The sequence below is a fragment of the Galbibacter sp. genome, assembly GCF_048266365.1.
Lineage (GTDB): Bacteria > Bacteroidota > Bacteroidia > Flavobacteriales > Flavobacteriaceae > Galbibacter.
This window is the reverse complement of sequence record NZ_JBLWZP010000002.1, coordinates 115344-173014: the sequence shown is the minus strand read 5'-3', so window position 1 is coordinate 173014 and position 57671 is coordinate 115344. Positions and strand designations below refer to the sequence as shown.

Sequence of the window (57671 nt, the reverse complement as noted above, 5' to 3'; positions counted from 1 at the left end):
CGCCTACCACGGCCATGCTTAAATATATTACCGGGTACTTAATTGAACTCTCGCTTAGTATTGATAATATTTTTGTGATTGCGGTAATATTCACCTCTTTTAAAATTCCAAAGAAATTTCAACATCGCGTATTGTTTTGGGGTATTATTGGCGCAATCGTCTTTAGGGCGTTGATGATTTTATTCGGAGTATTCTTGATTAAGAAGTTTGATTGGATCATTTACGTATTTGGTGCATTCTTGATTTTTACGGCCTTACGAATGTTATTTGAAAAGGAAGATCATCAATATGATCCAAAACAATCCTTTGTCTACAAAACTGTTCGCAAGATGATGCCTATTACAACTGTTATAAATAGCCAAGAGTTTTTCATTAGAAAGCGTGGCCTTCTTATTGCTACTCCTTTGTTTTTAGCACTTATTCTAATTGAGTTCACAGATATCTTATTTGCCCTTGATAGCATACCTGCTATATTAGCGATTACTTCAGATCCGTTCTTGGTCTTTAGTTCGAATATCATGGCTATTCTAGGTCTACGGTCAATGTATTTCTTTCTAGCCAATATGCTAGAGCGCTTTGGATATCTAAAATACAGTTTGGTCGCCATATTAAGTTATGTGGGTGTAAAGATGATTTTAGCACATCATATTGAGATCCCAGAATGGTTCTCGCTAGCCTTTATTGGCTTATCTTTAGGTCTTGGAGTAGTGTTCTCCCTAAGACAAGAAAAGAAAACTCAGGTGAAAGCTTAATTTTATTCCTGATAGCTATACTATAAAAAAACATCGCCCTAGGTTTTATGGACTTAGGGTGATGTTTTTTGAATACTTTTTTTGAACTATACATCCTAGCCGATTGCTATGGACAACTGTAGTAGTCAGTTTATTTGGTGTAATTGCTTTTTTAAATTCTTTTATCAAGCCAAGATTTTAACGCAAAGAAATTCTGAGGAGCCACACCGTGTCCTACAGGAAACTCTTCGTAGACATGCTCGATATTTAGGGATTTTAATAGGGGAGGCGTATTTCTAGCCCATTCTACCGGGATGACTTGATCGACAGATCCGTGAGAGGCGTAAAAACTAAGCTCTGAAAAGTCGTTTGACACATAGTCAGTGGCTAAGATATCCACCTCTATATAACCACTTAAGGCAATGACATTCTTTACTTTTTCCGGATAAGACAAGGCCAAAGCATAACTTAAAATAGCACCTTGGCTAAAGCCTAACAAAGTAACGTTATTGGGATCTAGGTCATAGGTCTCAACGGCTTGATCGATGAAACTAACAATACTATTGAGAGAAGTCTTTGCTTGCTCCTTATCGGTCCATTTATTGGCGTTTTCATCAAAATTGATGGCATACCACGCAAAGGCGGAAGCCATAAGAGGGTGTGGAGCTCTAATGGAGATGATACAGAGCTCTGCTGGTAATTCTCTAGCGAATGAAAACAAATCGTCTTCATTACTCCCGTATCCGTGTAACATGAACATTACTGGAGCCTTTCCATCGGTGTTTTGCGATGGTTTTAAGAGGTGGTGTAGGGGTAAATTTTTAGTTTGCAAAATAGTATATTATTTAATGAAGGTGAACCATTTTTGAAAATATGGGCCAATAAAAGGAACCGGACTGCATTTATCCTGCAGCATGGTGATAAATCCATAAAACCACAATACTGAGATAAAAATATAAAAGGCAGTAGAGACACCCCATGAATTAAAATAGCTTACAAGGGTACCTAATAATAAATAGGTGATATTAATCCCTAAAGCCTGTCTAATATGAAAACGTGCAAAAGGGTTCTGTTTATCCATATTTAAAATGATTGCTATAACCGTTCCAAAGATGGTTATATACCCTATTATAGCGTTGGTTTTCCCTTGCTTTTCCGGTCTGATTTCCATTTTGTATAAATTTATAGGGTTTTAAGCTGTATAAGATTGTTTGAAATAACACCGTACACCTTTCCTTTGATCTCTTTTCCTGTAAAGGCGCAATTTGTAGACAAGGACAGGATGTCGCTTTTATCAAATTTGTAGTTAGGTTCAGGATCAAAAAGTGTGATATTTGCTTTGTTTCCGACTTCAATACTAGTATCAGTAATTCCAAAACGCTCTTTACCTGAGGTGAGTGTTTTAATAACTGTTTCTAAAGGGAACTGTTGTAACAACAACCCGAAACTTGCTTCCAATCCTATAGTTCCAAATAAAGCATGGTCAAACTCTATGTTCTTATTCTCGATATCAATAGGGTTGTGGTCACTGGTGACAAAGTCAATAACCCCCTTCTTAACACCTTCTACGAGTGCTTTTCTATCCTCTTCAGTACGCAATGGTGGAAGTACTTTGTAATTGGTGTCGAAGTCTTCTAATTCATTCTCATTGAGTACTAAATTAGCTAAAGCAACACTACAACTTACATCAAGGCCTTTTTCCTTTGCTTTTTTAATGAGGTCAACACTTAATTTTGTTGAAATTGTAGGAATGTGAAGCTTTCCTCCAGTATATTCCAAAATGAATAGATCTCGAACGATCTGTAGTTCTTCTGAAAGCGCGGGAATTCCTTTAAGTCCTAGTCTGGTACTAAGCACTCCTTCGTTGACTACACCTTTGCCTATAACTTTGTTTTCCATTGGAAAGGAAAGTACAAGACCATTGAAGTTTTGAGTGTATTGAAGGGCAATTTTGAGTAAATTTGGATTGGCTATGGGTTTTTGATAATCCCCAAAAGCAACGGCGCCCGCATTTTTCATATCGAAAAGCTCGGCTAAATCTACACCATCACTTTTTGTCGTAAGTGCCGCAATAGGGTAGAGGCTGGCAGCCTTTGAAGCCCCTTTTGATTTTATAAAACCAATATCCGCATTAGTGTCTGCAACTGGATGTGTATTGGGGTTTACGGCAACAGCGGTATATCCGCTAAAGGCTGCTGTGTCTAGACCATTTTCAATGGTTTCTCTGTCTTCGTACCCTGGTTCTCCAAAACAAACACTACTGTCAAACCAACCGTCAGAAACATGGAGGTTGTCTAAAGAAATTTCTGTTACCTGCTCCGATGTTTCTATCTGATCTTCAATTTTCGTTATCGTGCCATCTATAATTAGAATGTCTTTGGTTTGTTGATTATAGCTTTTTTTAGGCGCGATTATTTTGGCAGATTTTATAAGAATATTCATTATTTGAAATATTTTAGGATAAGAAGTTCTAAACATAAAAAGACTAGTGCAAAAATAGCAAACCATTTCCAAAGCTCATTGATATTGTTTTCACTTTTTATTTCCTTGAAAACTTGGGTTGCACTTTTTTGTGGTTGCGTATGGAAATCGCTAGTAGATAGATACTCTGAGCTACTTTCATGGCGTGGGTAATTGAAACTGAGGGCCGCCACTTTATCAGTATTATTTTTTACCCAATACATTCCTTGTTCTTTAGGATATTCACCTGTGGTAATGGACACATAATTTTGATAATTCATCTGTAGAGGAATAAAAGATTCCTTTTCGTTCTCTACACTCAATACCTGATCTTGCTCAAGTTGGGTATTTACAGCTATGGTATTGGCCTGTCCTAAATGATAATACAAAGTAGGAGTAGGCAGGCTCTGCTGCGCCATGTTATAGAATACTGGAACAATCAAGGGTGTGTTTTTAAAATTGCTATTGACCGTGCTTAATGCGGCTGTAAATACATAGTGACCTCCCGTTTCAATTAAAAAATCGCTTCCGTCTTCATAGCTTAAGACACTTTGATGACTTCCTGTGATTTCAAGGCTACTGTTTACCTTAGGGTACTGAAAGTTGGACACATTTGATTCAAATACGTGGTCAAATAAAGGGTGTTGATATGCAATGGTCGTGATGTGCTTCTCGGCAATATTACTTTTTGTGAATTTAAGATTTCCTAAAAAAGGAAATATAGGCTGCGAAGACACATAATTATCCACTTTGTCCGGAATTACACAAATTTTAATTCCGCTTTGGCTTGCCTCAAGCAGAGCAGCTGTTAGGGCCGGAGAAATAGTAGGTAGCTGATTTAGGATTATGAGATTTTGTTTTGTAAGGCTATTGTAATCGAGTTGATCGAGTGGAGTACTATTATAGTTAAATTCGTCAGGAGTGTAGATTCGTTTAAGGAACTCACTATCAGAGCCATAAATGCTAAGCACATTAATCTTTTCGGATGCGCTAAGTGAAAAATACAAATTGTTATCATAAGTCATCCCTTTGTCAATAACTTCGATACGTCCATTTTTAAACTCCTGGCCTGTACTAAATTCTACGGTCGCTTTGTTTTCCTTAAATTCTGCGGAAGTTTTGGCATAAAGCTCATTGTTATTGTATAAGGAGACGGGAGTGGAAGTATGGTTATCGCTACTTTGTAACTGAACTTTGATGTGGTACTGAAATGGGGTTTTGGATGCAATATAAGCACTATCTATTACGATATTCGAGGTGACATTAGCTTGAAGAGGTATAAAATAGCTCTTGGTATTAGGAAGAGTGTCTAGAGGTAAATGCCTCTTTTGAAAATCTGAAAATAAAATTAAATTTTTAATCGTGGCTTCCTTAGTGAATAGTTGATTTGCACCGCGATAAATAGCTTCAATAGATAACTGCTCTGCACTGTATGGAATGGCAATCAAGTCATTCTTAATACGTTCAATATTAGTGTCCTTAAAAGTATCTGTATTGGTGATAAGGCTAAAGGTTTGATCTACAGGAAATTGTTGTAGTACATTATTTACAGCCTCTTGTAACAAAGTGCCTTCAACTCCCTGAAGTTGCATGCTAAAAGAGTTGTCAATATAGATAACTGTTTCAATCTTGCTGTTTAACAGATCCCGTTTTGAAAAATAGGGTTCGGTAAAGGCCATTACCAAGCAGGTGATAGCCAGGGTTCTCATCAGTAGTATGAGCCATTTTTTAAGTTGCGATTGTTTGTTGGTTTGTTTGCGAATCTGTTTTAAGACCTGGACGTTGGTAAATGCCTCGGTTTGGTATTTACGCAATTTAAATAAATGAATAACAATAGGAATCAGTAGAAGAAAGAGTGCCCAAAGAAGTTCTGGATGTTTAAATTGCATTCCTAGTTTTGTTTATCGATTCAAAGATACAATTTAAGATCTATTGTACAGATTTAAAAATGACTTCTACGAATCAAAGTTTAATTTAAAGCTAAAGCTGTAGATATGCTTGGAGGTGCATTTCGCAAAACTTTATTCATTCCTTGGATGCTACTAAAATGCATTGGCAAAGAGTATATTAGGATTATAATTTTTATAGGTTTAATAGTATTGGGATGGAACAACAATGATATCTACCAAAAAGGATAACGCTGTGTGTTTTAAAAAACGAACATGATCTAAAAAAAAAGAGAAAATAAAAAACTACTTTTACGCCATGAACATCGATTTTAAAAAACTATATATTACCGCATTTTGGGCGAGCGTACTTGGTATTTTCGCTTTTATTTTTGATTTTGGTTTTTCTCATGTTATCATCGTTCAACAACTTATTGATGCTTTTTATTTCATTGTAATAGCATTGAGTTTGCTGGCAACTTTTGCCAGATATTTTGAAAACACCCGATTATTTAGCAGAAAAGTGGCCATTTTCGATATCCTAACGGTGGCATATACGCTTTATATTTTTTACATGTACCTTTTTGTAGGAGAGGCGTTTAAAACGGATTTGATTTTAGCAAACCCACTATGGGTTGTCTTGGCTGTCATCTTATCATTTATAAGAGAGGTATCAGAGCGTAAATTAGATCTGAACAGGACCTATTTTAATCCTGCACAAATCTTTATTCTAAGTTTTCTAACTATCATCTTACTTGGTTCATTATTGTTGATGTTACCAAAAGCTACCTATGATGGGATTTCGTTTGTAGATGCCTTGTTCACCTCGACAAGTGCCGTATGTGTTACGGGATTAATCGTGGTAGATACAGCAACATACTTTACGAGTTTTGGACAATCTATAATCTTATTTTTGATACAAATTGGTGGTTTGGGGATCTTGACATTTGCAAGTTACTTCAGTTATTTTTTTAAAGGAGGGAGCACTTATGATAATCAATTAACCTTAAGTGAGATAACGAATTCTCAAAAAGTCAGTGATGTATTTAGCACCCTAAAGTATATTATTGTTATTACGGTTACTGTTGAATTTTTCGCGGCAGTCTTCATTTTCTTTTCATTGGATGCATCCTTGTTTAAAGATTTTACTGACAGGGTATTCTTTTCGATATTTCACGCGATCTCAGCATTCTGTAATGCAGGATTTTCAACATTGAGTAACAATTTATATCAAACAGGATTCAGGTTTAATTACAATTTGCAGCTTATCCTTGTTGCTACCTTTGTACTAGGAGGTTTGGGGTTTCCAATTGTAGTGAATCTGATCAAGTATGTAAAGCATAAAATGATAAACCTTCTATCACTTAATTCAGGGATGAAGGTCTATAAGCCTTGGATACTAAATATTAACAGCCGTATTTCGCTAATTACGACATTAGCCCTTACTACTGTAGGTTTTATATTATTCTTTGCATTAGAATACAATAACACTCTTGCAGCACATTCTCTTTACGGGAAGGCTGTAAACGCATTGTTTGGGGCTGCTACACCTAGAACTGCTGGGTTCAATTCAATAGATATGAATGCATTGGCATTTCCAACGGTTATGGTGACTTTTTTATTGATGTGGATTGGTGCCTCACCAGCCTCAACGGGTGGTGGGATTAAAACAAGTACATTTGCCATAGCGGTGTTGAATATTTTGAGTTTAGCCAAAGGGAAGCAACGCATAGAGGTTTTTAGAAGAGAAATTGCTGATGTTTCGGTCAATAGAGCCTTTGCAACTATTGCTTTATCTTTGATTGTCATTGGATTAGGAGTTACGCTGATCACAATTTTTGATCCTAATAAAAACTTGTTAAACATCGCCTTTGAGTGTTTTTCTGCTTATAGTACCGTTGGACTAAGTCTGGGTATAACAGCTGGCCTGACAACCGCAAGTAAGGTTGTAGTGGTGGCAATTATGTTTATCGGTAGGGTAAGTATGCTCTCCATTATGGTAGCCATTTTCAAAAAAATTAATCATACAAACTATCGCTATCCTAGCGAAGAAATCACAATAAACTAAGACAATCATGAAATATATAGTTGTAGGACTTGGAAGTTTTGGAGCATCATTAGCAGAGAAGTTAACTGCACATGGAAATGAAGTCATTGCTATAGATAAGACAATGGCTAAAGTTGATTTGTTTAAAGAAAAAATATCACACACCATTTGTATGGACTCTACAGATGAAGCTACAGTTTCAGGTTTACCTTTGAATGATACTGATATGGTAATCATCACTATAGGTGAAGACAGAGGCGCAAATGTAATGACTACAGCCTTGTTTAAGAACCTTGAAGTGAAACGACTGATGAGTAGGGCTATCGATGGTTTACACGAAAAGGTATTACATGCCATAGGTGTAGATGAAATTGTATATCCCGAGGCAGAATCTGCAGAAAGATGGGCTAAAAAGTTAAGCTTGAAAGGTGTTGTGGATTCCTTTGAGTTGAGTGATGAATATAGTATTATTGAGGTTAATGTTCCAGAAAAATATGATAACATGATGATAAAGGCTACACAAATCAGAGAATCATATAACCTGCTCGTTTTAACCTCCATGCGTAATACTGAAACTAAAAGTGTCCTTGGAAAAACCAAAAAGACCGTAAGAGTTAACGGGGTTGCAAGTGCTAATGATTCACTCAGTAAGGATGATATCCTAGTGGTCTACGGAGCTAATAAAGATATTCAACGTTTTTTGAAAGACGCTAATTGAGGCTAAATAGTATTATTTAAGTCTAGAAGCCTTCAAAAACTCCTAATCCAAAGAGGGCGAAATCGTATTTCACTGGATCTTTAGGGTCTAATTTTCGTAATGCCGTATCGAGTTCCAAAAGAGCTTTGGCATCATTTTGTTTCCGGTTTAGAAGGCCTAATTTACGAGCAACTCTACCTGAATGGACATCTAGGGGGCAGGATAAAATTGCAGTTGAAATGCTATCCCAAATCCCGAAATCTACTCCTGAATTATCCTTTCTTACCATCCATCTAAGATACATATTGATACGTTTCGCAGCGGATCCTTTTTCTGGATTGGAAATGTGTTTTTGAGTTCGCACCAAATGTTCATTTTCAAAGAAGGCATTCTTAAGTTTAGCGATGGCCGGTTGGGTAGAATCTTGGGTTACATGCGTATTAAAAAACTGCTCCAATCCTTGATATTTCTGGTAGATATGTTGAAGACTTTTGATGAACTGAATGAAGTCATAACCATTAAATGTCCTGTGGACAAAGGGGAGAAGAGTTTCCAGCTGTTCATCTTTGTGATTGATGACAAAGTCATACGGACTCTCACCCATAAGTGTCATCATTTTAGTAGCATTGGTAATGATGCTTTTTCGATTGCCCCAAGCGATAGACGCTGTGAGAAAACCTGAAATTTCAATATCTTCTTTGAGTTGGAACTTATGCGGAATTTGTATAGGGTCGCTCTCCACAAACCTCGGATGGTTGTAATAGTTTACCTTTTCTTCTAAAAAATATTTGAGTTCTTCGTTAGTCAATACTTCAAGTTTACGTTATAGGTCATTTATGGTGTCTAAAGCTTCAGGTTTTTACCGAAAATCACCATCTACCATAGTTAGTTTTCGATCTGCCATTGCTGCCAGTTCTTCATTATGGGTAACAATTACAAAGGTCTGACCAAAGGTATCTCTCAATTCAAAGAATAGCTTATGAAGACGCTCTGCACTCTCAGAATCCAAGTTTCCACTGGGTTCATCGGCAAAGACAATTGAAGGGTTATTGATCAATGCTCGGGCCACAGCCACACGCTGTTGTTCACCTCCTGAGAGTTCGCTGGGTTTATGATCACTTCGATCCGAAAGACCTAAAAAAGCTAAGAGTTCGTGGGCTCTTTTTTTGGCCTGTTCTACGGGAGTTTTCTTAATAAATGCTGGAATACATACATTTTCTAATGCTGTAAATTCAGGTAGCAATTGATGGAACTGAAAAATAAATCCTATATGTTGGTTTCTAAACTTGGCTAGCTCTTTATCAGATAAACTTGCAACCTCAGTGTTATTTATCTTTAAGGATAAGTCGGAGGTTTTATCAGCCTTGTCTAGGGTGCCCAGAATTTGCAAAAGGGTGGTCTTTCCCGCGCCGGAGGCACCTACTATAGAAATAATTTCACCTTTATTAATATTGACATCTACCCCCTTTAGTACTTCTAAATCCCCGTAAGTTTTATGAATATTTTTCGCTTGTATCATCAAATCACATAATTATGTTGCTAAGGTAACTTGTTTCTAAAGAATAACAAATTAAAGAAGTTTAGAGATTTTCACTATATTTAACGGCTAAATATTCTTTCAATTAGAGCTGGATCCTCAGAAAAGATTCCAGCGAATAAACCACTATTTCATGGGCTACAAAACTTTCGAAGAGTACACGATTCAGACTACTGAAGAGTTAAAAAACAACTATACTAAAATAATTCAAGAACTCGGGGAGAATACCGATAGAGAAGGTTTAGTAAAAACCCCAGAGCGTGCAGCAAAAGCCATGCAATTTTTAACTCAGGGCTATGATCAGGATGCTACTCAGATTATAAAAAGCGCTATGTTTCGTGAAGATTACAATGAGATGGTTATTGTAAAGGATATTGAACTGTATTCGCTTTGTGAGCACCATATGTTACCTTTTTTTGGAAAGGCTCACATTGCTTATATTCCAAATGGGTACATTGTAGGTTTGAGCAAGCTGCCTAGAATAGTTGATGTGTTTGCGCGTAGATTACAAGTACAGGAGCGTCTTACTCACGATATTTTAGAATGTATTAACAACACACTAAATCCACAAGGAGTGGCAGTTGTTATAGAAGCTTCTCATATGTGTATGATGATGAGAGGTGTTCAAAAGCAGAATTCGACAACGACAACATCAGGTTTTAGGGGACAGTTTGAAAAAATTGAAACTCGAAATGAGTTTTTAAAATTAATTAGTACAGATTTATCATAAGAACTGGCACCTTTTTTGTTTTAGTGTAAATAAAAAAGAACAATGGAAAACAGTAATAAATATACCAAACTCTTCTTAGGCTTATTGTTTGATGCCGTGGGGATGCTTTCTTTTGCAATCCCTGGAGTAGGTGAATTTTCAGATGTCATATGGGCACCAATTTCCGGTTGGCTTATGACGCGTCTTTACAAAGGGAAAATCGGGAGAACGGCTGGAGTAATCGCCTTTGTGGAAGAACTCATGCCAGGAATGGATATTATACCTACTTTCACCATTACATGGTTATATACCTATGTAATCAAAAAGGAACACGTTAAACAAGCGGTACATAGTTGATGGAAAAAACCCTGGTAAAATAAAAATATTTATACAGGGTTTTTAACCTATAGATTAGGGAGAGGTATTATAAAGTTAGGGTTAACCCTAGGTTTATATTTCTACCAATATTATATATCCCATCCGTTTTTAAACGTGACAAATGTGAAATATATTTTGTATCAAAAATATTGTTGGCGGTTATTCTAAAATCAACAGGTAGGTCAAATATTTCGGTCGATGTTCCAATACCGGCATTTAATAGGGTATATGCCTGAGTAGGAGTCTCAAAGGTACCAACTTTATTTTGATTAAATGTGCTTTTTAGTGTTAAAAATGTATAACTGTTGGTGAATTTTTTTCCCTCAAATTCCAGTCTTAAAGTGTTGGTAAGCGTATTGGCAGGAATAAGTGGTATGTATTGATCTGTATCCGATAATTTCCCGACAACCATCTCAAAGTTACTCTCAAAATGCAACCAATCTACAGGGTGAGGGTGTAGGTGTAAACCCATCTCACCTCCATACAATTTACTGTCGTTTTGTGTGTATTGGTAAACAGGATTATTTAGTATAAACTCTCCTTTGGGCTGTAAATAGATATAATTGTTTATGTTGTTGTAGAATCCATTGACATAGACTTCTACATGTCTATTATTGTATTCTAAGGATAGATCGAACTGAATGTTTTGTTCGTTTTCTAATTCGGAATTACCTATTTCATATCGGTTTGCACCGCTGTGTCCTCCATTTGAGGTGAGCTCTGAGAGGTTTGGTGCTCTAAACCCAGACGCCAGGTTAATACGCCCGATAAAGTTGCGTAGGAAATCAAATCTGTATCCGGCTGATGCATTAAAACTGTTGTAGGTTTTATTTATTGCTGGAAAATAGTATTCTCCATCTATCTCTCCTGCCAGTTTGGTGTCGATTATACGATTATCGTATCTAAGCCCAAATTGTATATCACTATTTTCCATGTGATAATGCGATGTAGCCATGACTCCATAATCGGTCATCGAAGCATCGGGAATTAGGAGTTCTTCACCAAAGTTTTCATTGCTTTGGTACATGCCTTGTACCCCAATAATGGTTTCAAATTCACCTATTTTAGGCATGTGATACTGCATGTTATAACTCAGAGTTCTTAAGCGCATATCAAGCGCGAGGTGTTCGCTTGCATGTTCGTCCTCTTCTAAATGTCCTTCTTCCTCTTCATGCCCTTCTTCCTCATGATGATGCTCATCTTCATACTCTAATCTTTTATTGCTACTATACCCTAAGATGATATCAAGACTACTGGTGTCAAAATATAGAACACTTTTTAGACTTAAAATATGATTTTCTAAATCTTGATATGGGAAAATCGGTGTTCTGTGCCTGTTTTGAACACTAATTTCCTCTGGAATTCCAATTTCTGAGTGATTATAGTTGTAACGTAATTCCGTTTGAAAGTTGTCAAAATGATAGGCGAATCCAGTTTTTAAATCGTATTCTGAAAATCGTGAGTTTGTTGTGTACAGGCCGTTTCCTGACTCGTAATCCGCGTGTGAAACATGAGCTCCTCTTATAAGAAACTCGAAACGATCCGCTGATGTTTTAAAGCCTGCGTTGGCACTAGTCCCATTAGTGTTGCTATAATAATCGAAGTTTGCATCAGCTTTATTTGTGTTACTAGGGGCAAATTTCTCAGGGTTTAAATACAGGACACCTCCTAAGGCATCTGAACCGTAGAGTAGGGAGGCAGGTCCTTTTATTACTTCAATGCTTTCAATTCCAGCATCGTTAATTCCCAAACCGTGTTCTGCCCCATATTGTTGGTTCTCCAAACGAATCCCTTGTGTGTAGACTAGAACGCGGTTTCCACTAAGTCCTCGTATTACCGGTTTTCCAATACCAACTCCTGTGGAAAGCGTTTCAACTCCGGCAACCTGTGAAATCCCATCGGATAGGGTAATGGCACCTTGAGTCTTTAATTTTTTCACATTCGCTTGTGAAACCTTCATCACGTTCTCACTTCGAAGCTTATGAAATGGAGTTGAGACAATGACTTCATCCATTTCTATGGCTGAGTGAGTCAGTTCTGCAGTTATATTGCCATCCTCAGGTAAATTAATCGTTCTTGAGAAGGATTTGAATCCTATGGATGATATTACGAGTTGATACCTGCCATTTGGGATACCTACAAGAATGAACTCCCCGTCAACATTGGTATTCCCTCCCTTTTGGAGTGTAGGGATATAAACCGAAGCAAATGGAATTGGGGATCCAGTGTCGGCATCTATTACATTACCTTTTAAGTTATTTTGTGCAAATATGGATGTTGTAGCCAAGAATAGCGACAGCATAATAAGATTTTTCATTACCTGATTTTGTTATGATAAAGCATTGCCCAAATGCAGTTAAGCATAATGTGACATTACCTTAAGCCTATTGAACTAAGTTTGAATAAGAGAAAGAAAGTCTCTTGGTGGTGCACTTATGCATGCAGCGGTGGAGCTCGTAAAGAAAAATAGAGTTTCTGTTTATTGTTTACGTAAGAGTAGTCGCTATTGATTTTCTCCCTAGTAGGGATAATAATTTTAAAGGTGTAAGTTGGTGGGGTGTAAAGTATCTGCGGGGCATGCTGAAAGTCATACAGCTTACAGTCAAAGTCGGTTTGGTGAAAATGCGTTTGTCTATCATCATCACAGCTGACGTGCGTGTGACCGATAGTAAAGTGACTAAATTGAAGGATAGAGGGTGTCAATATGCCGATAGCTAGCAAAAGACTTAAAAAAACAACGATATGTTTTTGATAGTTCCTCATTCAATTATTTAATTCTTACACCCATTCGCCTTAACATCTTCTTTTCAAAATTCCAGAAGAATTTAAACTGCCCAAAAAGCCAGCCTGTACTGACGAGTAATACCTGATAAATTGGAAATATTAACAGGAGTCTTACCACCCAATAAAGTATGGGATGAATCGAATCTGAACTGATCCCTAAAAGTTCTGTAAATGGCCCAGCTAGCTTAGCCGAAGCAGAACCGGTAATGGCAAATACCACAAATATGACCACTAATTGAAAATTAGAAGAAATACCCCAGCGCTGTTTTAATTTTTCCATCTCATTAAAATCAAAGCGCAAAGGTACGTCAAATCTTAGGTTCGAAAAAATGAAAATGCTTTAAGTTCAAAAAGCTTGGTAGTTTGAACTGGTTCACCATTAAATAGGCACCTAAATCTATTTGAAAAGAATTGAAATTTATATAGTGAACTGAGCTTAGTCATTATTTGTACCCCTGACTTCTTTTAACTTCATGGTCATTCGTTGAGCCGAAGTATTGATCCATTGGTCATATTCTTCTATGGCTTTGTTCCTTAATTCCCCTGAAATATAACCTTCTTCAATCACTTGGTTTAATGTAGCAACTTTTGACCATATGCCAATTTTTTCTACAAAATTAGTATCTTCCCTTTTATAGGTTTCATCAGAATCAAAAGTTGCAATCGAGGTAAAACCTGCTTCCCTGAAGTAGTCAACCAAGTCTTCCGAAATGTGATTGTTCATCCCTGCTTTTGAACGCCAATTTAGAAACGATTGATAGTACAATTGCATGCTTTGAGGTGGAAGTGGATCCCATTCTAATTGTTCATGATTGTAATCTAGGATGGATAGCTGTCCACCAGGCTTGAGCAAGGACTTCATTTTCACAATTGCTTCTTGCGGGTTATTGAGCCACTGAAGTGTACGAGCAGAAACGATAACATCAAATTTTTCAGCAGAATTGAAGCTAAATAAATCGCTATGGATGAGTTTTAGGTTTGCTGTTTGACCATAACTCTCGTTTCCGCTGATAATAAATTTTTCAGTGTTATCAATACCAATGACATGGCCATTGGAGCCTACACGATTGGCAATTCCTTTTGAAATGGCTCCTGTACCGCACCCAACATCCAATACCCGTATCCCTTTGGTTAAAATTGGAATTACGGTGGGATAATCCTTTTCTAGACTACGAGTGTCAAAGATTTTATTAGAAACTTTAAGCTCTCGTTGGATAATTTTGTTTGCCTGTTCCATAAAGTAAATATATTTCTTTTCCGATAGTAACACACAGTATTAATGTGTTTTAAGTGTAAAACTTGGAAAGGAAGTCTGTCGAAAGTAAACTTGGGGTGTTTTTGCGTAGTAAATCATGCACATAATAATTTACCAAACAAATCAATAATAGTATCTTTAGCCTTTAAATTCTAATACGCGATGAATCGACGAAACTTTATAAGCTCCTCCGTATTGTCATCCTTAACTTTAGCCATAGGTAGTACCGTTGTATACGGGAAGATGATCCCTGAGGGATACACCCCCTTAGCGATGCAGGAGCCCAATCCATTTAAACTTTTTAATATTTCCGAAGAAATGACGGTACTCAATGACCGTCCATGGAATATAGAATCGAAAGCACATTTGCTTAACGACAAAGTGACTCCAAATAAGTATATGTTCATCAGGAATAATGGCATTATACCTGAAAACATAGAAGTGGATTCTTGGAAATTGATTGTTGATGGAGAGTCTGCTATGAGTTCCAAAGAGTATACCTTGGAAGATTTAAAGCAGAACTTTAAACATTATACCTATCAGTTAACCCTAGAATGCGGTGGTAATGGACGAAGTGAATTCAATCCACCCGCAAAAGGGAATCAATGGGGTGTGGGTGCTGTGTATTGTTCAAATTGGACAGGAATACGACTCAAGGATCTCTTGGAAGACGTCGGTGTTAAATCCGACGCGGTTTATGTGGCTTATTATGCTGCGGACTTGCATTTAAGTCGAAATCCTGAAAAAGAACCCATCTCTAGAGGGATGCCAATGTCTAAGGCCTTGGAAGATGAGACTTTAATTGCTTTTCAACTCAATGGAGAGGATATCCCTATAGCACATGGTTATCCGCTGCGACTCGTTGCTGGAGGTTGGCCAGCTTCCGTCTCTGGAAAGTGGCTAAACCGTATTCGCCTACGCGATGTAGTGCATGATGGAGCAAAGATGACAGGACAATCGTATAGAGTTCCTAAACGCCCTGTGGCACCAGGAGAAAAGGTGGATGATAAAGATATGGTAATTATTGAGTCCATGCCTGTAAAGTCCTTGATCACCTTTCCGAAATCTGGCGCGATACTCAATAAAAAACGCTCCTTGAACATTGAGGGTCATGCCTGGGCAGGGGACCTCGAAGTATCAAAAATGGAATATTCGATCGACTTTGGCAGTAACTGGACGCCGTGTACCTTGACCAAGCCAGTAAATAGACTAGCCTGGCAACATTTTGAAGCTCAAGTTGATTTTCCAGAAAATGGTTATTATGAAATTTGGGCAAGGGCAACTGATTCTAATGGGAAGAGCCAACCTATGGTTATACCGGGCTGGAATCCTAAAGGTTATTTGAATAATGCCTGTCATCGAATTGCAATAAAAGTGGAAGTTTAATGCAGTCAAATCAATTTAACAAACAGCTTAAACTTTTCTGGAACGGACTATGTCTATTCGTAATAGCCCTCATTGCTATGGGAGGATTTGCTATATATTATGTGTTTTATCCAGAGAGTAGTTTATTTAAGGCATCAAAACCTTCAGAAGAATATAGCGAAGTAACTGATTCATTAACTGAAGACACTACAAAGGCAGCAGAAATTGTCGATGGCGTGCACCTAGAGACTGGTTTTATTCAGGATGTTGGTATGACAGAGGTGATCAATAACTGTACAAATTGTCATTCGGCAAAATTAGTGACTCAAAACAGAATGAGTAGAGAGGCATGGCAAACCACTATTATATGGATGCAAGAAACTCAGAACTTATGGGACCTAGGTGAAAATGAGTCTGTAATATTAGATTATTTAGCGAAAAATTACGCCCCAGAATCCAAAGGAAGAAGACAAAATTTAGCGATTGAAAAGTGGTATGTTCTGCAACAATAAACTCATTAATTTAAACTAGATCTAAACTCTGTAATACCTATTTATGCTGAAAAAGAATGTTCTTTGCCGTGTAGTCTTGGTTTGTACATGTTTTTTAAATAAGACATTTGCACAACAAATTCATCAAATCGATATTCTCGATGCTGCTGTAAATGTACAGTTAATCCCTGATCAAAAGAAAATTCAAGGGGATGTCTCCTACGGTTTTAAAGTGTTGGAGTCTACAGATTCTTTAGTTGTGGATGCCAGGGCTCTTGAGATCCTTTCAGTTCAACTCAACGGTAGTGCTGTAGATTACAATTATGATGATAAGGTAACCTTGAAAGTCAAAACTCAGTTTAAGAAAGGGGATCAGCATCAGCTTGAGATAAGTTATCAAGGACAGCCTAATAAAAGCATGTATTTTATAGACGACCCAAATGGACGAGTGAAACAAGTATGGACGCAAGGACAAGGGAAGTATAGTTCCTATTGGCTTCCAAGTTTTGATGATATGAATGAAAAAATCATATTTGATATTACCGTAAAGGCACCAGAGCAGTTTGTTGTACTTGCTAATGGGAAGTTAAAAGAAAAGCAAAAAGTCGGTAAAGAAATTCTTTGGCAGTACCATATGAAGCAGCCGATGAGTAGTTATTTGTTGGCCATAGCAATGGGTGATTTTGATTTTGTGCAGTCACAAAGTAGATCAGGGATAAATATCAAGAACTACTTCTACCCAGAGGACAAATCAAAAGTGGAACCTACCTTTAGGCACACCACTGAAATAATGAATTTTTACGAAGATGAAATCGGGGTAAACTATCCATGGCAGGAATATAAACAGGTGGCCGTTCAAGACTTTTTATATGCAGGGATGGAGAATACCACACTGACCATTTTTTCTGATTCCTATATGGTGGATTCTATCGCTCAAAAAGACCGACCTTATTTTAATGTCAATGCACATGAATTGGCACATCACTGGTTTGGAGACATGGTAACAGAATCGAATTCCAAGGATCATTGGCTTCAAGAAGGTTTTGCAACCTACTATGCATTATTGGCGGCCCAACATGTCTTTGGTAGCGATCATTTTTACTTAGAATTGTACAAGTCTGCATTAGACTTAGAAGCTCAGCATGGGGAGTCGTTATTAGATCCTAAGGCTAGTAGTTTAACCTTCTATCAGAGAGGAGCATGGGTACTTGTTGCATTGCGAGATTTGATTGGTGAGCGAAGCTTTAAGAAGGCTATAAAAACATATCTTAATGATCATGCTTTTGAAAATGTAGATACTCATGACTTTTTTAACGTAGTAATGGCCAAAAGCCAAATGGAGTTAAATGGTTTTATTGATCGTTGGTTGGTTCAAAAGGAGTTCCCCATTCAGGAGGCAAAGACTATTCTATCTAAAAATGATTTAACGCGAAGATTATTGACCTTGAATGATATGGATGATAAGGCTTTTGAACTTTTTGTGACTGAGCATCCTGAGATTTATAATCAGACTGGTCAAATCGCAGTGGTGGACTATATCGTTAAGCGAGCAGCCATATTACCTGAGGCTTTAAGAAATGATACTTATAAACGGGCTTTACAATCATTAATTCCAGAAAACAAACAAAGTGTTGCCGTACATATAACAAAGATCCCAAATTCTTTAAAAGCTGACTTTGAAGCGCTGTTAAACCAAAAAAGTTATAAAACTATAGAGTTTACTCTTTTAAAACTATCTACAAACTTTCCGAAATCACTTCCTAAATATCTTGATCAAACACAAAGGATTGATGGCTTTAAAAACAAAAACATCAAAACACTATGGTTAGCCTTAGCGCTTATCACTCCAGAGTATCAAAAGGATCAAAAATACAAACATTACAATACACTAGTGGCGTATACGCAAGCATTTCAGCCTTATGAACTTCGCTTGAATGCCTTTCGATATTTATCGCAATTACAGGCCTTTAACGAGCCTGCTATTCGAAACTTAATTCAAGCCTGTTTGCATCCTGTTTGGCAATTTTCAAAATTCTCAAGGCAGATCTTGGATAATCTTTTAGCGCAGCCTGCCTATAAAGGATTGATAGGGGATATCAAAAAAGATTTGAATAAACAAGAGCAAAGGTTTTTAAATGAACGATTAGATCAGTAGATTTAACACCAAAATAGTTACAATGAGAGCATTGGTGATTTCTGGAGGAGGTAGTAAAGGTGCTTTCGCCGGTGGAGTTGCACAGTATTTAATTCAAGATTTAAAAAAGGATTACGGCATGTTCTTAGGGGCTTCCACAGGAAGTTTACTGGTCAATCACCTGGCCCTAGGTAAAATTGAAAAGATTAAAAACATCTACACTTCGGTTACCAATGAGGATATCTTTGACCGCTGTCCATTTCTAATAAAAAATAAATACGGTTCCCAGCATATAAGTATCCATCACCGCAACGTTGTTCGTAATTTTATCAGGGGAAGTAAAACTTTTGGAGAGAGTAATAATCTGAGACGCCTCATTGAACGTACATTTACTAAAGAGGAGTTTAATGAGCTGAGAAAGCTAAAAAAAGATGTGGTGGTAACGGTGAGTAATTTATCCTTAAATCAGGTGGAGTATAAATCGATTCGTGATTTTGATTATGAAGCGTTTTGTGATTGGATTTGGATTTCTGGAAACTACACACCATTTATGAGCCTTGTTAAAGTCGATGGCTGTGAATATGCCGATGGAGGTCTAGGGACGATGGTACCTATTGAAGAGGCCATTCGCAGAGGTGCTACGGAGGTTGATGCTGTAATTTTACATACGGAGATCACACAGTTTAACCGACTTCCTTCACGCAATCCATTTTCACTACTTACTACCATGTTTAGTTTTATGCTCGATCGTATTACCTATCAAAATATAAAGATTGGCAAATTTGTAGCCTCTCATAATAATGCAATTATCAACTTTTATTACACCCCAACAGTGTTGACTACAAACTCTTTAATTTTTGATAAGGATAAAATGAAAAGTTGGTGGCAAAGTGGTTATGATTTTGCGAAAATAAAAAATACGAATACGAGTCAATTGAACGTGGATAAACATTAAAACGCAATAGTATGAGAGCATTGGTAATTTCTGGAGGTGGGAGTAAAGGAGCATTTGCTGGAGGTGTAGCACAGTATCTTATCGAGCAAGAACACCGCGAGTATGATATGTATTTAGGAACCTCAACGGGAAGCCTTTTGATTCCATTACTGGCCAATAACCAGATTGAAAAGGCGTACGATATGTACACCAATGTCACCCAACGAAAAATCTTTAGTAACAACCCATTTGTAGTGCGTAAAAAGGGTGATAAGGAATATGTGGCCATCAATTACATGAATGTGTTCTGGCAGTTGTTAAAACGCAAAAGGACCTTTGGTGAGAGTAAGAACTTGCGAAAACAAATTCACAAGCACTTTTTAGAAAAGGATTTTGATTTGATTAAGTCTACTGGTAAAGATGTTATCGTTACAGTTTCCAATCTTTCTAAAAACAGGGTAGAGTACAAGTCTATTAATGAATTTGAGTATGAGGACTTCTGTGATTGGGTCTGGATGTCCTGTAATTATGTTCCATTTATGTCATTGGCCGAAAAAAATGGCTGTGAATATGCCGATGGGGGACTCGGATGTGTGATTCCAATTCGTGAAGCAATTAAGCGCGGTGCAACTACGGTAGATGCAATTATATTAGAGACTGAAAATATGGAACATAACAAGGTGGTTGGAAAAAATCCATTTTCCTTGATGGTAAACCTATATAGTTTTGTTTTGGATCAATTAGAAACACGAGATGTGATTGAAGGGAAATTGGCCGCTATGAATAAAAATGTCAAATTAAATACTTATTTCACACCGACCAGGCTTACCGAAAATTCCTTGTATTTCAATAAGGATTTAATGCGCCAATGGTGGGCACAAGGTATGACTTATGCCCAAGATCGTGTGAAGGTTGTACAGGACTCAAAACGCGTTGGAATAGCGGGTTAATCCTGTCTACCCTAATAGAAGTCTAACTTCCTTTTTGATGTACCCTAATGCAGTATTTGAAGGTGCTTGTTTATCAATTAAACGACTAAGAATATCCTCGCGTAATTTTTGTGTGTTTTCTGCCTCCTTTGCAGAAGTACGGATGAGTTGAATGGTTGCGTTTTTGGAAGTTTTAATAACATTCCAACATTCCTCAGTTATGTAAATCTGTTGACTGAGATTGTGCTCGAATTCACTTTCTATAGCCGAAATCAATTCCATTTCATAAGCCTCAGTTTGATCCGAATCTGGTTGTATTCTAAGCACTAACTTTGAAGGATTAATACGCTCTAAAAATAGTGCCATCCGTTCGTAGGCCTGTAATTGTAATGGCAGTGCTGATTTTTGAGTTTCCTTGTGCAACAAAAAACGTCTGCGTCCTTCTTCATTTTTGGTGTGCGCTGAGAAAAAATAATAAGCCACACCGCCAGTTACTACTGCTGGTAATAGATAAAATAGTAATTCGATAACATTTGCTTGATTCATGGAATTAAGATTGGGAGATTATTAGTATCGTACTTGTTTGTTCTTAAATTTAGCTAACGCCCCTTTAGTGGTGTATTGTCCACCAAGGTAAGGACAATTTAAGGCAGTTTCAACACCTTCGAAAGGTACAATAACCTTATTATATCCATAAACATTAGCTAGGGGTTGTGTAAGCATTTTATCACCTAAATTGATATCGACATCTTCCATGGTTAATTGAGCCGGATGTTCATATCCACAGGCATGCGTGATTTCGATAAGCTCTTTCTTAAAGTTTTTAAAGTAGTAACTAACACGTTCCGCTTTGTCTTCTATGTTAATTCCTGCTTGTAGCCATTTTTTTTGTGTAGCTACACCGCTTGGACAATTATTCGTGTGACATATTTTAGCTTGGATACAACCGATACTCATCATAGCTTCTCTTGCCACGTTGACTAAATCAGCACCCATAGCAAAGGCCATAGCCGCTTTAGAAGGGAAACCTAATTTGCCACTTCCTATAAAGACGATACGATCCGTTAGTCCTTCATCCTTAAAGATGCGATAAACATCACTGAATGAATAGATCCATGGTAATGATACGTGATCCGCAAAACTTGGTGGTGCAGCGCCCGTACCTCCTTCACCACCATCAATAGTAAGGAAGTCAGGTCCTTTGTTGGTCGACTTCATAATAGCAGCGAGTTCTTTCCACTGATCAAGTTTTCCGATAGCGGCTTTAATTCCAACAGGTAAGCCTGTTCTTTTTGCAATACGCTCTACTAATTCTACCAATTCATCTAGAGTTTGAAAAGCAGTGTGGTAAGCAGGTGAAAGTACGTCTTTACCTATAGGCACATGTCTTATTTCTGCAATTTCTTTGGTGATTTTGGACCCTGGAAGTACACCTCCCTTTCCTGGTTTAGCACCCTGAGAAAGCTTGATTTCGATGGCGCGGATCTGAGGATAATCTTCCACCAATTTCACTAATTTTTCAATATCGAATTCACCCTCATCATTTCGCACGCCAAAATATCCAGTTCCGATATGGAAGACGATATCCGCTCCTTTTTTATGATAGGGAGATAAACCACCTTCTCCTGTATTGTGGTAAGCATGTGAAAGCGAGCATCCCTTGTTCAAGGATTCGATAGCTCTTGCCGATAAGGAACCAAAGCTCATTGCTGAAACATTAATCACCGAAGCAGGTCTATAAGGTCTTTTTCGCTTGTTGTAAGCACCCATTACTTTAGCACAAGGCAAAAAGTATGGATCTAGCATATTTGGATGATCTGGTTTAATGCGATAAGGAATCATTGCATTGTTGATAAAGACATAGTGTGCTTGATGAATGTCTCTATCGGTACCAAAACCTTCATAATTGTTTTGGTTCTTTGCTGAGGCGTAAATCCATCCTCTTTCTATACGGTTAAATGGAAGTTCTTCTCGGTTATTCGCTACGATATACTGCCGTAGTTCAGGCCCTATACTTTCCAACATATACCTTAGGTGTCCCACAATAGGGAAGTTGTGCATAATGGTATGTGTTTTGTTGAAAAAAATATCCCTTATGGCGATTAACACAAGGACTATCAGCACCCAAGCCCACCAAGGAATTGTTCCTAAGAATTCTAATATTGATTCCATAATTGTCAAACTATAGTTAACTTGTTTTATTGTTAGATGACCAATTTAAATTCACTTTAAAAACCATTCGATTTGAGGTGTTTTTTAAACCTTAAATCTCAGCCGAAGACCATTGTTTTCGAATTTAATAGTTTTCCTTTCAAAAAGAAATTTAATCAGTATATTTTTTTTGGGAGGAAGAATAAATTCGGTGCCTTAGCCTTAATTTGAGTTTAAGTATTATTAGTGTCAAACAGCATAAAAAATGAATTATTAGCGTGATAAAATTAGTAATTAATTTGATGGAATTCCAGTAATAGCCATCAATTATTTTCAAAGTTGTAACCACTTGAGATGTAGTAGATTGAATGTGGTTTAAATTTTGGAATGAGGCAAACCAGATTTTGCTGGTTGATAACATTTCAAGAAGCTGTACTATGAAAATTGACTAATTCAAAACTTAGCTGTATTTTTGAATTAACTTTTACCCACTAGCGTCAAATATTAAAATTCAAAGATCGATTGGAAAATTATTTAGCAGAGTTGAACGATGCGCAACGTGCGCCTGTATTGCATAAGGATGGAGCATTAATGGTTATCGCAGGTGCAGGTTCAGGAAAGACAAGAGTGTTGACTTATAGGATTGCATACCTGATGCATAAAGGTGTGGATCCATTTAATATTCTCGCCTTGACCTTTACCAATAAGGCGGCTCGTGAAATGAAATCAAGGATCTCAAGTATCGTAGGGAGTAGTGAAGCTAAGAACCTATGGATGGGAACCTTTCACTCCGTATTTGCTAAAATACTGCGCTTTGAGGCAGACAAACTCGGTTATCCGAACAATTTTACCATATACGACACCCAAGATTCTCAACGGCTCATCAACGCTATTATAAAGGAGATGGGTCTGGATAAAGATGTTTACAAGTACAAACAGGTACAAAGTAGAATTTCTTCTTATAAGAATAGTTTAATCACGGTAAAGGCTTATTTCAATAATCCTGAGCTCATGGAAGCAGATGCCATGGCCAAAAAACCTCGATTAGGTGATATTTACAATGAATATTGTGAGCGCTGTTTTAAGGCAGGTGCAATGGATTTTGATGATTTACTTCTTAAAACCAACGAGTTATTAAACCGATTTCCTGAGGTTTTAATGAAATATCAAGAAAGATTTAAATACATTTTGGTAGATGAGTACCAGGATACCAATCATTCCCAATATTTGATTGTCAAGGCGCTTTCGGATAGATACCAAAATATTTGTGTGGTGGGAGATGATGCGCAAAGTATCTATGCTTTTAGGGGAGCGAATATCAACAACATTCTCAACTTCCAGAAGGATTATGACGATGTGGCTATGTATCGATTGGAACAGAATTATCGATCAACCCGAAATATTGTTCATGCCGCGAATTCTGTAATTGAGAAAAATAAAAGCCGTCTGGAAAAAGTGGTCTGGACAGACAATGAAGACGGTAACCTGATCAAGGTGCATCGCTCACCAACTGATGGAGAGGAGGGACGTTTTATAGCTTCTACCATTTTTGAAACTAAAATGCAGCAACAGATCCACGAAGGAGAATTTGCGGTGCTGTACAGAACGAATTCCCAGTCTCGCGCCATAGAGGACGCCTTAAGACGTAAAGATATTCCATATAGAATTTACGGGGGCTTATCTTTCTATCAACGAAAAGAAATAAAAGACGTATTAGGTTACCTGAGATTGATTCTCAACCCTAAAGATGAAGAAGCGCTAATTCGAGTGATTAACTTTCCTTCTAGGGGAATCGGTCAAACAACGGTCGAAAAACTAACAGTAACAGCAAATCATTACAAGCGTTCAATTTTCGAGGTTATGGAAAATCTTGATAAAATTGATTTAAAAATGAATGCTGGTACCATCAGGCGATTGGAGGATTTTGTCATTATGATCAAAAGTTTTCAGGTGGCGGCTCAGTCTGCGGATGCCTTTGATTTAACGGCGCAGGTTATTAAAAATACAGGCTTATATCAATTGTTCAAAAAGGATGGAACTCCGGAAGGTGTTACTCGGATGGAAAACGTGGAAGAGTTGCTCAATGGTATTCAGGATTTCGTGGATGGCCAAAAAGAGCTAGCTGATGCCACAGGTTCAATTGCAGAATTCATGGAGGATGTCGCTCTAGTGACTGATCTAGATAAAGACACAGGCGATGATGATAGGGTAGCATTAATGACAATACATTTAGCCAAAGGTTTAGAGTTTCCATATGTGTTTATCGTTGGATTGGAGGAAGATTTATTCCCTTCAGCAATGAGTATGAATACAAGAAGCGAATTGGAGGAAGAGCGTCGATTGTTTTATGTGGCTTTAACCCGAGCCGAAAAACAAGCCTACCTAACTTATGCACAAAGTAGGTATCGATGGGGGAAACTTATCGATGCTGAACCCAGCAGGTTTATAGAAGAAATAGATGACGCCTACTTGGAATATCTAACACCACCTTTAGACGGTAGTTATCGCTATAAGCCATTGATGGACACCGATATTTTTGGCGAGGTAGACAAGAGTAAGCTCCGTCTAAGTAAGCCAGTGGCCTCTGCGCCACCTTCGCACCATAAGCCATCAGAGGAGAAGCTTCGCAAACTGCGAAAACTAAAACCGGACCTAGGAGAGCCTTCTGCAGCTTCAAATTTATTTGATGCTGAAATGACTGTGGGTACTTTGGTGTCACATACCCGTTTTGGAAATGGTGAGGTATTAAAACTCGAAGGTGTGGGCAATGACAAGAAGGCCGAAATTAGATTTGATAAAGGTGGAATAAAAAAATTGTTGTTGCGATTCGCCAAACTAGATATTATAGGCTAGGATACAGATCAAACTAATTGCTATTAGTTGTTGTAGGATTTTTTGACGCGATCCAAGTTACGCTTGTTATCGCGATCCTTGATGGTTTCTCTTTTGTCATATAACTTTTTACCCTTGGCAAGTGCAATTTCCATCTTAGCTAATCCTCGATCATTAACAAATAGACGTAAAGGGACAATAGTAAGTCCTGAGACCTTAACTTCTTTATGCCATTTTTTGAGTTCTCTCTTGTTGAGGAGTAATTTGCGCTCGCTCTTTGGACGATGATTAAAGTGAGTGGCATGAGTGTACTCCTCAACAGTCATGTTAATGACAAAAAGCTCTCCCTTTTCATTAAACTCACAGAAGCTTTCTGCAATAGAGGCACGTCCGAGACGGATTGATTTGATTTCCGTTCCAGATAGTACTATTCCAGCTTTGTAAGTATCGAGAATTTCGTACTCAAAGCGGGCTCTTTTGTTCTTTATATTAATATGCTGCTTCATCGTTGGCAAATGTATAAAAGATTTTATGAATCTAAAGATCACGTTCAATGAAATAAATAGAAAAATGGTCAACGAGCTTAAATGTAATATATTTGAATATTGAAACTAAAATAACAAAGGTGAAAAAGTATTTATTCTTCCTATCAGTAGTGATTATAATGGTAAGTTGTTTAACTCCACAAACAGCGGATCAGATTATTGAATCGGCTATTAAACATGCAGGAGGGGAACATTACAATCATAAGAAAATTAGCTTTGAATTTAGAGGAAAAACCTATGTCTCCTGCCGCCAAGATGGAATGTACGCTCTAAAACGGATTACCGAAGACTCCACTGAAACGGTAGATATACTATCGAACGATGGTTTTAAAAGAATAGTCGACGGTCAGATGGTAGTTCTAGCCGATAGCTTGAAAACCAAATATAGTAATAGTGTAAATTCCGTTCACTACTTTGCCTACCTGCCACACGGCTTAACAGGATCTGCAGTCAATAAAGAGCTCTTAGGTGAAGTGAAGATTAAAGATCAAGTCTATTATAAGATCAAGGTGTGGTTTAACGAGCAAGGAGGAGGAGAAGACTTTGAAGACGTCTTTGTGTACTGGATCGGTAAAGAAAACCATCAGGTGGACTACTTGGCTTATGAATTTCATGTCAATGAAGGTGGGATGCGCTTTAGAGAAGCGTATAACCGCCGAGAGATTGGAGGAATCCAATTTGCGGATTACAACAATTACCAGCCTAAAAGCAATTCTGCTTCGTTGCTTGGGTTGGATAGTTTATTCCAACAAAATAATTTAAAACTATTGTCTAAAATAGAATTAGAGAATGTGCAAGTTGAAGCTACATCTGATTGCAAATGGTAATACAGCAGCATTATCCTAATAATATATATTTATTGAGCCGTGACTAGTTCTTAATCATCTTTTAAGCCGTGATCACAAAAAAAAGGCGACTGTTTTTTATGCAAGACAACTTTTATAATGTCATAATCCACATTTGTCGTCTTGCGTTCTGTTTGAATTTCCTTTTTGCATAACCTCAGTTTCTATTAAAAATCTTCATTTCAGTAACTATTCTTTTTAAACTACTTAAAGTCAATTAAATAGGGTTGTTTGAGTGGAGCTCACACGTGCTTTATGTCTAAATCTCATTTTGTTAGGCGTGCATTTCATCGAAAATATCGGGTTTTAAACGATTATTATTTTTTAATTTATATATTTGATATATGAAAAATCGATAGAAATTATTGAATTTCATTATTAAAGTACAATTTTAAGAAGTCCCATTTCTAAATTAACTACTTATGAAAACTATAGCTGCACTTTTGAATGTTTTGTTTCTGTTAGTTGTTACAAATTGTTTCAGTCAGAAATTAAATACCCCGGAATTAGGATTTGAATATGCCTGTGTCTCTAATGGTTATAATAGTTTCCAAGCTACTTTTTCTTTTGATGAGAAATCATTTGAGGCGGATAATGTATTCTATGTAGAACTATCTGATCAAAATGGTGGGTTTAACAATCCTGCAATACTTCAAACTGTAAAGGATCAGAACTATGCTTTTGAATTTAAAAGTAGTTTTGCACTTCCTGAGTCAGTTAGTGGTGAGGGGTATCAAATAAGATTACGAAGTACCTCTCCTGTACTTGTGAGTGAGGCTTCTGCAATGTTTGATGCGTATGTCATCAGCGGTAAAGAGCTGATACTTAACAACTATAGCGACGTCAATCTTTGTGGTGCTGGGACCGCCACAATAGAATTGAATGTTGATGTTGCTGATGAGTATGTTTGGTATAAAAACGGTGAATTATATAAACTAACCCAGGAAAATAGCCTTGCAATTTCAGAGCCGGGTGAATACTATGTAGAACCTTATTATGGTAATTGTACAGGAAGTAATTATTCCAATTTGGTTATTGCTAAGGAAGTGGAAGAGTTTGCTGTATCTGTTTCCGCCAGCAAAGATGCTGAAGACTGTAGTGCAACAACCTTAACCTTGACTGCTTCAGTTGATAACGAGAACTATAGCTACTCGTGGTTTAAGAATGATACCAAAATAGAAGGTTTAACTGGGTATTTCCCATCAATTGAATTGGATTATAATTCAGAGAACATAGGCGCCTATTATGTAGAAGTGGAAAACCAAGGAGGATGTACTGCCGTTTCTGACATTTATAGCTTCCAACAGAATAAAGGAACTGTAGTAGAGGTGACCTCACCTCTTAATGCGGTGATTATAGGAGATCACCGGGCTACATTATCTATAAAAACAGATTCTAGTGCCAGTGAAATCACTTGGTATAAAGATGGTCAACTATTAAAGGAAGGCTACAATAGCAACACTTTAATGGTGGCGGATCAAGGTGATTATTACGCAATGGTAAGTGGTGCCAGCCAATGTGATGGCACTACCAAATCTCAAACATTTAAAATTTACGAACCTGTATCCTATAAAGTGCAAATAAGCACTACTAAGGATTTTACACCTTGCGTAAGCACTCAGGCAAGTTTGTCCTTGAGTTCTGTTCAAGGTATATTGAGTAATGGAGATATGATCACTATAGCTCAAGAATTTTACAATAATTTTCAAATGCAGTGGAACTATGATCAAGAGATTGTCGGCCAAAGCACGGAACTAAATATTGATTATACCAAAAGTGGCACCTATGACCTTGAGTTAAGCTACCAAGGGAAGGTTTATGAGTCCAATAGCATTGCGATGACAATGGGATTACCTAACATGGAATTAGTCGTTGAAAAAGAATTGTCATGTGCCACAGCTAAAGGCATATTGCGAGTGGATTCTCCTATAGAAGGCGCTGTGTATAATTGGTATAACGATGGTTCGCTGATTGCAACCAATGATGTGAATAGCTTATCTGTGGCAAAGGATGGTGTTTATAAGGTGGAGGTTAGTTATGCTGGTTGTAGTCTGACTACTGCTTCAGTGACCCTTAAGCGTGAAGCTTCAGAATTGGTTGCTGTATACCCGGGTGAGACTGTCACTATTGGTCCAAATGGTGTAGTACAAGCCAATGCAACGGGTGGAAATTCATACCAATGGATCAATGAGCACGGAGAGGTTTTAAGTGAGGTGTCTACCTTGAACATCATTCAGCCAGGTGTGTACACCCTTATAGCAACAGCAGGATCTTGTATTGTTGAAAAAACATTGACTGTGGACGCTAATATGGTTGAAAATATTCCAAATGTTGTGAGTCCAAACAATGATACCGTCAATGATAAATGGACCTTACCACAAAAATTTATCAACGACCCTGAAACAGAAGTAGTTATTTGTGATGCCTATGGGGCAACGGTTTTAAAAACAACATCTTACGATAATAATTGGCCGAGTTCTACTACTCAATTTACTTCCCAAACACCAGTTTACTACTACTTTATTAACAAGAATGGGAAGAATGTGAAAAAAGGTTCCATCACTTTAGTAAATTAATTTGATTATATTAGCAGCAATGATTACTGTGGCCGTTTATTGTTGTCAAAGGGCGGACATGGCAGAATGTATTAAAATACGCAAGGGTTAATTAAAGCTTTGCGTATTTTGAACTTAAACCCAAATGAGTTCAGTTTATGAAAAGATACCTACTAAATGTGGCCATGCTACTGGTGTGCTATACTGCTATTTCTCAAATCGAAAATAAAAGTACCATTGTTGACTGGAGACAGCACAACTTGACCCAATACAATAAATTTCTTGTCAATCCTACCTATAGTGCTGTTCGAAATAAACAAAGAGCTGTGAGCTTTTGGAGTAGAATTCAGTGGACGGGAGTGGATAATTCACCTCAAACCTATATGCTGAGTTATGCTGGTAAGGTTGGTGAAAATTCAGGAGCAGGATTGGGATTGTATCAACAGAGTCTAGGGCTCTTGGTTGATTCTGGGCTTTTGGTTAATTACGCATATAACGTGCAACTAGCAGAAGAGATTTCCTTTGCCTTTGGGGTGAATACAACATTATTTAGGAGAGGTTTGGATAAAAACACGGCCAATGCAGTTGATCCTGATCCTGCAGTTTTAGACAATAAGGATGACTTTCTACTGGTGTTTATGCCTGGCTTAAATTTGTCGATAAAGAATTTCGATATTGGGTTCTATGCCGAAAACCTATTTGACTATAACTTCAACGATTCTAATACACTTACCGATTTCTCCAAAAAAATATTTTCTGGACAGTTAGGGTATACCAAGGAGCTAGAATATGCCAACGGTATGTTCTTAGATGCCAGATGGCGTACAATGGTTTACGGTAAATCCTTGCCCAACGAAGATTTTCAGTACGGGTTAAACACCATGATTGATTTGCCTTATACGGGCTGGATGCAGATCGGCTACAATAATGCCTTTGGAATCTCCGGAGGTATAGGCGTAAAGGTAGGCGAGGGTATAAGTATCGGGATTGTCTATGAAAATGGCACTTCAAAAACTAATAAAGCCTTTGGAAGTACTTATGAAGCTATTGCTACCATAGAGTTGGGCGCTCGCGAAAGACGTAAAAATATCATTGATATAGACGGTAAGGCCACAGTGTCTAGAAATGTTGACCAGGCTAATTTTGTGACCTCCAACGATATTAGCCGAAGCAGATTAGATAGTACTGATGAACCAGATGAGCAGCAAGTTGCTGCAGCCCCGCATGAAGAAGAGGTGGATCAAACTGATAAATATGCAGTTTACGCATCTGAAAGTGAAACTAAAGATTCAGCAGGGGTACAAACTGTTCCTGCAGAGGATTCGAATGCTGATGTGGATGTCGCTGAAGATCAAACCAATTCCTACGCTCAATATGGCGGGGATGATGCTCTGGAGTCTAAACCCAATCAGGGGGTAGAAAAACAAAACCCTGATCTTAAGGTAGGGGATATGCAATTGGCCATTGTAGAAAATGCAACGACTAGAGACAATTCAAACTCCGATGAAGCAGGTGATGATAAACCTCAAGAGATCAGCGCAGAAGAAATGGCTGAAATTGAGGCTGCATATCAAGAATTCTTGGAAAAGAGCGATGCGATTGCCTCTGGTTATTCACCTAGGGTGATCGATAGCACAGCGGTAACCGCAGAGATTTTTGGAACGGAGAGTAGCTATAAGACTTTAAAGGCGGTTCACGGAGTAGAGAAAGGCTTTTACCTAGTACTTAATGTCTTTTCTGTGAAACATTACTTTGAAGAATTTATGGAGATTCTCAAGGTGCGAGGTTTTGAGCCTAAGTTCTTTATTAACCCAGAAAATGACTATTACTATGTATACTTGTATAAAGCTGATCGTTACATCATCATTAAAAACTTACAACGCAATAATATAAATAACACCTACTTTGAGGATAAATGGGTCTTGTGGGTTAAGTAACCCAGGATCCTGTGGTCTGTTCCATGCTTGCCATGGATATAGTGTCATTTTTTTAGTGTGGATATTGTATACCACCACCCAAAATCAATTGATAAACGGATGGTGGTTATACAATAAGTAGCCCTAACACCGGTGCGGATAATGTGCACAATCAGGATTACAATTTTATGGTTACTAGATCGATTGTATGATTTGATCTATGGGTAAACGGGATTTTGGGTTTAAAGAGGGTTGGTTTTTATCTTCTGGGCTCCTATAACCAATAGCTACCGCGAATAAACACTTATAGCCATCTAATTGTAGGATCTCGTCGTACTGCTCATTTTTGATTCCCTCCATTGGAGTGCTGTCGATATCCAGGCTGGCACATGCTGACAGGAAAAATCCTAAAGAGAGGTAAACTTGGTGTCGAAACCAAGATCTAACTTCTATCTCTGGTAAGGGTTTAAGAAAGTTGTTGTAATATCCAATACTTCCCTCTGGTAAAGATTCTTTAATCTGTGCTTCGAATTTAGCTATATCATCTACAGCACTAAACACAATCAAATGACTCGCTTGATTGATTTTATTCTCGTTGAAATATGAAGCCGCAGCCAATTCGCGTTTTACTTTTTCATCGGAAACAAAAATGAATTTCCATGGTTGACTATTAATCGATGATGGACTCATTTGTAGTATGCCTTGGAGTTTTTTGATTTGCTCCTCTGGAATTTTCTTATCCTCTTTGTATTGTTTTGTGGTGTACCTGTTTTGTATTAATTCTGAAAAATTCATCTATATTTAGCCATTAAAATTAAACTATACTATTTATAGCTGCAAACATAAGTATAGTTTCTTATCTTTGCAATAACGGTCAAAAATGATAGTATCATATGTATTGTATAGACAACGAAGAATACCCATGCGCAACTAGCTTAACAATGAAATACATAGGCAAAAAATGGAAGGCAGTTATCCTCATTCATTTAATTGAAAAAAAACGATACAATGAGTTGAGAAAGGAGCTTCCTATGGTCACAGAGCGAACCATAAGTCTTCAATTAAAAGAATTGGAGGCTGATGGACTAGTTAAACGTACGGTATATACAAGTAAACCACCCTTGAAAGTAGTGTATGAGCTCACGGAATTTGGAAAGACCCTTATTCCATTGCTACACGCTATTGGTGACTGGGGTAAAAAGACTGCTGAGCAAAATCATCGTATAAAGGTCGTTGCTTAGTTTGATAGGTTAGGTTTCCTAAAGGAAGTATCTTGAATCAAATTGCCAGTTTAATGGGCTGAATCGCCAAACGCTTTTTCTTCTGCGACAGCTCCGTTAATTGACCAAGGGTTACTTTAGTTTTTAATCTTGCTTATTTTTGGTTCTATCATACAAATTACAATTCAGTTAAAAATCAATAAGTTAAAGCTTTTAGCTGTTCCGTATAGAAATAAGAATCTGTTAATGGACACAACCGTAGATAGCATACGTCTGTTTGGTGTGGTGTTCTGAAAAGTTGTAAAATATAACGTTATACCTGAAATTCGATATATTTATTTTTTTTAGAAAAAAACTCGATATAATATTTGGATACCAGTTTTTTATTGAGTTAAATTTGCAGTGTTAAACAAAACGACATGAAATTATTTAATGTACATCATCATCATTTTTACACTGGCACTCAGGCGAGGTAAAGATCTATGTACATTATCCAACATATGTTAACCCGTTTGAGTCAAATCAAACGGGTTTTTTTTATGCAATTTGCAGTAATCAATATTAATGTTCGAAGGTTTTAAAAATATGGAAGAAAGAAAAATTAAAATAGCAATTCAGAAATCAGGTAGACTGAATGAGGATTCATTAAAAATACTCAAAGACTGTGGGATTTCAATAGACAACGGGAGAGATCAACTTAAGGCCTTAGCTAGAAATTTCCCATTAGAGGTGTTGTATTTGAGAAATGGTGATATTCCACAATATCTAAGAGATGGTGTGGTGGATCTAGCTATTGTTGGTGAGAACCTTCTTTTTGAAAAAGGGTCTGATTTACGGGTGATTGAAAAATTAGGTTTTTCAAAGTGTAAAGTGTCTTTGGCAATTCCAAAAGGCCAAACGTTTAATTCCATTAAAGATTTGGAAGGAAAACGAATTGCGACATCATACCCTAATACGGTAAAAGAGTTTCTTCAACGAGAAAACATCAACGCGGAATTGCATATTATTAATGGTTCAGTAGAGATCGCTCCTAATATTGGATTGGCGGATGCTATTGTGGATATTGTTTCCAGTGGAAGTACCTTGTTTAAAAATAACTTAAAGGAGGTTACTACATTGATGAGGAGTGAAGCTGTTCTGGTATCATCTCCTGCGCTTCCTGAAGAAATAAATACGGTAGTTGAGAAGCTGAGATTTAGAATTCAATCGGTTTTAAATGCAAGAGAATCAAAATATGTGCTGCTAAATGCTCCAAATGATAAGATTGATGATATTATAGCACTTTTACCTGGAATGCGAAGCCCGACGGTACTACCTTTGGCTCAAGAGGGCTGGAGTTCGATACATACGGTTATTCACAAAGACCGCTTTTGGGAAGTTATTGATGAGTTAAGAGCCATAGGTGCTGAAGGAATCCTTGTTAGTCCAATTGAAAAATTGGTAGTTTAAATCAAAAAAGTAGAATCTAGCTATGCAAAAGATATCTAATCCAAATCAAAGCAGTTGGGAAGCAATACTCCAAAGACCAACAGTGCAAATAGACGATGTTGAGAGTACCGTTTGTGAGGTGTTTAACGAAGTGCGCAGCAAAGGGGATACAGCCTTGGATAAGTATACCAGCCTTTTTGACGGCGTACAATTACAAAACATTCAGGTTTCAGAATCAGAAATCCAACAAGCCAGTAATCAGGTAAGCGACTCCTTAAAGGAGGCTATTGATCTGGCGAAGAATAATATCACTGCTTTCCATAGCGCTCAAAAGACCTCCCGGGTAGAGGTGCAAACGACCCCAGGAGTATATTGCTGGCAGGAAAAGCGGCCTATTGAAAAGGTAGGATTGTATATTCCCGGAGGAACTGCACCTTTGTTTTCAACCATTTTAATGCTGGCAATCCCTGCACAACTGGCAGGTTGTAAGCAGGTTGTTTTGTGTACCCCTCCAGACAAACAAGGTAATGTGAATCCAGCCATTTTATACACGGCGGCCTTATGTGGGATTAAAACAATTTTTAAAGTAGGAGGTATCCAAGCCATTGCTGCAATGACCTTCGGAACACAGACCATTCCTGCAGTATATAAAATATTCGGTCCGGGTAATCAATTTGTAACAGTTGCCAAACAATATGCCACGCGATACAATATAGCCATTGATATGCCTGCAGGGCCATCAGAACTTCTTATTGTAGCAGATCAGAGCTCAAATCCAGCCTATGTTGCTTCAGATCTACTTTCACAAGCGGAGCACGGTGTGGATAGTCAAGTAATCCTTGTGAGCACCGATTCAGATACCATTGATAAGGTACAGCAAGCATTGGAAGAACAACTTGAAGATTTACCTAGAAAGGCTATTGCAAGTAAGTCTATTGAAAATTCTCGATTTGTTTACTTTGATACACAGGAAAGCGCCTTAGAATTCATCAATAGCTACGGCCCCGAACATTTTATAATAGCCAGTTCTAATGAGGAGTTTTATATCGATGGTATACGTAACGCGGGTTCAGTGTTTATTGGTAAATACACTCCTGAGTCTGCAGGTGATTACGCATCAGGGACCAATCACACCCTGCCTACAAACGGTTATGCCAAACAATATAGTGGTGTAAATTTGGATAGCTTTTTAAAAAGTATCACTTTTCAAAAGATTTCTGAGAAAGGTATCAAAAATATTGGAAATGCCATTGAATTAATGGCTGAGGCTGAAGGGCTTTTTGCGCATAAAAACGCAGTCAGTATCAGGTTAAAGGATTTAAATTAATTTCAAGGTGAGTGCAATCAATACATTATCCATGACAACAACTTTTAATTTAGAAGAATTAGTACGTAAAAATGTTCTAAAGCTTATACCTTATTCATCTGCAAGGGATGAATTTACGGGATTTAAAAATCCTATGATCTTTTTAGACGCCAACGAGAATCCGTTCAACAATGGTGTAAATCGTTATCCAGACCCTCAGCAACACTCAGTTAAAGAGGTTTTAGCGGAACAAAAGGGAGTGCTGGAGTCGCAGATTTTACTTGGGAATGGTAGTGATGAAGTTTTAGATCTGATATACAGAGTATTTTGTGAGCCCAAAGTAGATAATATCATAACCTTACCGCCCACCTATGGGATGTATAAGGTGCTTTCAGAAATAAATGATATAGAGAACAGGGAGGTTCTATTAACCGAGGACTTTGAATTGAATATCGCTGCCATCTTAGAGCAAATTGATCGCAATACAAAATTGATTTTTATCTGTAGCCCCAATAATCCAACAGGGAATATCTTTAATACAGAAGCCATTTCAACCTTGCTGAAATCATTCAAGGGGATGGTTGTAGTAGATGAGGCTTATATCGATTTTTCATCCCAATCAAGTTGGGTAAATCGATTGGAAGAATTCCCAAATCTAATAGTAACACAAACTCTTTCCAAAGCCTACGGAATGGCAGGAATTCGTTTGGGGATTTGCTATGCTAGCCAAGATGTAATTGCGCTTATCAATAAAGTTAAACCACCATATAATGTCAATGAGCTTACCCAAATAAAAGCGCTAGAGCGTCTAAGAAATCCGCAATTAATAAGAAGTGAAATTAATTCAATATTAGAAGCTAAGGATAGTTTACTTAAAGCTTTAGTTCGATTGGATTGGATAGAAAAAGTTTATCCAAGTGAGGCAAATTTCTTGCTTTTAAAAGTGGATAGCGCAAAAGAGCGGTACCAACAATTGATAGAAAGAGGCATCGTTATTCGTGATAGAAGTACACAGCCATTATGTGAGAATACCCTGAGGATAACCATAGGAACTCAACCTGAAAACACCAAATTGATAGAAGTTTTAAAGACCATATAAATGAGAAAGAAAGTACTTTTTATAGATAGGGATGGAACCCTAATTAAGGAGCCCGAAGATGAACAAATCGATTCATTTGAGAAATTAGAATTTTATCCAAAAGCGCTGCCCTATATGGCAAAAATTGCTACAGAATTGGATTATGAGTTGGTGATGGTTACCAATCAGGATGGATTAGGTGGTCCTGGATTTTCAGAGGATGATTTCTGGCCAGTTCAACATTTTATCATAAAATCTTTTGCTAATGAAGGTGTGACTTTTGAAAAGGTGGTCATCGATAAAACTTTTGCCAAGGACAATGCACCTACGCGTAAGCCCAATACCGGACTTTTGAACCAGTATTTCTCTCCAGTATATGATCTTGTTAATTCATATGTCATAGGGGATCGATTAACTGATATAGAATTGGCTAAAAACTTAGGTTCTAAAGGGATTTTCATCAATGACAATCGCTTTTTAGGTGCTGATGAGATTTCGGTAGAACGGAGCGATTTAGATGCATATATAGCGTTAGAAACTAATGATTGGAAGCAGATATATGAGTTTTTAAAATTGAGCAGCAGAGTTGCTGAAATCACCAGAAAAACCAATGAAACGGATATTTACATCAAAGTTAACCTAGACGGTACAGGGAAAAGTGATATTGCCACTGGAATTGCCTTTTTTGACCATATGTTAGACCAAATAGCAAGACATGGGCAATTAGACCTTACTATTAAAGTCGATGGTGATCTTGAGGTGGATGAGCATCACACCATTGAAGATACCGCAATTGCTTTAGGTGAGGTGTTTCAAAAAGCCTTAGGGGATAAGCTCGGAATGGAGCGTTATGGATTTTATTTACCAATGGACGATAGTTTGGCACAAGTAGCTATTGATTTTGGAGGTCGGAATTGGTTGGTTTGGGATGCAGAATTCAAACGAGAAATGATTGGAAAAATGCCTACTGAGATGTTTTATCACTTTTTTAAATCCTTTTCAGATGGGGCAAAAGCCAATTTAAATATTAAGGCAACAGGAGATAATGAGCACCATAAGATAGAGGCTATTTTCAAAGCACTTGCAAAATCAATTAAGGCAGCTGTCAAAAGAGATGTTGAAAAAATGCTTCTACCATCAACTAAAGGTGTAGTTTAGGTAGTGTATCCTAATTAGCTGGAATAAAATAACATAGTTTAATAAATAGTATATATCCTCATAGTGAAATAACTAATTTTAGCTTCGGTTTTGAGCATTATTTGGATAATATAAAATACAACAAAAATGAATATAAGTATTATAGACTATGGTGCAGGAAATATACAAAGTATAAAATTCGCACTAGAACGCATGGGTGTTGAAGCTGTTTTGACGCATGATGTTGATCAGATTACCCAAGCCGATCGTGTCATATTTCCAGGTGTTGGCCAGGCAAGTAGTGCAATGAAAAAACTTCGAAATACGGGACTTGATCAAGTCATACCTAATTTAAAACAACCTGTATTGGGCATTTGTTTAGGTATGCAGCTAATGTGTCATACTTCTCAAGAAGGAGACACCAAGGGGCTGTCCATATTCGATGTTGATGTTGTAAAATTCAGTGATAGGGTTAAAGTGCCTCAAATCGGATGGAATCAAATAACTGGATTAAGTTCTGATTTGTTTAAGAATATATGCGATCAAGAGTATATGTACTTGGTGCATAGTTACTATGCTCCACTATGCGAAGCCACTATAGCTAGTAGCTACTACGATTTACAATATTCCACTGCTTTAAATAAAGCAAATTTTTACGGAGTACAGTTTCATCCGGAAAAAAGTAGTGTGATAGGGCAGCAAATTTTAAGTAATTTTCTACAATTGATATAGCCTAAACACTAAGGACACTGACCGTACGGAGGTAGTAGAAATAAAGAATAATAGCAGATATAAAGAATTATGCAAATGAGAATAATACCGGCAATTGATATTATAGACGGGAAATGCGTACGTTTATCTAAGGGGGATTACAACACCAAAAAAGTGTATAATGAAAACCCTTTAGAGGTTGCTAAATCCTTTGAGGCACATGGTATTGAGTATTTACACTTGGTTGATTTAGACGGCGCTAAAAGCAACCATATAGTCAATTATAAGATTTTAGAGTCTATTGCTTCTAAAACAAATTTAAAAATTGATTTTGGTGGTGGGCTAAAAACTGATCAGGATCTGATAATTGCGTTCGAAAGTGGTGCGAATCAGATCACAGGTGGGAGTATTGCGGTAAAAAACCCTGAGGTATTTCAACAATGGATTCAACATTACGGGAGTGAAAAAATCATTTTAGGAGCTGATGCAGACAAGGAGAAAATTGCGATCTCAGGATGGCAAGAGGCTTCAAATGAGGCTTTATTTCCTTTTATTGCCTCATACCTTGCTAAAGGAATTCAGTATGTGATTTGTACAGATATCAGTAAGGATGGGATGCTACAAGGGCCCTCCTTCGATTTGTATCACAAGATCATAACTCAATCCCCTGAAATCAAATTAATAGCTTCAGGAGGTATTTCTACCTTTGATGAATTACCTAGGCTTGCGGAGATAGGTTGTGAAGGTACCATTATAGGAAAGGCTATTTACGAGAATAAAATTAGTTTAAAACAACTTGAAAATTATATAGTAAAGGGATGTTAACCAAAAGAATTATACCCTGTTTGGATATCAAAAACGGCAGGACGGTAAAAGGTGTTAATTTTGTGGATTTAAGGGATGCAGGTGATCCAATTGAGCTTGCAAAAATATATGCTGAGAACGGTGCTGATGAGTTGGTTTTTCTAGATATATCAGCAACAGAAGAAGAACGTAAGACCCTAAAAGATTTGGTGTTAGGCGTGGCAAAGAATGTCAACATACCCTTCACAGTAGGGGGGGGTATTTCTTCGGTAGAGGATGTGGATGCGCTACTAAAGTGTGGTGCAGACAAGGTTTCTGTAAATTCAGCAGCAGTTAAAAACCCTGACTTAATCAACCAATTATCTGCAAAATTTGGAAGCCAATGCGTGGTAGTTGCCATAGATGCCAAACAAATTGATGGGCAGTGGAAAGTTCATCTAGTTGGAGGAAAGGTTGCTACCGAGCTCGATTTGTTTGAATGGGCAAAGGAAGTCGAACAGCGTGGTGCTGGGGAAATTCTTTTCACCTCAATGGATCACGATGGGACAAAAGACGGCTTTGCCAATGAAGCTTTAGCTCGACTTTCCAATGAACTAAATATAGCTGTTATTGCCTCTGGAGGAGCTGGTAAAGCTGCTCATTTTGTAGATGCCTTTAAGACGGGGAAAGCTGATGCAGCTCTAGCTGCCAGTGTTTTCCATTTTAAAGAAATAGAAATTATCGCATTAAAGGAATCGCTTAGAGCAGAGGGAATACCAGTCCGTTTATAATAATATAAAACGTTAGTAGAATATGGAAAATATAGATTTTGATAAAAATAACGATGGACTTGTACCTGCGATCATTCAGGATTACAACACCAAAAATGTATTGATGCTTGGGTATATGGACCAAGAGGCATACCGGAGAACCATCGATACCAAAAAAGTAACCTTTTTCAGCCGCACCAAACGAAGGTTGTGGACCAAGGGTGAGGAGAGTGGAAATTTCTTGAATTTAGTTGATATTAAACTTGACTGCGATAATGATACTTTATTGGTTTACGTGAATCCAGTAGGGCCAGTGTGTCATAAGGGGACTGATAGCTGTTGGGGTGAATCTAATGAATTAAAACTTGGCTTTTTAAGTGATTTAGAAGCTATAATTAGTGACAGGCATACCAACAAAGAAAATGAGAAAAGTTATGTGGCTTCTTTATTTAGAAGTGGGATTAACAAAGTAGCTCAAAAAGTAGGAGAGGAGGCTGTTGAAACGGTTATTGAAGCACTGGATTCCAATGATGAGCTCTTCTTAAACGAAAGTGCAGATTTGTTATTTCACTATCTTATTTTACTTCAAGCCAAGGGGTATACCCTTAAAGATATAATAGCTGTATTGAAAGGTAGACACTAAGATTTTTCTTATATTTAGGTGGGAACAGATTTACGCATCTATGAAAAACAAACAAAGGAAAACCTTGAAAACACCCGCCAAACATCGGCGAACAAAGCACGCCCTAGGAAATGCGCCTGGAACCATAAGGTATGTGGGTAGTCGTGAAGTTGAACAGCAGATTATCCGTGTTACAGATTATAAGGAGAATTACCATAGCGTTCAAGAAGTGAAAGCTGTTGAGCAAGTGTTTCAGTACAAAGACACAGACACCGTAACCTTAATTGATATACAAGGTTTAAACCAGGAGGAGGAAATTGAAAAACTCGGGAAGCATTTTCAAATAAATCCCTTGGTTTTAGAGGATTTGGTCAATACCAGTCAGCGCCCAAAGGTAGATGAATATGAAGATTATATTTTTTGCGTATTCAAATCCGTTACTTTGAGTGAGGCCAATAGGGTAGTCATTGAGCATGTGGCAATTATTTTGTTTCAAGATTCAGTATTGTTGTTCCAAGAGGTTGAGAATCCGGTGTTCGATGGGGTGCGGCGACGAATTTCAAATGAATATGGTAGAATTCGTTATAAGAAATGTGATTATTTGTATTTTGCACTTATTGATTCTATTATTGATCAGTATTTTGTAGTTTTAGAAGAAATTACTGATCATATTGAACATCTTGAGGATCAAGTGTATAATTATCCGAAATCAGCAATTGTCAACGAAATTCAAGATCTCAGAAAGGAAATAATAGATCTAAGAAAGAACGTACTGCCAGTTCGCGAAATTAGTGCGCGGCTTGTGAATACTGAACACAAGCTCATAGGGGAGGACACCAAGTTGTATTTAGGAGATGTACATGATCATAGTGTTCAAATCCATGAAACCCTTGAAATGCTCCGTGAAATGAGTATGAGTTTGATGGAAATGTATATGAGTACGGTAACGGTCAAAATGAATGAGATCATGAAGGTGCTCACCATTATGACGAGTATATTTATTCCTTTAACCTTTATTACAGGGGTTTATGGCATGAATTTCCAATACTTGCCAGGGCTACATTCTGAATTTGGATTTTACGCTGCAATGGGAATAATGTTTTTAATTTTAGTGACACTGATTGTCTATTTTAAAAGCAAGCGGTGGATCTAAAATAAATCCAAATATTTTAGGGTCTTATAATGAAGTTTGACATCATAACCAGCCCAGCCAATACAAGCCCCATTCCGATTAACTTTTCAAGGGTGTTACTATTAAGACTGAGATTAAGTCGCTGTCCACCTAGAGCTCCAGCTGCAAATCCAAGCATAATTGGCCAAGCCGATATAAAATGGATATGATCCAATACGTAATGACTGAGACTTCCCGTAGTACTGGTAATAACAATCATAAATAGGGCAGTTGCCGTTGCAATTTTAACTGGCATTCGAAAGACCTTTAACATAATTGGAGTTTTTAAGAATCCTCCACCAATTCCAAATAGACCCGCAAGTGTTCCAGCCATCAAACCAAATAATAATACCATCCATCCACTAAATCTATAGGCCACATGATTGGGGTGATTCTTTATGATATACCGTGGCTTTAGGGTATTGAGCTTGTAGAAGAAACTTTGTCCTTTTTTGTTTTTACTGCGCAACTTTATGAAAAAAGAAAACCCCAGGAACAACACTAGTATCGCAAAAATAATTTCTAAATGCTTGGCAGTGATATAAGACAGTAGAAGTACTCCTATAAAGACTCCTAGTATTGTAGGGATTTCTAAAAGTATTCCCATTTTAAAATCGACATATCCTTCCTTTCGATTTAAAAAGGTGGAAATCAGTGAGGAAGGTAATAAGGAGATCATAACCGAGCCAACAGCTGTAGTTAATGGATAACTAAACACTGTAATTAAAATGGGTACCATGAAAATTCCACCTCCAAAGCCAACAACTGATCCAAATAAACTAATGGTAAAACTGATCAGTATGAGGATTAGGGTAATTATAATTTCTGTTTCCATCTAGCTTTGGCCTAAATTTTAGTATTTATGAAGCAAATTTAATCAATTGGCAGATTAGGATATCTATGTACTAGATAGGCTAATTGCCATTGTAAATTAGGCCATTTCACTAGGCTATGGAAATTCTATGAATAAGGGGTTATGGCCGCTATTTGTATAGATCAGATGATAGATAGCGATCTCCACGATCACAAATAATTACTACAATAACACCCTTGTCTAATGTTTTGGTGAGTTTTAAGGCAGCAGCGACAGCACCTCCGCTACTCATACCTGCAAAGACGCCTTCTTTTCGAGCTAAATCTCTGGCGGTTTGTCTAGCTTCTCCTTCACTGACCTCAATAACTTGATCTACTTTTTCTGCGTCGAAAATCTTAGGAAGATATTCCTGTGGCCATTTACGTATTCCCGGTATCTTTGAATTGTCTGTTGGTTGTACTCCTACAATTTGAACAGCTTTGTTCTGCTCCTTTAAATAGGTTGAAGTCCCCATAATTGTACCGGTAGTCCCCATGGATGATACAAAGTGAGTTACCTCTCCATCGGTATCATTCCATATTTCTGGGCCTGTGGTCAGGTAATGTGCTTTCCAATTGTCTGGATTTCCGAATTGATTTAAGGAGACATACCCATGATCTCTTACCTTACTCTCTGCATAATCTCGAGCACCTTCAATTCCAACCTCCGCAGGGGTTAGGGTTACAAGTGCGCCGTAGGCTCTCATAGTTTGAACACGCTCTTTGGTTGAGTTTTCAGGCATCACCAACTCAAGATCTAACCCAAATAAACTAGCAATCATGGCTAGGGCGATCCCAGTGTTTCCGCTGGTAGCTTCAATAATTTTGGTTTCTTTAGTGATTTCTCCGCGGTCCATGGCGCTTTTGATCATATAGTAAGCCGGTCTGTCTTTAACGCTTCCTCCAGGGTTATTCCCCTCAAGTTTAAAGAGCAGCTTGACTGCTGGATTTGTATTGAGGCTTTTGGATTCTACTATTGGAGTATTTCCAATTCGATCTAATATGCTATAACTATTCATTGTTTGCAGTCTTTATTTTAATATCAGGGGTGTGTGTAACTATGGAGTTTGGTGCTATGGACTTTGTCAACCAAACGTTTCCACCAATGGTACTATTTTTACCTATAACCGTATTACCACCCAAAATGGTTGCATTGGCATAAATTGTAACATTGTTTTCGATAGTAGGGTGCCTTTTTACATTTTTCAAATTCTTTGCCACATGGAGCGCACCTAGGGTTACCCCTTGATATATTCTTACAAAATCCTTTATATGCGCTGTTTCTCCTATGACAATTCCCGTTGCGTGATCAATAAAAAAGGATTTGCCAATGGTTGCTCCTGGATTGATATCCACTCCAGTTAACCTATGTGCATATTCTGTCATCAATCTCGGAACCAATGGAAAACCAGCCTTATAAAGCTCATGGGCTAGGCGATAGATAGCAATCGCATAGAATCCAGGATAACACAGGTACACTTCTTCCTTGGATATTGCTGCAGGATCATCTTCGAGGAAGGTGTCTGCATCTAAATTTAAAAGTTCTAATATCCCTGGTAGACTTGCAATATAGTTTTCCCATACACTGGAACATGTCTTATTTACATTCCAACATGCTAAATCCACCAATTCTTCGAAGATCTTCTCAAGTTCAAACATATTCTGTTCTACCGGAGTTTCGGCATCAAACAAAGTATAAAAAAGTAAGTCTGTGAACTTTTCTGCTCGCTCCTTGAGCCTGAACTTTAAATTAGGATGTTGTTTATGTTGTATTATTTGCTGAGCAATTGTCTTTTCCATTCCTTTTTTATTTCTTCAAATTTATGATAAATCCGCTGATTACTTGAGTGTTTTTGTAACTTTACAGGTAAAATTAATTACAAAATACATCAGTCGAATGGAAGCAGTTTGCATTTCAAAAACAACCTTAAAATTTTTAAAAACTTTAAAACAAAACAACAACAGAGAATGGTTTGAACAGCACAAGCCAGAATTTAAAGTAGAACAAGCGCTCTGTAAGAACTTTTTTGGGCAGGTGTTATTGAAATTGAAATCCCATGATGATATTATAGATTTAAAAGTGTTTCGAATTTATAGAGACGTACGCTTTTCGCACGATAAAACCCCGTATAAAACACATATAGCCTGTAGTTTTAAGCGTGCCAAACCAAATTTAAGGGGTGGTTATTACTTGCATATTGAACCGGGTAATTCTTTTCTAGCTTGTGGATTTTGGGCACCAGAAAAAAAGGATATCAATAGAGTTCGTAAAGAATTTGAAGTTGATGCCTTAGAGCTGCGAGAGATAATAGATGCCTCCGATTTTAAATTACACTTTGGTCAGCTTAAGGGTGACGAGCTTAAAACGGCACCTAGAGGTTTTGACAAAACGCACCGGAACATTGATCTGATTCGAAAAAAGCAATGGATTGTCACAAAAGAATTCACCGACAGTCAAGTCTTAGCCGAAAGTTTCTTAACTGAGATAGACGGTGCTTTTCAGTCTATTCGACCTTTTTTTGATTATATGAGTGAGGTACTAACCACTGACCTAAATGGTGAATCGCTACTATAGCCTTGCATTTTTGTAGCAATCCATATAACTATCAGACGCAAATCTCTAGCTCTATGAGCTGCATCTGATCTTTTAAGGTTTCAACGACCAAATTCATCATTCTTTTGTTTAGGGCGGAAGAATCTTCGATATAAATCAAATATTCATCTACGGTAAATTGCCCAATGACCATTCCCTTTAAGGAATTTCTAAATTTGATGTCTTTTTGGATTGCATTTTCAATGTATTGAAAGCGCTTTTCTACCTCGAGGGTGTAATAAACACCTTTGTGTTTGTTGGCGTAATTCTTAAAGGCTTCAACCAACAAATACTGCTGTAATTTGATTACTGGCCTGAGTGTAACGTTTTGAAAACGCTCGCTTGCACTCATTGAATCGTAAATTGTTTCTTGTGGAATTTCAGGGCGTATACGTAGTAAATCCACTGTTCTGGTATCCATAATAAAAGAAGTTTTACTAAAGATAAGGATATAAGAAGTCTCAAAATTGGTAAGGACAAATACTTTTCAACTGGGTTATAAACAATTACGTAAAGAATTTTACTGTCAATATATAGAGTCTAAAAACAATGAAGGTCCTCGAAATTACTTTCGAAGACCTCCATGTTCAATGTACTAAGTATTAGTTTTATTGGATTCCTTTAATAATTAGGATTTTGGATCAGTGTTGGTTGTCCACTTGCGTCAACACTCAAATCAATTTGTGCTTGAGGAATAGGGTAGTACTCACTTCGTCCAGGGATAAATTGACCTCCACGAACATCTGTGGTGATATTTCCTTGATAATCGAAGTAGGCATTGAGCGTTTGCGCTGCAATCCCCCAACGAACTAGATCAAAAAAGCGATGCCCCTCCATTGCCAGTTCTAGTTTTCTTTCAAAATAGATAGCATCTAACGCTTGCTGCGTTGATCCAAACTGGGTTGCAGTATACTCTGAAATCACATACTCTGCAGCAGTGGTTGTTTCGTCAAATCCATCCATTGGATTAGAAGCGTCTCTGTACTTGTGAAGGAACCCATCCGGATTAGCAGCTCTTCTACGAACTCTGTTCACATACTCCATGGCTATAGGAAGGCTACCGGCTTGAGCCTCTGCCTCAGCGGCCATAAGTAATACATCAGCAAATCGGATAACATGCACATTTATAGCAGTTCCTGGAGCCCAAGAACTTTGATCTGCAAATTTATCTTGTGTTGCTTGCCAATAGATAGTCTTCTTAGGAGCATAAGGACCACCATAGGCCTGATCCCTTACCCATGAGGCGCCTGGGTGAAGGCCCCAATCGTGAAATGGTATTCCACGTCTACCTACAGTCCAATCCAAACGAGGATCTAAGGAACCTGCATATGGCGTGAAAGGTTCATTAGATGAAATACCCATATCGCTTTTAACCGGATCAGTGTTGTAATTGTCTAAATCAGGTAATCCAGTAACTGGGTCGGTTTTATAAGAGTTCACAAGCTCTTGGGTGGGTTGATAAAATCCACAACATCTAAATGGACTGTTGTAAGGAAAATTTAACATTCCACCTTGATTTGAGTTAGCGATGGTTCCAGTTCCGTCATTGGCAACCATTTGAATGTCAAATACGGTCTCTGAATTATTTTCGGTTGCTGCATCAAAATTATCCCTAAACCGTGGTAGAAGGTCATACTTTACTCCACCGGCGTTGACACCTTGATTTACGACAATCGTAAAAATATCCTTAGCCTCTGTGAATTTATGTTGGAATAAATAGGTTTTACCCAAATATGAAGCAGCAGCCCACTTATTTGCTCTACCAAATTCACTTTGAACTGCTGGAAGATTTTCATAAGCAAATTGAAAATCAGCCTCTATCATAGGCCAGATATCTTTGTCATTTGGTGTCTTTGGATCTTCTGTCGTTTCGTCGATCCAAGGAACCATATTATACATTTTTTTAAGTTCGAAATAATAATGTCCTCTTAAGAATCTTGCCTCACCAAGAATTACCGCTTTCTGTGCCTCTGGAATATCCTCGGCCTGAACGCAGTAAAGAATGGTGTTGTTACATCGGTTAATCCCTTCATAAGTTGCTTTCCATTTGGTGTTGAAAAAGCCGTTAGAGGCATCGCTGGAAAATTTTGCAATAGGGTCTATCGCAGGTTGATCTCCTCCAAAACTTCCTTTACTGGCGATACCTCCGGCAATTGTTCCGTATATCCAGTTGTCTGGAGAGGCTTCCCATGCTCCACCACCTCCAAGTGCGGATCCGTTGGCTTGTCCATCTAAGGCTGCGTAAGCACCTATTAAGAGGGCGTTCACACCAGTTTGAGTGGCTACAGGTTCCTCTGGTAACGCACCTGTTGTGGGTTGTTCCAAGAAACTATCAGCACAGGAGCTTAGCAGTGCTGTCAGTATTAGAACAGCTGCAGGAAAACGCCATGTTTGTTTTATAAATTTCATATGTTTTATATTTTTCAATTTCATCTTTAGAATATTACGTTAAGTCCAAATAATAACTGTCTTTGATTTGGGTAAGCCCCTTCATCAATACCAAAGTTCACACTACCACCTGATATTTCAGGATCTAGTCCAGAATAAGAAGTGAAGGTAAATGGATTCACAACCTGTGCGTAAATTCTTAGTTTAGAAAGTTTTATTCTGTCTAATAAATCAGAAGAAAGTGAATACCCTAGTTGCATCTGTCTCACTCTTAAATAAGACCCATCTTCAACAAAATACGAGTTTGGAACGTTAGCTGTACTGAAAGATCCAGTAGTCTCCTGAATTGGTGCACTGGCATTCATATTAGTTGGAGTCCATGAATCATAAAGAGCTGTAGTACTTTTTGCACCTTGGAAAGAACTGTAGAAATCTGTCCACCAACGAACATTATTCCAAATATCATTTCCTTGTGAACCGTACATAAACATGCTAAAATCCCAGTTTTTATACAACAACTCAACATTTAACCCATAGGTGAAATCAGGGTTTGGATTGCCTAAAAATGTTCTATCTTCATCAGTGATGCGATTATCACCATTGACATCCTTGTAACGGAATCTACCAACAGCAACATCATTTTGATAAGTTGAGCTGGCATTCCCGGTTGCGGCAGCGGCATCTGCATTTGCTTGATTGATCTCGTCTTGAGAATCCCAGAAACCATCAACTTGGTAACCGAAGAATTCACTCACAGCATGTCCTTCAGCATTCCGGATAATTGTACTTCCATTAAATCGACGTCCTTCTAGATCGAAATACTGTAATTCGTCTGTGATCTTTACGATTTCATTATCGTAAGTTGTAAAGGTTACAGTGGTATTAAGTCTTAAATCGTCAGTTAAATTGAAAAAAGTAGAGACATCAAGGTCAATACCACTATTTTTCATCTCACCTACGTTGATAAAAGGAACTGTTGCAGTACCGACGGTAGCAGGAAGATTTGGATTATACAGCAGATCTTCTACTGTTTTTTTGTAGTAATCCACAGTAAGCTGAACGGTGTGATTAAACAAACTCGCATCAATACCGATGTTTGAGTTGATGTTTTTTTCCCATTCTGCTTGAGGGTTTCCTAATCTTGATCGTGAAAATCCTTCTGTTATACTTGAATTGGCAGCACCAATAGCATAATATGAAGTTTGTTGGTTACCTAAGAAGGTAGTAAAGGCGTTTTGAGGATCTACGTTTAACTGATTCCCCATGACACCATATCCTCCACGAATTTTAAGATTATCCAACCAATTTGTTTCGGGGAAGAAACTTTCATTGGTGATATTCCATCCCGCACTAACGGCAGGGAACCATCCGTATTGATTTTCTTGGAATCTAGATGAACCATCACGACGAATTGTACCGCTTAACAGGTACTTATCATTGAAGTTATAATCAACACGTCCAAAAACTGAGGCTAGTTGGTCCTGATATTGGAAACTGTAATTGGTTTGCGTACCGGAACCTGTATCTAGATTGACATAGTCTGGATCAAAGTTGAAGTAATTCTGAGTCGAACCTCCAACTTCTCTACCTTTATTTTGATAAGCCTCGGTACCTATTAATACGGTTAGATTATGCTTGTCATTAAAGGTGTTTTGGTACTGTACAGTATTGGTCCATGTCCAGTTAAAACTGGTAGCGGAAGCCTCGTTGTACTGGTTAACTGTTGTGTTTTCAGCATTTTCATATTCTGGGAACTGAAAAGAATTGAAGCTATTGCTATAATACTGCCCTCCAAAATTGGTTCTAAAGGTAAAGTTCTTTAAAAAATCAACTTCTAGGAAAATATTTCCGAATAATCTGGAAGATACACCACGATTGTTTCGAGTACGGTCCATAATGGCTACTGGGTTTTTAGCATTTCCTAATCCACTACCGAAAGAACCGGCGTAGTTACCCATTATATCATGAACAGGAATAATCGGTTGATTTCTAAAAGCAAATCCAATACCACTTCCCTCAGTAAGTGCATCAATTTGCGGATTATCGCGAATAGTGAAGCTTATATTTTCACCTATCCTTACATTGTCACTAATATTATAAGTGGAGTTTGCTCGGATGCTGTAACGCTTCAAATGCGTATTAATCAAGGTACCTTCCTGGTTGTAATAGTTCAAAGAGAACAAGTGACTTCCCCTTTCACCTCCACTACTAATGGATAGGTTGTGGCTTTGAATACTCGCTGGACTAAAGATTTCTTGAAACCAGTTCGTCCCTTGTTTGTTAGCACGTACTATACGATAAAAATCACCTACTTCGCTTGAATTAGTATACAAAGGATTTACATTATATAATGACTCATCCACAGTATCTGCACCAACTGGCGCAATGTAATTTGGAAGTACAGGATTGGCTCCATTTCCGTATTGTTCACTACTAGGATTTACTCCTGGATTAGTATTGCGTTGTGCCATCCAATTCAGATCCGCCATCTCCTGAGAACTAAGAATGTTCCACGGATTTCCGCGCTGTACCAATTGAACCCCATAATACGAGTCATAGGTAACTTTAAGTTTTCCTCGGCCTTTTTTGGTCGTAATAATAATTACCCCATTAGCTGCTCTAGATCCATAAATAGAAGCCGATGCTGCATCTTTCAATACCTGCATGGTTTCGATGTCATTTGGATTCAGATCCTGAATTCCTTCAGTAGGAATTCCATCCACTACATAAAGCGGGGTGTTGTTACCAAAGGTGTTGGCACCACGAATCTTAACTTGTGGAGCTTCTCCAGGTTGTCCACCACCGGTAATGGTAACACCTGAGACCCTACCTTGTAACTGACTGGTGACATCAGCTACCGGTTGTTGGGTTAGTTCATCGGTATCTACAACAGAGACAGCACCCGTTAAATCGGATCTCTTTTGAGTACCATAACCAACAACTACAATTTCATCCAATGCGGTGACATCGGCAGAAAGTGTGATATTGATTTGCGTTTGCTGGCCCACTAGAACTTCTTGTTCCTTATATCCGATATAGGAAAAGATCAGCGTGGCACCAGGAGCAACTGTAATGGAGTAGTTACCGTCAAAATCGGTAGTAGTTCCGTTGCTGCTTCCTTTTTCAATAACATTAGCTCCTGGAATAGGAGTGCCGGTTTCTGCATCTATTACAGTACCGGTAATCTGCTGTTGGCTAGTTGTTAAATGAATTGAAATTTCCTCGTTCGCATTCATGCTCACTGTACAAAACAGTGCTAGAATCAATGGGGAAAATAGCTTGTTGAATGTTGTTAAATAGTTTTTCACACATTTAATTTTGGTTAAACAAATAGTTAGTTAATTATGTTAATGAATTCATAATTATGCTAAAAATAGCCAAAAATAAATCGAAACATAAATAAGAATTCTAAAAATTTATGCTATAAATATTAATATTCTACATTAATTGTTAATTTCACAATAATTAATAAACTATAGTTTTAAAATCTACACTTATTGAATTTAAATAGAATTATGAAGGTTAAAATTTCTTTAAATTCCTGGATTATTGTTAGCAACTGAAGGTTTGTTGAATTATATAGATTTAATTTTAAAAATGTAAAGTGATAATGCCTATATAATACATCGTAGAATTAAATCTATAACAAAGAAGGTTAAAGTCGTAATGACAATTTGATTTAGGGGAAATAAAAAATTCAAAATAAAGATATTTTGTATAAAATGATCCCAAATTTTGGCTCTTAAAACACTAAAGTTTGTACGAAAAGTCAGTGTTCAAATCCGTAGACAAATGCAAAGATCGCTTTTATAAGGAGTACTCCCATTAAAAGTGCTATTTATGAGGACTTTTTGGTTCTAAATTTCCTGCTTTTAGTCTTGTCAGGATTACTAAACAATCGCTTTAAAAAACCATCTCTCTTTTCGGGATTACAATCCATACTCTCCAGCACTTCCTTGGATGTTGGTTCGAAACTTGCTTTTGTATAAGAACTAAAGGATTTATCCTTATTCATTTTCTGCATCCATCGTCCAAATATGGGTAGTGCGGCATTGGCACCTTGTCCCATTGCGGTAGATTTGAATCCGATTTGGTGATTGTTTAAACCAACCCATGTTACACTCACTAGGTTAGGGGAGAGCCCTACAAACCAAGCATCTTTATTGTTTTGTGTGGTACCCGTTTTGCCAGCCAGATCATTTTTTAATCCATAGGTGCTTCTGAGGCGTTGTGCCGTACCTTCATTGATGGTAGATTTCATCATTTCAAGAATAACTTCTCGGGTGGTTTCTGAGTAGGCGGGCTTCTTCTCCGGTTTTTTTTGTTTGATGTCTTTATTCTGGTATAAGATTCCTCCCTTGTCATCTTCGATTTTCGTGATAAATATAGGGGTTACCGGGATTCCTTGATTGAGATATGTGGAATATGCAGTGGCCATCTCCATAACGGTAAGTTCCGCTGTACCTAAAGCCAATGAAGGAACCTCAGGTAAACTGGAGCTTATTCCCATCTTCTGGGCCTGTAATATGGTGTTTTTGATTCCAGCTTTTTCCAATACTTTTACCGCAATAGTATTTATAGATCTACTCAAGGCGTATTCCATAGAATAATTGATGTAATCATCCTGTGCTTTATTAGAAGAATTTTTTGGCGTCCATCCCTTTAAATTCTCATATTCTACGGCTTGTAGAGAGAAGTATGTACACGGATCAATACCATTTTCAATTGCCGTAGTGTATACGATCGGTTTGAAGGTAGAACCTACTTGTCTTTTACTTTGTATTACGTGATCGTATTTAAAGTGTTTGTAATCAATTCCTCCGATCCAAACTTTCAAGGCTCCATTCTTAGGATTTAATGCAACAAACCCACAATTGAGAAGCTTCATATAATGTTGAATGCTATCAATACTACTGAGGTTCATTTGTCTTTCACCATTCCAACTAAAGACTTTCATGACTTTCTTCTTTTGAAGGGAATCCATAACAGCTGCGTCACTTAAACCTTGTTTTATTAGGTTTTTGTAGGCCGGAGTTTTCTTTATTTCATTATTGAGTAGTTCTTTATCTGTTAACCAAGGAGCGTTTTCTCCATAACTTTTTTCAAATTGTTGCTGCAATTTACTCAGATGTTCCTCCATGGCTTCTTCTGCCAGTTTTTGCATTTTGTAATTGATGGTGGTGTGGATTTTAAGCCCGTCAGTATAAATGTTAATCGCACTGTCCTTGCTTTGATTTTGATCTCGCAACCAATTTTTCAAATACAATCTAACATGTTCTCTAAAATAAGGAGCTATCCCATCGTTGTAGCTGTACTGCTGAAGGTCTAGTGTGATGGAATCTTTAACAAGGGTATCATAGGCTGCTTGGTCTAAGTATCCATAATTTTTCATTTGGCTTAGCACTACATTGCGGCGTTGCATACTTCGATCTGGAAAAATTTTAGGATTGTAGTAATAGGTCGCCTTTAAGGAACCGATTAATGTTGCACCTTGGGCGGTACTTAACTCTGCGGTGGAACTGTTGAAAAAATGCTTCGCTGCGCTTTCTATACCAAAGGTGTTGTCACTAAATGGTACAGTATTGAGATAGTGTAGTAGAATTTCATCCTTAGAGTATACTCCTTCTAATCGCTTGGCAATTATAGACTCTCTAATTTTATGGACCACAATACCTAAGGAACCTAGGTTTTTTCGAGGATATAGATTTTTAGCCAATTGTTGACTAATGGTGCTTCCACCTCCGGAGGATTCATCTTGAAGTATGATAGACTTTAATAATACACGGAAAAGGCTACGGACATCAACGCCTTTATGTTTGTAAAATCTGGCGTCTTCTGTAGCCACCAAGGCATCTATTAAGTGCTGAGGAATACTGTCAAATCCAATGGGTTGCCGATCATTGATATATAGTTTACCCAATAGTTCCCCATTTTCAGAAAGGATTTCTGTGGCTTGTTCGAGATTGAGATTGGAAAGTTCTTTTTTTGATGGGATGTGCCCCCAGAGACCAAAGTATATTGAACCGTAAAATATATAAAGCAAGCAACATAAGCCTGCTATTGAAATTAAAATTACTTTTTTGTGTTTTTTGATAAAGTCTTTTATTCTCATAATGTACAAACAAACGAATATTTAAGCACCTACTTGTTAAATCACCATTAAAACTTCTTAATGGTAAAATTCAAAAAAGGGGGTCGGATGTTACAAGTATTTACGGAAAAAAAACCCGTATGGTTCATACGGGTTTGAAATTTATAAGGATTAACCTAGATAAGTTTTTAAGATTTTACTTCTGGAATTGTGACGTAATCTGCGGATACCTTTCTCTCTAATTTGACGAACACGTTCTCTTGTCAAGTCAAATACATCTCCAATTTCTTCTAGTGTCATGGGTTGTTGATTGCCTAACCCATAATTTAATCGGATAACATCTGCCTCTCTAGAGGTAAGGGTTTCTAATGCACGACTTATTTCAGTATGCAATGAATCATGCATTAAATTCTTATCCGGATTTGGCGATTCACCTGAACGAACAACATCGTATAGGTTGGATGTTTCACCCTCCTTAAGTGGTGCGTCCATAGATAGGTGTCTTCCTGAGTTTCGCATGGACTCTTTAACGTCCTTAATAGTCATGTCTAATTCCTTTGCAATTTCTTCTGCTGAAGGTGCCCTTTCATGCTCTTGTTCTAGGAAGGAGAAGGCTTTGTTAATTTTATTGATTGAGCCAATCTTGTTTAAGGGTAATCTAACAATTCTAGATTGTTCTGCTAAGGCTTGTAGAATAGATTGACGAATCCACCATACAGCATAGGAAATGAATTTAAACCCACGGGTTTCATCAAATCTTTTAGCGGCTTTCACTAGTCCTAAGTTCCCCTCGTTGATTAAATCGGGTAGTTTTAATCCTTGATTCTGATACTGTTTGGCAACAGAAACCACAAAGCGTAAATTGGCTTTGGTTAACTGTTCTAAAGCCAATTGATCTCCAGCTTTAATTCGTTGTGCAAGTTCTACTTCCTGATCAGCAGTAATCATATCAATCTTACTGATGTCTTGTAGGTATTTGTCAAGAGATTTGGATTCTCGGTTGGTAACCTGCTTTATAATCTTAAGCTGTCTCATGTATTTTTTTCTATAAATTGTTACTCAACTTACATTAATACATAATTTTTTCCAGAAAAGCAAGAGATACAGACTAATAGTGCTATTCGCTAGTGAATTTTAATCTTTTTTTAAGAGTAATGTCAGAACGTTAATCTTTATTTAAGAATTAAAAATAAAAAGGCCTGAGAATATAATTATTTTCAGGCCCTATGATATGATGGTGTAATGGCTACTTAATTTCCAATACCTCAATGTCAAAAATCAAATCTTTTCCAGCTAATGGGTGATTTGCATCTACTATGATACTCTCTTCTTTTACCTCAGAAACTACAAGCTGAATGTCACTTCCATCCGGAGTTCTTGATACAAGACCCATTCCTTTTTCTGGTTTGATGTCCTCTGGTAAATCATTTTTTGGTATTTCTTGAAATAATTCATCTTGAACCTGGCCATAAGCCTCGGCGGATGGAATGTGAATCGTCTTTTTTTGATTAACAGACATGTTTAAAATTCCGTTTTCAAAACCAGGGATTAATTGACCCTGACCTAGGGTGAACTCTAGCGGTTCTCTCTCAAGGGAGCTGTCAAAAATTTGACCGTCTTCTAATTTTCCTGTGTAATGAACTTTAACAGTGTCGTTTTCTTTTACTTGACTCATAAATTTACTTTTGTTGTTTTACCTTTTGCTTTAGGCTTCTATGTAATTTGAATTGCTAAACTAAAAGAATTATGTGGATTGACCATAGTATTTATGTTAAGGATTATTTAAACCCTTATTATTCAGCATGAAAGCTTAATTTTAACAGTTTTTCGTTAATCTACCGTTATTATTTCACTTTAAGCATAAAACTGACTAAATTTGCATGTTTAACCAATTACCTTATAGAAATAGGTGTATGATAGCTACGGAAGAAGAAAAGAGAAAAGAATTATACGATTATCAGAAAGGAGCCATTGATGAAATATTTAATCGAATAGAGAATCAACCTCCTAATTATCATTTGTTATACCAACTGCCGACAGGCGGTGGGAAAACCGTAATTTTCTCAGAGATTGTTAGAAGGTATCTAGAGCAATACGATAAAAAAGTAGTTGTACTTACACACCGAATTGAGCTTAGTAAACAGACCTCTAAAATGCTACATGGTTTTAACGTCAATAACAAAGTCATCAATAGTAAGGTAAAGGAACTTCCAGATCAAGATCAGTACATGTGTTTTGTTGCCATGGTGGAAACCTTAAAGAACAGGCTTAACGACAATAAACTGGAAATTGATAATATTGGATTGGTTATTATTGATGAGGCTCATTACAATTCTTTTCGAAAATTACTGTCTTACTTCAAGAATAGCTTCATTTTAGGGGTTACAGCTACACCTTTGAGTTCAAACATTAAACTTCCTATGAAGGATAATTACAATGAACTTATCATAGGAGAGGCAATTCAAACACTAATCAATAAAGGTTTCTTGGCCAAGGCTCATACCTATTCCTATGATGTTGGTTTAGGGAGCTTAAAGGTGGGAATTAATGGAGATTATACCGTAAAATCTTCGGAAGCACTATATACCAATTTGGATATGCAAGAGAAGTTACTCTATGCTTATGAAGAAAAGGCAAAGGGTACTAAAACACTGATTTTTAATAACGGTATCAATACCTCTTGGTATGTATATGAAATGTTTAGAGAGGCTGGATATCCGGTCAGGCACCTCGACAACACCCATAGTAATAAGGAACGAAAAGATATTTTAAAATGGTTTAAACATACACCAGATGCTATCTTGAGTTCTGTGAGTATTCTAACTACTGGTTTTGATGAGCCCTCAGTAGAGACCATTATATTGAATAGAGCGACTCGTTCGTTGACATTGTATTTCCAGATGATTGGAAGGGGATCTAGGGTCTTGCCTAATAAAAACAAGTTTACTGTACTGGATTTGGGGAACAATGTTGCCCGGTTTGGATTGTGGAGTCAACCAGTAGATTGGCAGCATATCTTTAAATATCCAGATTTTTATTTGGAAAATATTAAGGATGACGAGGAAATTGAAAGCCACTTTGTATATGAAATGCCCAAGGAATTACGGGTAAGATTTTCAAAAAGTGAAGAGGTTACTCTAGATATAGAAACCTTATATGATGACATTATAAAAAGGGGACAAAAGTCCAAAGTTATTTTGGAACGGTCCCTGGATCAGCACACCCAAATGTGCGTAATTAACAGTGAAGATGCATATGATGCTCGAATGCTTGCCATGGAATTAAAGGATGATATTCAAAGTAGAATTAAGCGCTATTCCATGTGTATCAGTAAGAGTACTAAGAACTATAGAGATTGGCTGGCAGAAGACTACTTCCGCAAGCTGAGAATGAATATTGTCAAAGAGTACCAATCTTAAAATTTTGATATCTATAATGGTTTAAAACCATTGCTAATAAAAGGCATATATCAAAATAAAAAGTGCTTTCTATTTAGATCTAGAAAGCACTTTTTATTTTGTCCTGATATTCTCAGTGTTTATTTCCAGCTGAGGGTGAGTTTATTCACAACCACCGGTAAATCCAGTGGCATCGAACTCAGTTTGAACGGATCCCTTGTTCTCGCCTTGAGTAGCTTGTATCACTAAGAGGTTTTTACCGCTTCTTTTTGGACTACAATACTCAAATAAATAGAAGCTATTTGCTTGTCCCTCTACATCATCCGATATTTCCTCAAAGGTTTCTTCGAGTTCTTCTTTGTTGGCGGCATAAGCGCTTCCATTTTTCCCGATCGCATCTAGTATATTTTCCTCGATTTCAGAACCTAAACCAATAGCAAAGAAAGAGATGTTCTCATCTGCATTTTTTACCTTGTTTAATGCATCTTCCACCCTGTATCGGGCTGCTTGGTCAGAACCATCGGTAAATATAACAACTGAGGCTGCAGCTAAGATTTCTTCTTTTGTATTCTCTGCTAGAATGGCTGTTGCAGTATCTGTGGCCTTTATCACTGCACCGTATAAATCAGTTGATGGATCATTACTAATATCTGTAGTAATGCCGTCAATGGCAGTGATTAAAGCTGCTCTGTCAGTTGTAATTGGGTGTAATTCATGTAAAACATCTTCACCGTCAAACCAATAGACTCCCATTTTAAATTCTTCACTTGCATTTGCGGGCATGACCTCCTCAATAAAACTGGTACTAGCCATCTTTAATTCTTCTAAACTGGTACTTAGTACACTATTACTTAAATCCAGTACCAAAAGTGTGTTGGTATTGAATATTTGTGATTTAGAGGAAATTCTTCCATTGGATTCTGAAGCAGAAACTGGTTTATA

The 57671-nt window shown here is 37.5% G+C and carries 49 protein-coding genes (2 of these 49 cut by a window edge); 26 read left to right on the top strand and 23 right to left on the bottom strand.

Annotated elements, in window-relative coordinates:
• Positions 1–752 carry the 3' portion of a TerC family protein gene (locus ACN0TV_RS03715; protein ID WP_417360251.1) on the top strand. It extends 202 nt beyond the left edge of the window, so only the last 752 of its 954 coding nucleotides appear in the window; its start codon lies off the left edge, out of view; its stop codon occupies positions 750–752.
• Positions 753–903: 151 nt separating this feature from the next.
• Here ACN0TV_RS03715 and ACN0TV_RS03710 read toward each other — a convergent pair whose 3' ends face one another.
• The 4 genes from ACN0TV_RS03710 to ACN0TV_RS03695 are packed head-to-tail and all read right to left on the bottom strand — an operon-like array spanning position 904 to position 5080.
• Positions 904–1563 (bottom strand): alpha/beta hydrolase, encoded by a 660-nt coding sequence (locus ACN0TV_RS03710; protein WP_417360249.1) that lies wholly within the window; start codon positions 1561–1563, stop codon positions 904–906.
• Between the two features lie 9 nt (positions 1564–1572).
• The gene (locus ACN0TV_RS03705; protein WP_417360247.1) at positions 1573–1902 is read right to left on the bottom strand and encodes a hypothetical protein; all 330 of its coding nucleotides are present in this window, start codon (positions 1900–1902) and stop codon (positions 1573–1575) included.
• Positions 1903–1913: 11 nt separating this feature from the next.
• A complete protein-coding gene (locus ACN0TV_RS03700; RefSeq protein WP_417360245.1) occupies positions 1914–3173 on the bottom strand; it encodes a dihydroorotase in 1260 nt (419 codons plus the stop codon).
• Positions 3173–5080: a BatA domain-containing protein gene (locus tag ACN0TV_RS03695; RefSeq protein WP_417360243.1), complete on the bottom strand. Its 1908-nt coding sequence runs from the start codon at positions 5078–5080 to the stop codon at positions 3173–3175. Before ACN0TV_RS03695 ends, ACN0TV_RS03700 begins: the two co-directional genes overlap by 1 nt.
• 316 nt (positions 5081–5396) lie before the next feature.
• On the opposite strand from ACN0TV_RS03695, the gene ACN0TV_RS03690 reads away from it, so the two are divergent.
• Positions 5397–7145: a TrkH family potassium uptake protein gene (locus ACN0TV_RS03690; RefSeq protein ID WP_417360241.1), complete on the top strand. Its 1749-nt coding sequence runs from the start codon at positions 5397–5399 to the stop codon at positions 7143–7145.
• A gap of 7 nt (positions 7146–7152) precedes the next feature.
• Positions 7153–7842 (top strand): potassium channel family protein, encoded by a 690-nt coding sequence (locus tag ACN0TV_RS03685; protein WP_417360239.1) that lies wholly within the window; start codon positions 7153–7155, stop codon positions 7840–7842.
• A gap of 22 nt (positions 7843–7864) precedes the next feature.
• On the opposite strand, the gene ACN0TV_RS03680 is transcribed toward ACN0TV_RS03685, so the two are convergent.
• Both ACN0TV_RS03680 and ACN0TV_RS03675 read right to left on the bottom strand, forming a co-directional pair.
• Positions 7865–8629, bottom strand: a complete 765-nt coding sequence (locus ACN0TV_RS03680) for a TIGR02757 family protein (protein ID WP_417360237.1) — start codon at positions 8627–8629, stop codon at positions 7865–7867.
• 51 nt (positions 8630–8680) lie between these two features.
• The gene (locus ACN0TV_RS03675) at positions 8681–9340 is read right to left on the bottom strand and encodes an ABC transporter ATP-binding protein (protein ID WP_417360235.1); all 660 of its coding nucleotides are present in this window, start codon (positions 9338–9340) and stop codon (positions 8681–8683) included.
• Positions 9341–9491: 151 nt separating this feature from the next.
• On the opposite strand from ACN0TV_RS03675, the gene folE reads away from it, so the two are divergent.
• On the top strand, positions 9492–10088 hold the full coding sequence (folE, locus tag ACN0TV_RS03670; protein WP_417360233.1) for a GTP cyclohydrolase I FolE: 597 nt from the start codon (positions 9492–9494) through the stop codon (positions 10086–10088).
• Between the two features lie 42 nt (positions 10089–10130).
• Positions 10131–10424 carry a hypothetical protein gene (locus tag ACN0TV_RS03665; RefSeq protein WP_417360231.1) on the top strand — a complete coding sequence of 98 codons (294 nt, stop codon included), beginning with the start codon at positions 10131–10133 and terminating at the stop codon, positions 10422–10424.
• A gap of 67 nt (positions 10425–10491) precedes the next feature.
• Here ACN0TV_RS03665 and ACN0TV_RS03660 read toward each other — a convergent pair whose 3' ends face one another.
• The 3 genes from ACN0TV_RS03660 to ACN0TV_RS03650 form a co-directional block, all read right to left on the bottom strand.
• On the bottom strand, positions 10492–12762 hold the full coding sequence (locus ACN0TV_RS03660; RefSeq protein WP_417360229.1) for a TonB-dependent receptor: 2271 nt from the start codon (positions 12760–12762) through the stop codon (positions 10492–10494).
• Between the two features lie 450 nt (positions 12763–13212).
• Positions 13213–13509 (bottom strand): DUF6787 family protein, encoded by a 297-nt coding sequence (locus tag ACN0TV_RS03655; protein ID WP_417360227.1) that lies wholly within the window; start codon positions 13507–13509, stop codon positions 13213–13215.
• 156 nt (positions 13510–13665) lie between these two features.
• Positions 13666–14466 (bottom strand): methyltransferase domain-containing protein, encoded by an 801-nt coding sequence (locus ACN0TV_RS03650; RefSeq protein ID WP_417360225.1) that lies wholly within the window; start codon positions 14464–14466, stop codon positions 13666–13668.
• Positions 14467–14646: 180 nt separating this feature from the next.
• On the opposite strand from ACN0TV_RS03650, the gene ACN0TV_RS03645 reads away from it, so the two are divergent.
• The 5 genes from ACN0TV_RS03645 to ACN0TV_RS03625 are packed head-to-tail and all read left to right on the top strand — an operon-like array spanning position 14647 to position 20358.
• A complete protein-coding gene (locus tag ACN0TV_RS03645; protein WP_417360223.1) occupies positions 14647–15870 on the top strand; it encodes a sulfite oxidase in 1224 nt (407 codons plus the stop codon).
• Positions 15870–16361 carry a monoheme cytochrome C gene (locus ACN0TV_RS03640; RefSeq protein WP_417360221.1) on the top strand — a complete coding sequence of 164 codons (492 nt, stop codon included), beginning with the start codon at positions 15870–15872 and terminating at the stop codon, positions 16359–16361. The genes ACN0TV_RS03645 and ACN0TV_RS03640 overlap by 1 nt, the downstream gene beginning before the upstream one ends.
• Before the next feature lie 43 nt (positions 16362–16404).
• Entirely contained in the window at positions 16405–18495 is a 2091-nt protein-coding gene (locus ACN0TV_RS03635; RefSeq protein WP_417360220.1) for a M1 family metallopeptidase, read from the top strand.
• A gap of 22 nt (positions 18496–18517) precedes the next feature.
• On the top strand, positions 18518–19429 hold the full coding sequence (locus tag ACN0TV_RS03630) for a patatin-like phospholipase family protein (RefSeq protein WP_417360218.1): 912 nt from the start codon (positions 18518–18520) through the stop codon (positions 19427–19429).
• Between the two features lie 11 nt (positions 19430–19440).
• A complete protein-coding gene (locus tag ACN0TV_RS03625; protein WP_417360216.1) occupies positions 19441–20358 on the top strand; it encodes a patatin-like phospholipase family protein in 918 nt (305 codons plus the stop codon).
• A gap of 6 nt (positions 20359–20364) precedes the next feature.
• Here ACN0TV_RS03625 and ACN0TV_RS03620 read toward each other — a convergent pair whose 3' ends face one another.
• Both ACN0TV_RS03620 and ACN0TV_RS03615 read right to left on the bottom strand, forming a co-directional pair.
• Positions 20365–20883, bottom strand: coding sequence for a hypothetical protein (locus ACN0TV_RS03620; protein ID WP_417360214.1), 519 nt, complete (start codon positions 20881–20883; stop codon positions 20365–20367).
• A 21-nt stretch (positions 20884–20904) separates the two neighbouring features.
• On the bottom strand, positions 20905–22509 hold the full coding sequence (locus ACN0TV_RS03615) for an FMN-binding glutamate synthase family protein (protein ID WP_417360212.1): 1605 nt from the start codon (positions 22507–22509) through the stop codon (positions 20905–20907).
• A 501-nt stretch (positions 22510–23010) separates the two neighbouring features.
• Between ACN0TV_RS03615 and ACN0TV_RS03610 the strand changes: the two genes are divergently transcribed.
• On the top strand, positions 23011–25341 hold the full coding sequence (locus ACN0TV_RS03610) for an ATP-dependent helicase (protein WP_417360210.1): 2331 nt from the start codon (positions 23011–23013) through the stop codon (positions 25339–25341).
• 23 nt (positions 25342–25364) lie between these two features.
• Here ACN0TV_RS03610 and smpB read toward each other — a convergent pair whose 3' ends face one another.
• Positions 25365–25826 (bottom strand): SsrA-binding protein SmpB, encoded by a 462-nt coding sequence (gene smpB / locus ACN0TV_RS03605; RefSeq protein ID WP_417360208.1) that lies wholly within the window; start codon positions 25824–25826, stop codon positions 25365–25367.
• 119 nt (positions 25827–25945) lie between these two features.
• On the opposite strand from smpB, the gene ACN0TV_RS03600 reads away from it, so the two are divergent.
• From ACN0TV_RS03600 to ACN0TV_RS03590, 3 genes are all read left to right on the top strand, one after another.
• Positions 25946–26692: a DUF6503 family protein gene (locus tag ACN0TV_RS03600; RefSeq protein WP_417360205.1), complete on the top strand. Its 747-nt coding sequence runs from the start codon at positions 25946–25948 to the stop codon at positions 26690–26692.
• 440 nt (positions 26693–27132) lie between these two features.
• Positions 27133–29286, top strand: a complete 2154-nt coding sequence (locus tag ACN0TV_RS03595; RefSeq protein ID WP_417360203.1) for a gliding motility-associated C-terminal domain-containing protein — start codon at positions 27133–27135, stop codon at positions 29284–29286.
• Positions 29287–29423: 137 nt separating this feature from the next.
• Positions 29424–31202: a PorP/SprF family type IX secretion system membrane protein gene (locus tag ACN0TV_RS03590; RefSeq protein ID WP_417360201.1), complete on the top strand. Its 1779-nt coding sequence runs from the start codon at positions 29424–29426 to the stop codon at positions 31200–31202.
• A gap of 174 nt (positions 31203–31376) precedes the next feature.
• On the opposite strand, the gene ACN0TV_RS03585 is transcribed toward ACN0TV_RS03590, so the two are convergent.
• Complete coding sequence (locus ACN0TV_RS03585) at positions 31377–31976, bottom strand: nitroreductase family protein (protein WP_417360199.1); 600 nt, start codon at positions 31974–31976, stop codon at positions 31377–31379.
• A gap of 98 nt (positions 31977–32074) precedes the next feature.
• Here ACN0TV_RS03585 and ACN0TV_RS03580 point away from each other — a divergent pair, with 98 nt between their 5' ends.
• The 10 genes from ACN0TV_RS03580 to corA all read left to right on the top strand — a co-directional run bounded on the left by ACN0TV_RS03580 (position 32075) and on the right by corA (position 41389).
• Positions 32075–32422 (top strand): winged helix-turn-helix transcriptional regulator, encoded by a 348-nt coding sequence (locus ACN0TV_RS03580; protein WP_417360197.1) that lies wholly within the window; start codon positions 32075–32077, stop codon positions 32420–32422.
• A gap of 564 nt (positions 32423–32986) precedes the next feature.
• On the top strand, positions 32987–33850 hold the full coding sequence (gene hisG / locus ACN0TV_RS03575; protein ID WP_417360195.1) for an ATP phosphoribosyltransferase: 864 nt from the start codon (positions 32987–32989) through the stop codon (positions 33848–33850).
• A 22-nt stretch (positions 33851–33872) separates the two neighbouring features.
• A complete protein-coding gene (gene hisD, locus ACN0TV_RS03570; protein ID WP_417360193.1) occupies positions 33873–35156 on the top strand; it encodes a histidinol dehydrogenase in 1284 nt (427 codons plus the stop codon).
• 31 nt (positions 35157–35187) lie between these two features.
• On the top strand, positions 35188–36234 hold the full coding sequence (gene hisC, locus ACN0TV_RS03565) for a histidinol-phosphate transaminase (protein ID WP_417360191.1): 1047 nt from the start codon (positions 35188–35190) through the stop codon (positions 36232–36234).
• Entirely contained in the window at positions 36235–37371 is a 1137-nt protein-coding gene (hisB, locus tag ACN0TV_RS03560) for a bifunctional histidinol-phosphatase/imidazoleglycerol-phosphate dehydratase HisB (protein WP_417360189.1), read from the top strand.
• Positions 37372–37497: 126 nt separating this feature from the next.
• Positions 37498–38082 (top strand): imidazole glycerol phosphate synthase subunit HisH, encoded by a 585-nt coding sequence (hisH, locus tag ACN0TV_RS03555; RefSeq protein WP_417360187.1) that lies wholly within the window; start codon positions 37498–37500, stop codon positions 38080–38082.
• A 75-nt stretch (positions 38083–38157) separates the two neighbouring features.
• Positions 38158–38886, top strand: coding sequence for a 1-(5-phosphoribosyl)-5-[(5-phosphoribosylamino)methylideneamino]imidazole-4-carboxamide isomerase (hisA, locus tag ACN0TV_RS03550; protein ID WP_417360185.1), 729 nt, complete (start codon positions 38158–38160; stop codon positions 38884–38886).
• Positions 38880–39635 carry an imidazole glycerol phosphate synthase subunit HisF gene (gene hisF, locus ACN0TV_RS03545; protein WP_417360183.1) on the top strand — a complete coding sequence of 252 codons (756 nt, stop codon included), beginning with the start codon at positions 38880–38882 and terminating at the stop codon, positions 39633–39635. Before hisA ends, hisF begins: the two co-directional genes overlap by 7 nt.
• Before the next feature lie 22 nt (positions 39636–39657).
• Positions 39658–40257: a bifunctional phosphoribosyl-AMP cyclohydrolase/phosphoribosyl-ATP diphosphatase HisIE gene (gene hisIE, locus ACN0TV_RS03540; RefSeq protein ID WP_417360181.1), complete on the top strand. Its 600-nt coding sequence runs from the start codon at positions 39658–39660 to the stop codon at positions 40255–40257.
• A gap of 40 nt (positions 40258–40297) precedes the next feature.
• Positions 40298–41389, top strand: a complete 1092-nt coding sequence (corA, locus tag ACN0TV_RS03535; RefSeq protein ID WP_417360179.1) for a magnesium/cobalt transporter CorA — start codon at positions 40298–40300, stop codon at positions 41387–41389.
• Between the two features lie 16 nt (positions 41390–41405).
• Here corA and ACN0TV_RS03530 read toward each other — a convergent pair whose 3' ends face one another.
• From ACN0TV_RS03530 to epsC, 3 genes are all read right to left on the bottom strand, one after another.
• Positions 41406–42242 (bottom strand): sulfite exporter TauE/SafE family protein, encoded by an 837-nt coding sequence (locus ACN0TV_RS03530; protein WP_417360178.1) that lies wholly within the window; start codon positions 42240–42242, stop codon positions 41406–41408.
• A 148-nt stretch (positions 42243–42390) separates the two neighbouring features.
• Positions 42391–43278: a cysteine synthase CysM gene (cysM, locus tag ACN0TV_RS03525; RefSeq protein WP_417360176.1), complete on the bottom strand. Its 888-nt coding sequence runs from the start codon at positions 43276–43278 to the stop codon at positions 42391–42393.
• On the bottom strand, positions 43271–44059 hold the full coding sequence (gene epsC / locus ACN0TV_RS03520; RefSeq protein WP_417360174.1) for a serine O-acetyltransferase EpsC: 789 nt from the start codon (positions 44057–44059) through the stop codon (positions 43271–43273). The genes cysM and epsC overlap by 8 nt, the downstream gene beginning before the upstream one ends.
• Positions 44060–44156: 97 nt before the next feature.
• On the opposite strand from epsC, the gene ACN0TV_RS03515 reads away from it, so the two are divergent.
• Positions 44157–44834, top strand: coding sequence for a DUF2461 domain-containing protein (locus ACN0TV_RS03515; RefSeq protein ID WP_417360172.1), 678 nt, complete (start codon positions 44157–44159; stop codon positions 44832–44834).
• Between the two features lie 31 nt (positions 44835–44865).
• Here the strand turns inward: ACN0TV_RS03515 and ACN0TV_RS03510 are convergent, their stop codons facing one another.
• The 6 genes from ACN0TV_RS03510 to ACN0TV_RS03485 all read right to left on the bottom strand — a co-directional run bounded on the left by ACN0TV_RS03510 (position 44866) and on the right by ACN0TV_RS03485 (position 55006).
• Positions 44866–45273, bottom strand: coding sequence for a glyoxalase (locus tag ACN0TV_RS03510; protein ID WP_417360170.1), 408 nt, complete (start codon positions 45271–45273; stop codon positions 44866–44868).
• Positions 45274–45473: 200 nt separating this feature from the next.
• A complete protein-coding gene (locus tag ACN0TV_RS03505) occupies positions 45474–47261 on the bottom strand; it encodes a RagB/SusD family nutrient uptake outer membrane protein (RefSeq protein ID WP_417360168.1) in 1788 nt (595 codons plus the stop codon).
• 26 nt (positions 47262–47287) lie between these two features.
• On the bottom strand, positions 47288–50548 hold the full coding sequence (locus tag ACN0TV_RS03500) for a SusC/RagA family TonB-linked outer membrane protein (protein WP_417360166.1): 3261 nt from the start codon (positions 50546–50548) through the stop codon (positions 47288–47290).
• A gap of 530 nt (positions 50549–51078) precedes the next feature.
• A complete protein-coding gene (locus ACN0TV_RS03495; protein WP_417360164.1) occupies positions 51079–53352 on the bottom strand; it encodes a transglycosylase domain-containing protein in 2274 nt (757 codons plus the stop codon).
• 150 nt (positions 53353–53502) lie between these two features.
• Positions 53503–54366: a sigma-70 family RNA polymerase sigma factor gene (locus tag ACN0TV_RS03490; protein WP_417360162.1), complete on the bottom strand. Its 864-nt coding sequence runs from the start codon at positions 54364–54366 to the stop codon at positions 53503–53505.
• A 211-nt stretch (positions 54367–54577) separates the two neighbouring features.
• Positions 54578–55006: an FKBP-type peptidyl-prolyl cis-trans isomerase gene (locus ACN0TV_RS03485; RefSeq protein WP_417360161.1), complete on the bottom strand. Its 429-nt coding sequence runs from the start codon at positions 55004–55006 to the stop codon at positions 54578–54580.
• Positions 55007–55244: 238 nt separating this feature from the next.
• Between ACN0TV_RS03485 and ACN0TV_RS03480 the strand changes: the two genes are divergently transcribed.
• Positions 55245–56750, top strand: a complete 1506-nt coding sequence (locus ACN0TV_RS03480) for a DEAD/DEAH box helicase (RefSeq protein ID WP_417360159.1) — start codon at positions 55245–55247, stop codon at positions 56748–56750.
• A gap of 141 nt (positions 56751–56891) precedes the next feature.
• Here ACN0TV_RS03480 and ACN0TV_RS03475 read toward each other — a convergent pair whose 3' ends face one another.
• A protein-coding gene (locus ACN0TV_RS03475; protein WP_417360157.1) for a vWA domain-containing protein crosses the window boundary here: on the bottom strand, positions 56892–57671 show its 3' portion. 279 nt of this gene lie beyond the right edge of the window; the window shows 780 of its 1059 coding nt (coding positions 280–1059); its start codon lies beyond the right edge, outside the window; the stop codon is at positions 56892–56894.

Coding starts and splice junctions, on each gene's coding strand:
- ACN0TV_RS03705 (WP_417360247.1), bottom strand. CDS start 1,902: ATGGAAATCAGACCGGAAAAGCAAGGGAAAACCAACGCTATAATAGGG.
- ACN0TV_RS03700 (WP_417360245.1), bottom strand. CDS start 3,173: ATGAATATTCTTATAAAATCTGCCAAAATAATCGCGCCTAAAAAAAGC.
- ACN0TV_RS03695 (WP_417360243.1), bottom strand. CDS start 5,080: ATGCAATTTAAACATCCAGAACTTCTTTGGGCACTCTTTCTTCTACTG.
- ACN0TV_RS03690 (WP_417360241.1), top strand. CDS start 5,397: ATGAACATCGATTTTAAAAAACTATATATTACCGCATTTTGGGCGAGC.
- ACN0TV_RS03685 (WP_417360239.1), top strand. CDS start 7,153: ATGAAATATATAGTTGTAGGACTTGGAAGTTTTGGAGCATCATTAGCA.
- ACN0TV_RS03675 (WP_417360235.1), bottom strand. CDS start 9,340: ATGATACAAGCGAAAAATATTCATAAAACTTACGGGGATTTAGAAGTA.
- folE (WP_417360233.1), top strand. CDS start 9,492: ATGGGCTACAAAACTTTCGAAGAGTACACGATTCAGACTACTGAAGAG.
- ACN0TV_RS03665 (WP_417360231.1), top strand. CDS start 10,131: ATGGAAAACAGTAATAAATATACCAAACTCTTCTTAGGCTTATTGTTT.
- ACN0TV_RS03660 (WP_417360229.1), bottom strand. CDS start 12,762: ATGAAAAATCTTATTATGCTGTCGCTATTCTTGGCTACAACATCCATA.
- ACN0TV_RS03655 (WP_417360227.1), bottom strand. CDS start 13,509: ATGGAAAAATTAAAACAGCGCTGGGGTATTTCTTCTAATTTTCAATTA.
- ACN0TV_RS03650 (WP_417360225.1), bottom strand. CDS start 14,466: ATGGAACAGGCAAACAAAATTATCCAACGAGAGCTTAAAGTTTCTAAT.
- ACN0TV_RS03645 (WP_417360223.1), top strand. CDS start 14,647: ATGAATCGACGAAACTTTATAAGCTCCTCCGTATTGTCATCCTTAACT.
- ACN0TV_RS03640 (WP_417360221.1), top strand. CDS start 15,870: ATGCAGTCAAATCAATTTAACAAACAGCTTAAACTTTTCTGGAACGGA.
- ACN0TV_RS03635 (WP_417360220.1), top strand. CDS start 16,405: ATGCTGAAAAAGAATGTTCTTTGCCGTGTAGTCTTGGTTTGTACATGT.
- ACN0TV_RS03630 (WP_417360218.1), top strand. CDS start 18,518: ATGAGAGCATTGGTGATTTCTGGAGGAGGTAGTAAAGGTGCTTTCGCC.
- ACN0TV_RS03625 (WP_417360216.1), top strand. CDS start 19,441: ATGAGAGCATTGGTAATTTCTGGAGGTGGGAGTAAAGGAGCATTTGCT.
- ACN0TV_RS03620 (WP_417360214.1), bottom strand. CDS start 20,883: ATGAATCAAGCAAATGTTATCGAATTACTATTTTATCTATTACCAGCA.
- ACN0TV_RS03615 (WP_417360212.1), bottom strand. CDS start 22,509: ATGGAATCAATATTAGAATTCTTAGGAACAATTCCTTGGTGGGCTTGG.
- smpB (WP_417360208.1), bottom strand. CDS start 25,826: ATGAAGCAGCATATTAATATAAAGAACAAAAGAGCCCGCTTTGAGTAC.
- ACN0TV_RS03595 (WP_417360203.1), top strand. CDS start 27,133: ATGAAAACTATAGCTGCACTTTTGAATGTTTTGTTTCTGTTAGTTGTT.
- ACN0TV_RS03590 (WP_417360201.1), top strand. CDS start 29,424: ATGAAAAGATACCTACTAAATGTGGCCATGCTACTGGTGTGCTATACT.
- ACN0TV_RS03585 (WP_417360199.1), bottom strand. CDS start 31,976: ATGAATTTTTCAGAATTAATACAAAACAGGTACACCACAAAACAATAC.
- ACN0TV_RS03580 (WP_417360197.1), top strand. CDS start 32,075: ATGTATTGTATAGACAACGAAGAATACCCATGCGCAACTAGCTTAACA.
- hisG (WP_417360195.1), top strand. CDS start 32,987: ATGGAAGAAAGAAAAATTAAAATAGCAATTCAGAAATCAGGTAGACTG.
- hisD (WP_417360193.1), top strand. CDS start 33,873: ATGCAAAAGATATCTAATCCAAATCAAAGCAGTTGGGAAGCAATACTC.
- hisC (WP_417360191.1), top strand. CDS start 35,188: ATGACAACAACTTTTAATTTAGAAGAATTAGTACGTAAAAATGTTCTA.
- hisB (WP_417360189.1), top strand. CDS start 36,235: ATGAGAAAGAAAGTACTTTTTATAGATAGGGATGGAACCCTAATTAAG.
- hisH (WP_417360187.1), top strand. CDS start 37,498: ATGAATATAAGTATTATAGACTATGGTGCAGGAAATATACAAAGTATA.
- hisA (WP_417360185.1), top strand. CDS start 38,158: ATGAGAATAATACCGGCAATTGATATTATAGACGGGAAATGCGTACGT.
- hisF (WP_417360183.1), top strand. CDS start 38,880: ATGTTAACCAAAAGAATTATACCCTGTTTGGATATCAAAAACGGCAGG.
- hisIE (WP_417360181.1), top strand. CDS start 39,658: ATGGAAAATATAGATTTTGATAAAAATAACGATGGACTTGTACCTGCG.
- corA (WP_417360179.1), top strand. CDS start 40,298: ATGAAAAACAAACAAAGGAAAACCTTGAAAACACCCGCCAAACATCGG.
- ACN0TV_RS03530 (WP_417360178.1), bottom strand. CDS start 42,242: ATGGAAACAGAAATTATAATTACCCTAATCCTCATACTGATCAGTTTT.
- cysM (WP_417360176.1), bottom strand. CDS start 43,278: ATGAATAGTTATAGCATATTAGATCGAATTGGAAATACTCCAATAGTA.
- epsC (WP_417360174.1), bottom strand. CDS start 44,059: ATGGAAAAGACAATTGCTCAGCAAATAATACAACATAAACAACATCCT.
- ACN0TV_RS03515 (WP_417360172.1), top strand. CDS start 44,157: ATGGAAGCAGTTTGCATTTCAAAAACAACCTTAAAATTTTTAAAAACT.
- ACN0TV_RS03510 (WP_417360170.1), bottom strand. CDS start 45,273: ATGGATACCAGAACAGTGGATTTACTACGTATACGCCCTGAAATTCCA.
- ACN0TV_RS03505 (WP_417360168.1), bottom strand. CDS start 47,261: ATGAAATTTATAAAACAAACATGGCGTTTTCCTGCAGCTGTTCTAATA.
- ACN0TV_RS03495 (WP_417360164.1), bottom strand. CDS start 53,352: ATGAGAATAAAAGACTTTATCAAAAAACACAAAAAAGTAATTTTAATT.
- ACN0TV_RS03490 (WP_417360162.1), bottom strand. CDS start 54,366: ATGAGACAGCTTAAGATTATAAAGCAGGTTACCAACCGAGAATCCAAA.
- ACN0TV_RS03485 (WP_417360161.1), bottom strand. CDS start 55,006: ATGAGTCAAGTAAAAGAAAACGACACTGTTAAAGTTCATTACACAGGA.
- ACN0TV_RS03480 (WP_417360159.1), top strand. CDS start 55,245: ATGATAGCTACGGAAGAAGAAAAGAGAAAAGAATTATACGATTATCAG.